Genomic DNA, 57,671 nt, shown 5'->3' on the forward strand with positions numbered 1-57,671 from the left:
AAATCGGAAAAGCTAGATGATGATTTCTGTTTGTATGATAAGGACAAGGGAAGATTGAATTTTCAGACTAGCTACTTGCTTGCTGATTATCCTCAAGTGGTGGATGCTAAGGATGTTTACCCTACACAGGTAAGGGAGCAAGAACTGGAGCTGATTTATTATGGTGAAGATTTTGCGGATGTTCTCTAATCAGTCATGGAGCAGAAAGCAGAAGCGACTGATGAAGAGTGCTTGCAGGCTCTGCTTTACTATTATGAGCATGATGACTTTTTAGATTTTGAATGAGAAGCTTTATTGACTTTGATAAAGATACAGATTTGTAGGAAGATTTTTTATAAATAATAATTTTCACTTTAGAAAGGCAGGAGTAAATATGACTCCAAAAGAAATGTGGCAGGCATATAGGAAAATCAATCCAGCTATTGGCGATAAAATCGATGCTTGGGCCTTCGGAGTCTTTGCAGATCAACTGGCTGATTTGGTGCTGCGTGGAGAGAAGACAGCGACAGCTTCGGCTTATGAACTTTATAAGATTGAAAATGAACCCTTGCCGCAAGCAGGAACCTTTGATGTCATCTTAGACAGTCAGGGCAGGGCCGTCTGTATCATTAAAATTACTAAAGTCTCTGTAGTGCCTTTTTGTCAAGTCTCAGCAGACCATGCTTTCAAGGAAGGAGAGGGAGACAAATCATTGACTTATTGGCAGCAAGTCCATCAGGAACTTTTTACAGAGTGGTTGGCAGAAGTCGGTTTGGAATTTTCGCAAGAAAGCGGTGTTGTCTTAGAAGAATTTCACAAGGTTTATCCGCTATAAAAGATGCAGATTAAAGCATTACAGAGAGAATCTTAACAAATGATACAAAAAGTGATATAATAAAGTAAATTTACTTTGATAAAAGGAACTATTATGACAAATTATGCAATTATTTTGGCAGCTGGAAAGGGCACTCGTATGAAATCAGATCTACCAAAAGTGCTCCACAAAGTTGCTGGAATTTCCATGTTAGAACATGTGTTTAGAAGTGTTACTGCCATTGCACCAAGAAAGACTGTGACGGTGATTGGGCACAAAGCAGAAATGGTTGAGCAAGTATTGGCAGGTCAGACAGAATTTGTCCGTCAGACCGAGCAGTTGGGAACTGGTCATGCAGTTATGATGGCAGAGCCTGCACTGAAAGGACTGGCAGGACAAACATTGGTGATTGCAGGAGACACTCCTTTAATTACAGGAGAAAGCCTGAAAAATCTGATTGACTTTCATATCAATCACAAGAATGTTGCAACGATTTTGACAGCAGAAGCGGAAAATCCATTTGGTTATGGTCGGATTGTCCGTAATCAGCATGAAGAAGTACTCAAAATTGTGGAGCAAAAAGATGCTTCGGATTTTGAAAAACAAATCAAGGAAATCAATACAGGAACTTACGTTTTTGATAATGCTCGTCTCTTTGAAGCATTGAAAAATATCAACACCAATAATGCGCAAGGAGAATACTACATCACAGATGTAATCAGTATTTTCCGTGAAAATGGTGAAAAAGTCGGCGCTTATACTCTGAAGGATTTTGATGAAAGTCTGGGAGTTAATGACCGCATAGCGTTGGCAACAGCAGAAGACATTATGCATCGGCGCATCAATCAAGCTCACATGCTAAATGGTGTTAGTTTTGTTAATCCAGAAGGGACTTATATTGATGTAGATGTAGAAATTGAACCAGAAGTCCAAATTGAGGCCAATGTTACCTTGAAAGGAACAACGAAAATTGGTGCAGGCAGCATTTTGACAAACGGTACGTATATTGTTGACTCTATTATCGGAGAACAAACTGTGATTACAAATTCGATGATTGAGGAGTCTATAGTTGCAGATGGTGTAACGGTAGGACCTTACGCTCATGTCCGTCCAGATTCACGTCTTGCTAAAAATGTACATGTAGGAAATTTCGTTGAAGTGAAAGGGTCTTCTATCGGTGAAAATACCAAAGCTGGACACTTGACCTATATTGGAAATTCTGAAGTGGGAGCGAATGTTAATTTTGGTGCTGGAACGATTACAGTGAATTATGATGGACAGCAGAAATTTAAGACAGTCATTGGAAATAATGTTTTTGTAGGTTCTAATTCGACCATTATTGCGCCAGTGGAGCTTGGAGACAATTCTCTTGTCGGTGCAGGCTCAACCATTACTAAGGATGTACCAGCAGACGCTATTGCCATCGGACGTGGTCGTCAGATTAACAAAGATGAATACGCAAAACGCTTGCCACATCATCCAGATAATAAGTAGGAACGGCTATGGATTTTGAAGAAAAAACGCTAAAACGAACAGAAATTTATCAAGGCCCTATTTTTAACCTTGTCAAAGATAAAGTTCAGCTACCAGCTGGGAAAGGTACAGCTTATCGTGATTTGATTTTCCATAATGGTGCTGTAGCAGTTATTGCATTAACATCAGAAAATAAAATGATTTTAGTCAAGCAATATCGCAAGGCTATTGAAGCAACCTCTTATGAAATTCCGGCAGGCAAGTTAGAAGTCGGTGAAAATGCGGATCCTAAAGCTGCTGCTTTGCGTGAATTGGAAGAAGAGACCGGCTATACAGGTGAATTGGAACTGCTCTATGATTTCTATTCGGCGATTGGCTTTTGCAATGAGCGAATTAGACTTTATAGCGCTAGCCATTTGACAAAAGTTGAAAATCCTCGTCCACAAGATGAGGACGAGACGTTAGAACTCTATGAAGTGACCTTGGAAGAAGCGAAAGCTCTCCTTACTAGTGGTGGTATTTGTGATGCAAAAACTATTATTGCACTCCAATATTGGGAAATGAAAATGAATCGAAGATAGGGGAACGCTTATGGGAAGACCTTTATTAACAGATGAAATGATTGAAAGGGCAAATCGTGGTGAAGATATTTCAGGTCCACCTTTGCATGATGAGGAAGAAACCAAAATTTTAAAAACGACCAGAAGTCAATTTGGTTATTCCTCTCAAAATAGTGGCTTCAATCAAGATACGCTGCAAATTGATGTGGAACCAACGGTAACCAAAAGCCGACGCATTGAAAATGCAAAACGTGGAGTATTTCAAGCGAAATTAAACAAAATTCTATTTTGGATTGTCCTGCTTTTGATGGCTTTGATTGCTGCTATTATTTGGCTATAAAAAAGCGAGAAGCTTAGACTTTCGCTTTTTTTATGATAGAATGAGAGGAAATAATGAAAATCGGAATTATTGCAGCTATGCCTGAGGAATTAAAAATCTTAGTGGAAAACTTAGAAAATGCTGAAAAACACTTACGTTTGGGGCATGTTTACCATACAGGAAGTATCGGTCGACATGAAGTCGTGCTGGTAGAAAGCGGCATCGGCAAGGTCATGTCTGCTATGAGTGTAGCTGTTTTGGTCAATGACTTTAAGGTGACAGCTGTCATCAATACAGGTTCTGCTGGAGCGGTAGCCGAAGGGTTGGAAATCGGCGATATTGTAGTTGCTGACCGTCTAGTATACCACGATGTAGATGTAACAGCTTTTGGTTATGAATACGGACAAATGGCGCGCCAGCCACTTTATTTTGAAGCTAGCCGTTATTTGGTTTCTGAAATGAAAAAGATTTTAGAAAAGACACATCAGACGAGTCGTGTTGGTTTAATTGCGACAGGTGACAGCTTTGTTGCCGGTCAAGATAAGATTAATCGCATCAAACAGCATTTTCCAGATGTTTTAGCTGTCGAGATGGAAGGCGCTGCTATTGCCCAAGCTACTCACTCGATTGGCCTACCTTTTATGGTTCTCCGAGCTATGAGCGACACAGCTAGCCATGATGCTAATGTCACTTTTGATGAATTCATTCTTGAAGCCGGGAAACGCTCAGCAGAAACCCTGATTCAATTTCTGAAAGAATTGGTTTAGATAGAGGAGAAGATATTATGTATAAAGAGTCTTATTTTGATGGTGGTCTATTTTCTTACATTGGTCATGCTATTTTAGCTATCTTGATTACAGTTTTGACGCTGGGTATCTGTGCACCTTGAGGCATGTGTATCCTATATAATTGGAAGGTAAAGCATACGGTCATTGACGGGCACCGTCTCTATTTTGACGGTACTGCAATACAGCTTTTTGGAAATTGGATTAAGTGGTGGGTCTTGACGCTTGTTACTTTTGGTATTTATGGTTTTTGGCTTAATATCAAACTGACCCAGTGGATTACTAAGCATACTTATCATGCGAATTGAGAACAAGCAAGCGAGACTTAAGTGGCTCGCTTTTCCTTTTCTTCTGTCTTGCCAAAAAATCTCTTTTGATGGTATAATCAAGGAACTGCAATCAATGATAGAGGAGAAAAGATGAGTATTTTAGAAGTAAAAAATCTCAGCCACGGTTTTGGTGACAGGGCTATTTTTGAGGATGTATCCTTCCGTCTACTCAAGGGTGAGCATATCGGCTTGGTTGGTGCTAATGGTGAGGGGAAGTCAACCTTTATGAGCATTGTGACAGGGAAAATGCTACCGGACGAGGGTAAGGTTGAGTGGTCTAAATATGTGACTGCTGGCTATCTGGATCAGCATGCTGTATTGGAGCGAGGTCAGTCTGTCCGTGATGTCTTGCGCACGGCCTTCGACGAGCTGTTTAAGACCGAGGCTCGTATCAATGAAATCTATATGAGCATGGCTGAGGAGGGAGCGGATGTTGATGCTCTGATGGAAGAAGTGGGCGAGCTGCAGGACCGCTTGGAGAGCCGAGATTTCTATACTCTAGATGCCAAGATTGACGAGGTCGCACGGGCACTGGGTGTTATGGACTACGGTATAGAGAGCGATGTGACGGAGCTATCTGGTGGACAGCGAACCAAGGTTCTCTTGGCTAAGCTGCTTCTTGAAAAACCAGATATCCTGCTTTTGGACGAGCCAACCAACTATCTGGATGCTGAGCACATTGACTGGCTCAAGCGTTACCTACAGAACTATGAAAATGCCTTTGTTCTAATCTCGCATGATATTCCTTTCTTGAATGACGTGATTAATATCGTCTACCATGTGGAAAATCAGCACTTGACTCGTTATTCTGGCGACTACTATCAGTTCCAGGAAGTCTATGAGATGAAAAAGTCTCAGCTAGAAGCAGCCTATGAGCGCCAACAGAAAGAGATTGCCGACCTCAAGGACTTTGTAGCTCGTAATAAAGCCCGCGTAGCGACCCGTAATATGGCCATGTCCCGCCAGAAAAAGCTGGATAAGATGGACATTATTGAGCTACAAAGTGAGAAGCCAAAGCCTACCTTTGACTTCAAGCCTGCCCGCACACCTGGCCGTTTTATCTTCCAAGCCAAGGATTTGCAGATTGGTTACGACCGACCGCTGACCCAGCCCCTTAACCTGACCTTTGAGCGCAACCAGAAGGTGGCTATCATCGGGGCAAATGGGATTGGGAAAACAACTCTTTTGAAGAGTCTCTTGGGGATTATACCACCAATCGCTGGGGAAGTTGAGCGTGGGGACTATCTGGAGCTGGGTTATTTCGAGCAGGAAGTCGAAGGCGGCAATCGTCAGACACCGCTTGAAGCAGTTTGGAATGCATTTCCGGCCCTTAACCAAGCAGAAGTTCGAGCAGCTCTGGCTAGATGTGGTCTAACTTCTAAGCATATCGAAAGTCAGATTCAAGTCCTATCCGGAGGGGAGCAGGCCAAGGTTCGCCTTTGCCTCCTCATGAACCGAGAAAATAATGTTCTGGTGCTGGACGAGCCGACCAACCACCTGGATGTAGATGCCAAGGAAGAGCTGAAGCGAGCTCTGAAAGAATACAAGGGCAGCATTCTCATGGTCTGCCACGAGCCTGATTTCTATGAAGGCTGGATGGATCAAATTTGGGATTTTAATCAATTAACGTAAGAATAAAGAAAATGGGGAGTGGGACAAAAATTGGTATTTCGTAAGAAATCGATTTTACCATCTTACCTCTGCAAGGTCTAGTAGGTCTGCAAAAGCTGAAGCATTAGCGCATTAGAGCCCACTCAACTACTGTGTATAGAAAGCAAAAGAGTCTGGAACATTTTTGTTCCAGACTCTGTTTTGTCTTTATTTCTTAAATGTATAATCTTTGATGATTTCAATTTTCTCAATTTTAATCTCTTTTTTGGGTTTATCGTTTTCACCGGTTTCTGTTGTAGCAATTTTATCTACAACTTCCATACCAGAAGTAACTTGTCCAAAAACTGTATAATCGCCGTCTAAGCTAGGATTCCCCCCTTTTTTATAGGCTTCAATGATTTTTTCAGGATAAGCATCGCTTGATAGTCTGCTAGAATTATCTTTATTGTTTTGATTGATAAAGAATTGGCTACCGTTAGAATTTGGATCTGAAGAACGAGCCATTGATAACGCACCACGGATATTGTAGAGATAAGGAGAAATCTCTGTTTTAAATCCGCTTCCAGAATCAATCTTTTCATTCTTTCCTTTCCAAATTGATTCTCCGCCAGTACCATTTCCTAGGGGATCTCCTGTTTGAATCATAAAATCTTTGATGACACGATGGAAAATCAAGCCATTATAATAACCTTCTTTAGCATGAGTCAAGAAATTTTCTACAGCCAGCGGAGCATATTTAGGAAAAAGTTTTAGAGTGATAGCACCTTCCGTCGTTGTTATTTTCACTTGTGCTTCATTATCTGCGACTTTATCAGACAATTGTGGGAAAGAGATATTCTTATCTGTCAATACTTTTTTTCGTTCTTCAGCTAATTTATCTGTGGTATCTGAGCTGGATGTTGTTGTACTTGATCCCGAAGTCTCATTTCCCCGAATAGCTTTTTTTATGCTGCCACAGCCTGTTAAAAATAAGACTCCAGCCAATGCTAAAATGAGTAATTTTTTCATACATGTCCTTTCTGAATTTAAAACTATTCACATTTTACTATAAACAAGCTAATTTTTCAAACCTTTTGAGGGTTATCTATGCTAACTAAAAGGCACTATCGGGCTCTTTTTTTGTACTAAAACAGTGTTTAGCGATAAAGAAATGAGGCATTTGCTGCAGAAAAATTTTAGGAAATCATTATTTTTTACAGTCCTCATGTGTAGCATGAGGGTTTTGGAAATGAGCATTTTGTAGTTGTCTGTTGTAGGGCATTTTTGGGGGATTCATTTAGCAATGGGATATGTGCCAGGATTGTTTATCGCTTTTTTCTTGGACCTACTTGTAGCAGAATCAGTTGTAAAAGAACTTGCTTTTAAATTTTTAACGGAATGACATAAAACTTGGTAGAAAATTATTCTTGTTTCAGGTGGTATGGTTCTGATCATGGTTTCACCGATGCCTTTTTATGGTATATTTTTTAATAGCGTACCGCTTTCACTAGCCAATTATCTAGGAACTTGGCTAACCAATTTTATTGTAGCTTTTCTTTTGAATTTTCTGATTGTTGGACCAATTTCTCACTTTATTCTAGGTCGATTGCAAAAGTAATGTTTTTAATCCTGCTGACGATGAATTTTTGACAATTAGTATACGGAAATTCTTTATTAGATTAATTTAATGATAAACATTTTATGTTATAATAAATCTATAAAGGAGGGACAGAGAATGGCTAAAAGATTGACAAGAGACGTGCGAAATGAAAAAATTGCGGGTGTTTGTGCAGGTGTTGCAAATTATTTTGACATTGATCCTACTATTGTACGACTAATCTGGGGAGTAGCATTTTTTGTATATGGAATCGGTCTGATCCCTTACTTGATTTTGTGGTTTGTCTTGCCAGAAGATGATGGGAATGATGATGTGATTTGGAAGTAAGCAATGTTGTTTAAAAAGTGGAAACATGGAACTTCTGCTTTTTTCTTTCATTGGATTAGCAGCTAACTTATGATATAATAAAAGTTATGGCAAATAAGAAAAATAGTAGACAAGGCCGAACAACACGACGGCCGACAAAAGCAGAATTAGAACGTCAAAAAGCTATTCGAAGGATGTTAGTAACTTTCGGAGTTGCTTTTTTGCTTCTTTTTGCAGCCTTAAAATGGGGTGCCGTTGGAATCACTCTTTACAACCTTATTCGATTATTAGTAGGAAGTTTGGCCTATATGGCTATTATAGGTAGTCTCATTTATCTTTTCTTTTTTAAGTGGGTCAATAAGCATGAAGGTTATAAATCAGGCTTTTTCAGTATTTTTATTGGCTTTCTACTCATATTTCAAGCTTATTTTGTAAATATTTTAAATTTAAAAGAGCAGGTTCTGAGTATAACCTTGTCGCGGATTTTAACAGATTTAAGCTCATTTAAAGTCAGTGCTTTTGCTGGTGGCGGTTTATTAGGAGCTGCTCTTTATGCTCCTGTGGCCTTTTTATTTTCAAATATTGGTTCTTACTTTATTGGTGTTCTCTTGATATTGTTAGGTTTCCTTCTTATCAGTCCATATTCAATTTATGATATTTTTGAAAAATTAAGTGAAGTTTATCATACATGGAATGAAAAGCGGGAAGCGAAGCGCCAACAACGATTTGTGGAGAAAGAAGAAAAAGCTGCACAGGAAACAATGAATGCTATTCAGATGGAGCAAGATGAATCTCAAATTGATCCTGAAATGGGAGAAATTTTAAATGATGATGTTTTGGCGCATACTCCGATTCAATTTGAAGAGGGAGAACCGGAAATCTACGATTATGATGAGGATATAACTGAGAAATCACACGAAGAAGATCAGCAAGATGATATAGATGAAGATGTGGAAGTGAATTTCACTCCTAAAGAAAGTTTCGATTACAAACTGCCAACGATCAATTTGTTTGCGCCTGATAAGCCTAAAAATCAATCAAAAGAAAAGAAAATTGTCCGCGGAAATATCAAGATTTTAGAAGAAACCTTTGCTAGCTTTGGTATTCGTGCTACTGTTGAACGAGCTGAAATCGGACCATCTGTGACTAAGTATGAAGTTAAACCAGCTGTCGGCGTGCGGGTTAATCGTATTTCCAATCTTTCTGACGATTTAGCTTTGGCTTTGGCCGCTAAAGATGTGCGGATTGAGGCACCCATTCCAGGTAAATCTCTGGTCGGAATTGAAGTACCAAACTCAGAGATTGCGATGGTCACTTTCCGTGAACTCTGGGAACAGTCTAAGACAGATGATAAGAAATTACTCGAAATTCCTCTAGGAAAAGCCGTCAATGGATCTGTTCGGACGTTTGATTTGGCAAAAATGCCTCACTTGCTAGTAGCAGGATCGACTGGTTCAGGGAAATCTGTTGCAGTCAATGGCATTATTGCTAGTATTCTCATGAAAGCACGACCAGATGAAGTCAAGTTCATGATGGTCGATCCCAAAATGGTTGAATTGTCTGTTTATAATGATATTCCTCACTTGCTTATCCCTGTTGTGACCAACCCTCGCAAGGCGAGTCGAGCTTTGCAAAAAGTGGTAGATGAAATGGAAAATCGTTATGAGCTCTTTTCTAAGGTCGGTGCTCGCAATATTGCAGGATACAATGCTAAGGTAGCTGAATACAATGCAAGTCAACCGGAATATAAACAAATTCCTCTTCCTTTGATTGTGGTCATTGTGGACGAGTTGGCAGACCTCATGATGGTAGCTAGCAAAGAAGTGGAAGATGCCATTATTCGCTTAGGGCAAAAGGCACGAGCAGCTGGGATTCATATGATTTTAGCTACCCAACGTCCGTCAGTTGATGTTATTTCTGGACTCATCAAGGCAAATGTTCCGTCACGAATTGCTTTTGCTGTCTCTAGCGGAACCGATAGTCGAACGATTCTAGATGAAAATGGCGCTGAGAAACTCTTGGGACGTGGGGATATGCTCTTTAAGCCGATTGATGAAAATCATCCTGTTCGTCTGCAAGGATCGTTCATTTCTGATGAAGATGTAGAGCACATTGTAACCTTTGTCAAGAATCAGGCAGAAGCTGATTATGATGATAATTTTGACCCGGGAGAAGTATCTGAAAATGATATGGATTCAGGTAGCGAGAGTGAACAAGGAGATCCACTCTTTGAAGAAGCCAAGGCTTTAGTTATAGAAACTCAAAAGGCCAGTGCTTCAATGCTCCAACGTCGATTGTCTGTCGGATTTAATCGTGCAACTCGGCTTATGGAAGAGCTAGAAGCTGCTGGTGTTATCGGACCAGCAGAAGGAACCAAGCCAAGGAAAGTGTTATTGAACAACTAAAAATGGACTGTGCTATTGAAAAGTTTATACTCCTTGAGGTTGAGATAAGAAGATTTTCTAATTTGTTTGATTGAAACAAATGTTCTTATGAAAAAAGCCATTTTTGTTGTAGAATCGCTTCTTTTCATCAACTTTCAAAAGTTCTGTAGAAAAAGTATGGAAAATCTCATGTTTTTCAATTCTGTAACTTTTCTACGGTTTAAACTCGACTTTTTTGATAAAATTAGACCATGACTTGTAAATGGAGGCTATATGTCAAAAGAGATACTTACAGGGCTTAGTCAAAAAGAAGTTAAAGCACGCGTCCAAAAAGGCTTGGTCAACGAAGTAACGGTTAGCACGGAAAAAACAACTTGGCAAATCATTCAGTCAAATGTGTTTACTTATTTTAATTTTATATTTTTTGTCCTTGCTGTGTTGCTAGTTATTGTACAATCATGGAATAATTTACTTTTTTTACCTATTGTTATTATCAATTCTTTGATTGGAATTGTTCAGGAATTAAGAGCTAGAAAAATATTGAGTAAAATGCAGTTGCTTCATCACAATACGGCAATTGCCATGCGAGACGGAAGAGAAGTTCAGCTAGACACGAAAGATCTAGTACAAGATGATATCGTTCTTTTTTCCTCAGGTGACCAAATTTATGCAGACGCTTGCCTTGTATCAGGTGGTTTGAGGGTCAATGAAGCACAATTAACTGGTGAGGCTGACGAAATTGTAAAGAAAGAAAATGACACCATCATGTCAGGTAGTTTTGTCGTATCTGGCAAGGCTTATGCTCGTTTAGAAAAAGTAGGCAATGATTCTTACATCAATCAACTAACGTTGAAAGCCAAGGAAGTATCTGGAAAAGAAGAATCTGAAATGGTTCATTCTGTCAATAATCTGGTCAAGGCGATTGGATTTTTGATTATTCCTTTGGGACTCATCTTATTTTTCCAAAGCTATGTGACCAATCATGAAAGTTTTCAGGTTAGTATTGTCTCGACAGTAGGGGCGATTATTGGTATGATTCCAGAAGGTCTCTACCTGTTGATGACTTTAGCCTTAGCTTTAGGAGCGGTTAGTCTGGCGAGACAGAAAGTTTTGTTAAATAGCATGAAAGGGATAGAGTCTCTTTCTCGTGTGGATGTTTTATGTGTAGATAAGACTGGGACCATTACGGAAAATACGATGAAGGTTACACAAATTTTTTCTGTCCATCAAAACGAAAATACTTCACGCGAAGCTCTTAAACAGTATCTAGCAGCAAGTCCAGATGAGAATGAAACGATTGCAGCAATTCGAAACTTTTTTGTGTCAGAAATAGCAAAAGAGTCTTGGGCTGTATTGTCAACCTTTCCGTTTAGCTCAAAAAACAAATTTGGTGCCATTTGCTTTAACGAGGGAACCTTTATTTTAGGAGCTCCAGAATTTGTATTAAAAGAAAAACTGGAAGAATATCGTAGCTATATCCAAAAGTATGCAGAAAGTGGAACGCGGGTTCTTGTTTTTGCTGAGTCAAAAGAACAACCATTTACAGGTGATTTAACTCAAACGATAGAACCACTATTATTTATCCTTTTGGAAAATCCAATTCGAGAAAATGCGGCTGAAACATTTTCATATTTTAATGTTCAAGGTGTGGAAGTTAAAGTTATCTCAGGAGATAATCCTGTCACAGTTGCGGCAGTTGCTGCCAAAGCAGAGATTCCTCATGCAGATAATTATATAGATGCACAAACGTTAGATACTGATGAAAAAATCACTCAAGCAGTTGAAAAATATACTATCTTTGGTCGAGTAACTCCTCAACAGAAACAAAAATTTGTTCAAGCGCTTCAAGCCAATCAGCACAAAGTCGCCATGACAGGAGATGGTGTAAATGATATCTTAGCGATGAAGACAGCAGATTGCAGCATTGCTATGGAATCTGGCAATAATGCTACTAAGCAAATTGCACAAGTTGTTCTGCTGGATTCTGATTTTTCACATATGCCCCACATTGTGACAGAGGGACGCAGAGTTGTCAATAACATTCAACGCTCTGCTAGCTTATTTCTTGTAAAAAATATTTTTTCCATTTCGCTAGCTATTTTATCTAGCTTGTTTGCTTTTACTTATCCATTACAAGCTTCCCAAATTTCTTTGATTAGTGCATTTACGATTGGAATTCCGGGATTTATGTTAGCTCTGGAACCGAATAAACAACGCATTCGAGGGCGTTTTATTAGAACAGTTTTGCAGAATGCTATACCGGCAGCGCTTGTTGATTTGCTAGCCGTTTTGATTGTCATGGTGTGCGGTCGAATTTTTCGATTATCTACGCAAGAAGTTGCAACTTCTTCAGTTATCTTGTTAGCCGTAGTTGGTTTTATTATTATCATAAAACTAATCCAGCCACTTAATCGAATGAAAACGACGATAGTACTTTTTAATATTATTGGGTTAATAGTTTCAGGATTATTATTTCATTCTATCTTTTCTTTATCTAAAATCTCACCTATCACCATTATCCTCACAATCATTCTCTCTTTAATGTTAGAATCGCTAATGAGATTCTTTCAATATATTAGTAATCGATTATTTGCTACATGTGATCAATGGTTGAACAGATATCAAGCAGCAAAAAAAATATCGGAAATCTAAAATTTCCGATATTTTTTCATTTTGATAAAAACAAACCAATCACCATAGCGAGATATAGAAAGCAGGTCAAAATAAAACCAGCTCGCCAGAAGAATTTAAAAAATCTGGGATAGTAAAAACTGCGTTTAACTCTAAGAAAATAAACGGTAATAGCAATTGCTAAGGTAGAGAGCGCTAAAGTCAGCTCTGGCAATAAGCTGTGATAGAAAGCTTTATCTGAGATGACATAGAATTCTAGCACGAGAAGTGGAAAGGCCAAATCTGCAAAATTTAAGCCAAATTGTTTCAGACGAAATAATTTGGTGATAATAATAGTTAAAATAATAGTTAAAAAGATAAATAAAACAGAAGCTATTTTTAATAATGTCATAAGTTTATTTTACCATAAAAACTGGAGAAAGATAGAAAAATTTTTCGTGTTTTTTCTTGCAATTTAGCAGCTTTAGTGTATAATAGAAAAGTATGCATAAGCATACTTGTGGGAGGTAAAAATATTACGTTACCGCCAAAACCACAAAGGAGGATTTAAAAATGGCTAAAAAAGTCGAAAAACTTGTAAAATTGCAAATCCCTGCTGGTAAAGCTACTCCAGCTCCACCAGTTGGTCCTGCGCTTGGTCAAGCCGGTATCAATATCATGGGATTCACAAAAGAGTTCAACGCTCGCACAGCTGATCAAGCTGGCATGATTATTCCAGTTGTTATCTCTGTATACGAAGACAAATCATTTACTTTCGTTACAAAGACTCCACCAGCTGCTGTTCTTTTGAAAAAAGCTGCTGGTGTCGAAAAAGGATCAGGTACACCTAATAAAACGAAAGTTGCAACAGTTACTCGTGCACAAGTACAAGAAATTGCTGAAACGAAGATGCCAGATTTGAACGCTGCAAACCTTGAGTCTGCAATGCGTATGATCGAAGGTACTGCTCGTTCTATGGGATTCACTGTTGTTGACTAATCAATAACACCCAAACCCGCAAGACTTCATCAGACGAGAAGGACGTGGGAGATGAAAATCGATTGAACCACTTACAAGGAGAATAGAAAATGGCTAAAAAAAGCAAACAACTTCGTGCTGCTCTTGAAAAAATCGACAGCACAAAAGCATACAGTGTAGAAGAAGCTGTAGCACTTGCAAAAGAAACAAACTTTGCAAAATTTGACGCAACTGTAGAAGTTGCTTATAACTTGAACATTGATGTAAAAAAAGCGGATCAACAAATCCGTGGTGCAATGGTTCTTCCAAACGGAACTGGTAAAACTCAGCGTGTGCTTGTTTTCGCACGTGGTGCAAAAGCAGAAGAAGCAAGAGCTGCTGGTGCAGACTTCGTTGGTGAAGATGATCTTGTTGCAAAAATCAATGACGGCTGGTTGGACTTTGACGTAGTAATCGCTACACCTGACATGATGGCACTTGTAGGTCGCCTTGGACGTGTCCTTGGTCCTCGTAACCTGATGCCAAACCCTAAAACTGGTACTGTAACAATGGACGTTGCAAAAGCAGTTGAAGAGTCTAAGGGGGGTAAGATTACTTACCGCGCAGACCGTGCAGGTAACGTACAAGCTATTATTGGTAAAGTTTCATTTGAAGCTGACAAGTTGGTTGAAAACTTTAAAGCATTCCACGATGTGATTGCCAAAGCAAAACCAGCTACTGTAAAAGGAACATACATGACAAATCTTACTATCACTACTACTCAAGGTGTAGGTATTAAGGTTGATGTCAACTCGCTTTAATTTAAGAATAAAAACTCTATCGATGGATAGGGTTTTTTTATGAATAACTCATATTTAAATGGAGTTTATCAGACTGATAAAAATAGCAGATAAAAGCAACAACGTTTTTGGAATAAATCAATTAATCTATTAGGAGAAAAAAGGATATGTTACATACATTATTGAAGTAGGAGTCAGTCAAAAAAACTAAATTTCTTTTGTTAATTTTGATATTTTAAAAAATAGGACTATATAAAAATTATAAATTATGGTAAAATAGTACAGATAAAATAAGGAGAGTAAAAATGGTAGTCCCGAAATATAAACGTATTTTAATCAAGTTATCAGGTGAAGCTCTTGCTGGTGAGAAAGGGATAGGAATTAACATTTCAACCGTTCAAAAAATGGCAGAGGAAATCAAGGAAGTGCATGATTTGGGTATTGAAATCGCCCTTGTTATCGGTGGTGGGAATCTCTGGCGTGGAGAGCCTGCGGCAGAAGCAGGAATGGATCGTGTGCAGGCTGACTATACTGGAATGCTTGGGACCGTTATGAATGCTTTGGTGATGGCTGATTCATTGCAACAAGTAGGTGTGGATACTCGTGTCCAAACTGCGATTGCAATGCAGCAAGTGGCAGAACCTTACATTCGTGGACGAGCACTTCGCCATCTGGAAAAAGGTCGTATCGTCATTTTTGGTGCCGGTGTTGGCTCACCTTATTTCTCAACGGATACAACAGCTGCCCTTCGTGCGGCCGAGATTGAAGCTGATGCGATTCTTATGGCGAAAAACGGTGTTGATGGGGTCTATAATGCAGATCCAAAGAAAGATAAGACAGCTGTGAAGTTTGATGAATTGACTCACCGCGATGTGATTAACAAAGGATTGCGGATTATGGATTCAACAGCTTCTACCCTTTCAATGGATAATGATATTGACCTTGTTGTGTTCAATATGAACGAATCTGGTAATATTAAACGGGTTGTTTTCGGAGAACAAATCGGAACAACTGTTTCAAATAATGTAGAAAAAGAAGAGGATTAAGTTATGGCAAATGCAATTGTAGAAAAAGCGAAAGAAAGAATGACCCAATCACACCAAAGTTTAGCACGTGAATTTGGTAGTATTCGTGCTGGGCGTGCGAATGCTAGTCTTTTAGATCGCATTACAGTAGAATACTATGGAGTGGAAACTCCACTCAATCAAATTGCTTCTATCACAATTCCAGAAGCGCGCGTGTTATTGGTAACACCTTTTGATAAATCATCTATTAAAGATATTGAACGTGCTTTGAATGCTTCTGATCTGGGTATTACACCTGCTAGTGATGGTTCTGTTATCCGTCTCGTCATTCCTGCTTTGACGGAAGAGACTCGTCGTGATTTGGCTAAAGAAGTTAAAAAAGTTGGAGAGAATGCTAAGATTGCTATCCGGAATATCCGCCGTGATGCTATGGATGAAGCGAAAAAGCAAGAAAAAGCAAAAGAAATTACTGAAGATGAACTGAAAGGTCTTGAAAAAGACATTCAAAAAGTGACAGATGACGCTGTTAAACACATCGATGAAATGACTTCTACTAAGGAAAAAGAATTGCTTGAAGTGTGATGTTTCTTTCCATGATTGAAAATGAAAAACTAAAACTCAGTTAGTTTGGCTAGCTGAGTTTCTTTTGAAAGGGAGCTGAAGCAATGCTCCTTTAAATGATAGAAAGAGAAAAATGAATACAAATCTTGCAACATTTATAACAGGTCTAGTAACCGATGAAAACGATCGCTTTTACTTTGTTCAAAAGGATGGTCAGACTTATGCTTTAGCTAAAGAAGAAGGTAAGTATCAGCTAGGAGAAACGGTCAAAGGTTTTGCTTATAGTGATATGAAACAGAGACTTCGCCTGACGACTCTCGAAGTCACAGCAACTCAGACGACTTTTGGTTGGGGGATGGTAACAGAAGTTCGCAAAGATCTGGGGGTCTTTGTTGACACAGGACTTCCGGATAAGCAAATCGTAGTGTCGCTGGACATCTTGCCGGAGATAAAAGAACTCTGGCCCAAAAAAGGGGATCAGCTTTATATTCGCCTAGATATCGATAAAAAAGACCGAATCTGGGGACTTTTGGCCTATCAGGAGGATTTTCAGCGCTTAGCGCGTCCTGCCTACAATAATATGCAAAATCAAAATTGGCCAGCCCTTGTTTATCGACTCAAACTCTCTGGCACCTTTGTTTATCTGCCAGAGAATAATATGCTGGGCTTTATCCACCCCAGCGAACGTTATACCGAGCCACGTCTCGGTCAAGTGCTAGATGTGCGGGTGATTGGCTTTCGGGAAGTTGATCGTACCCTCAATCTTTCACTAAAACCTCGCTCTTTTGAGATGCTGGAAAATGATGCTCAAATGATTCTGACATATCTAGAAAGTCAAGGAGGTTTTATGACTTTGAATGATAAGTCGTCCCCAGAGGATATAAAGACTACCTTTGGCATTTCCAAAGGACAGTTTAAAAAAGCTTTAGGCGGTCTGATGAAAGCTGGCAAAATCAAGCAAGATGCAAGTGGGACGGAGTTGGTTTGAGATGCCAATCAGTCTTTTCCCAAGAGTTGTGATAGAGTAAAGAGTGTGTTAAAAAATAAATCTCGTAAAAGGAGGTTATCATGCTAGCAATTGAAGAAGTTAATCAGCTATGCTTAGAAAATTTGCCGGCCGTAACCATTTTGACTGGTGATGACGTGGGTCAGTTTGAATTATTAAAATCTCAGTTCTTACAGCAGATTTGTTATGAAGCTGCAGATTTGCGTTATACCCATTTCGATATGAAAGAAGCTGCTTATCCAGATGTGGAGATCGATTTAGTGAGTTTGCCCTTCTTTTCCGAAGAGAAAATCGTTATTTTGGATCATTTTTTAGATATAACAACGGCTAAAAAGCGCTATTTGACAGATGAGGAATTAAAATCTTTTGAGCAATATTTGGAAAATCCTGCAGATACGACAAAATTAGTCATTTTTGCAGAAGGGAAGTTAGACAGTAAACGGCGAATTGTAAAATTGCTCAAGCGAGATGGTAAAATTTTTGAAGCAAGTGAGCCCAAAGAACAAGAATTACGCACCTACTTTAGTAAGCAAGTTCAAGAACAGGAGTTAGAACTTCGTTCGCAAGTTTTAGAAGAATTACTTATTAAATCTGGTTTCGATTTTAGTGAAATTAGTAAAAACTTAGCTTTTTTAAAGGATTATAAAAAAGATGGCATCATTACAAGCGAGGACATTGCTGAAGCAATTCCAAAAACTTTACAGGATAATATTTTTGATCTTACCCAGATGATTTTGCATCAAAAGGTGGACGCAGCGAGAAGTTTGGTACGAGATTTGACCTTGCAAGGTGAAGATGAAATCAAGCTGATTGCAATTATGTTGGGCCAGTTTCGTATATTTGCACAAGTGAAAATCCTCTTTGAAAATGGACGTAATGAAAGTCAGATTGTAGCAGATTTGTCTGGTTATTTGGGACGAAAGGTGAATCCTTATCAAATTAAATATGCCTTGCGCGATGTCCGCTCATTATCCTTGGAAATTTTACAAAAGTCTCTCTCCTGCTTGATTGAAACAGATTATCAAATTAAATCAGGGGTTTACGAAAAAGATTACTTATTTGACTTAGCTTTATTAAAGATTGTAACCCACAACTTATAAGCAAATAAGTTGAAAATTTTGTGGGTCTACGTTATCATTTTCATATAAAATGATAAAGGGGAAAAACCAATGGCAATTATTTTACCTGATCTACCTTATGCTTACGATGCTTTGGAACCGTATATTGATGAAGAAACCATGCACTTGCATCATGACAAACACCACAATACTTATGTAAATAATGTAAATGCGGCGCTAGCAAAACATCCTGAAATCGGTGAGGATTTAGAGCGACTTTTAGCTGATGTTGAGTCTATTCCAACCGATATCCGTCAAGCAGTAATCAATAATGGTGGTGGTCATCTCAACCATGCTCTTTTCTGGGAATTGATGACACCAGAAGAAACAGCACCATCAGCAGAATTAGCAGCAGATCTTGAAGCAACTTTTGGCTCATTTGACGATTTCAAAATAGCCTTTACGACAACTGCAACGACTCGCTTTGGTTCAGGATGGGCTTGGCTAGTGGTAAACAAAGAAGGTAAGCTAGAAGTGATGTCAACTGCTAACCAAGATACGCCAATCTCTGAAGGAAAAACACCTATTTTGGGAATTGATGTTTGGGAGCATGCTTACTATGTGAAATATCGCAATGTTCGCCCAGACTACATTAAAGCTTTCTTTTCAGTTATCAACTGGAATAAGGTCGATGAATTGTACAAAGCAGCGAAATAGAAAAAGACGAATCTGAAAAGGGTTCGTCTTTTTCTGTTGTCATATATCATAAGAATTACTTATAAATTCCAGCCAAATAAAACCAGATTTGTTCCTTGAGAAATTTTAGAGAATGATCATTGGTTCGATCAATGACACCGAAAACAAGATAGTGATTTCTAAACAGCAGTTCATAATCAATATGTTCTCCAATAAGGACAATTTTCCCTCTTTTATTGTATTTTCGGATTGTTTCAATTCTTTTGGTGGCATCTTTAAATGAGAAAAATTTGGATTGTACCACAAAATAAGTAGTTGGACGAAAAGTTCTTTGTGCAGAATGCGTCAATTGCAGCTTTATTTTAAATAATTGATGGATCGTGCGAAGATAGAGAGCGATAAAATATAGCGACATAGAGCTAATAAACGAAAAAGGTTGAATTTGAATCATTATGTTTCCTCCTGACTTATATCCTACCATATCAAATGAAAGATAACTGAGCAAATCCTGAACGGTCTATTATAGGTCCTGAACGGTATTTTTTGAACCATTCAGGACCTTATAGCTACCATTTGGGATTTTTACAATGCTTTTCAGAAATATTTTGAGATAATCAGAGTATAAAAAGGAAAGGAATTCTTCTGTATACATGTTCATTTTAGAAAAAATATTTCATATTTCAAATACTGCATTATTACGACTAGAAAAATTTCAAAATTGGGGAAATAGCAATGCCACAGCACTGTTTATTCTTTTTTTATCACTCAGCTATTTATTTATCCATTCTATTCCCATATTAAGTATACTACTAACCGGCTCTGCTTTTAGTATGATGATAAATTATGTTTTAATAGACGCTTATCTCAAATTACGTGTCTACTATTAGCTACGTAAAAAATAATCCGAGTTTATTTTAGAAAGGAAATCATTGTTGTGAATGTTAAGAAAACATTTGTTCCTCAAATAGATGCAAGAGATTGCGGTGTCGCTGCGCTGGCTTCCATTGCAAAATACTATGGTTCAGACTACTCTCTTGCACATCTGAGAGAACTTGCTAAGACAAGTAAAGAAGGGACAACGGCTCTTGGAATTGTTCAAGCAGCACAAGAAATAGGCTTTGAGACACGACCGATTCAAGGGGATATGTCCTTGTTTGATATGGAAGCTATTCCCTATCCTTTTATCGTTCATGTTCAGAAAAAAGCTAAACTCCCACATTATTATGTTATCTATAAAAATACGAAAAAAGGTCTGCTAGTTGGAGATCCTGACCCAAGTGTAAAAATAACCAAGATCTCAAAAGAAACATTTGCAACAGAATGGACTGGTGTTGCTATTTTTTTAGCACCAGAACCTAGCTATAAACCACATAAGGATAAGAAAAATGGTTTGATAAGCTTAATTCCTCTTATTTTTAAACAGAAAATGCTGGTCACCTATATTGTTTTAGCTAGTTTGCTTGTGACACTCATCAATATTGTTGGATCTTACTACCTACAAGGAATTTTAGACGAATACATTCCAAATCAAATGAGATCAACTCTTGGAATAGTGTCTATTGGTCTGATTATTACTTATATTTTGCAGCAAATGATGAGTTTTTCCAGAGATTACTTATTGATTGTACTTAGTCAGCGGCTGACCATCGATGTGATTTTATCATATATTCGACATATTTTTGAATTACCGATGTCTTTTTTTGCTACGAGACGCACTGGAGAGATTATTTCTCGTTTTACAGATGCTAATTCCATTATTGATGCTCTCGCTTCTACAATACTTTCACTCTTTCTTGACCTTTCTATTTTGATAATAGTAGGAGGGGTATTATTATTACAGAATACCAACCTTTTCTTCCTCACTCTGCTTGCTATTCCTATCTATATGGTGATTATTTTTGCTTTTATAAAGCCTTTTGAAAAAATGAATCATGACGTCATGCAAAGCAATTCTATGGTAAATTCTGCTATTATCGAAGATATTAATGGCATTGAAACCATTAAATCTTTAACAAGCGAAGAAGCTCGTTACCAAAAGATAGACAGCGAATTTGTAAATTATTTAGATAAATCTTTTACGCTTAGTAAATATTCTATTTTTCAAACAACTCTTAAACAAGGCTTTCAATTAATTTTAAATGTGCTTATTTTATGGCTCGGTGCGCATTTAGTTATATCTGAGAAAATCTCAATTGGGCAGCTCATCACATTTACGGCTCTACTTTCTTATTTTACAAATTCTCTTGAAAGTATTATTAATCTGCAAACTAAGCTGCAATCGGCTAAGGTTGCTAACAAGCGGTTGAATGAAGTTTATTTAGTAGAGTCTGAATTTAAAACTAAGCAAACACTTATAGAGAAAGGTTTCTTGACTGGTGATATTACGTTCCATAATGTCTCCTATAAATACGGCTTCGGACGAGATACGTTATCGGATATTAACTTAACAATAAAAATAGGAGATAAGGTGAGCTTAGTCGGTATCAGTGGTTCGGGAAAGACAACGCTTGCCAAAATGATGGTTCATTTTTATGAGCCTTATAAAGGGCAAATCCGTCTCAATGGAAATGATCTTAAAATGATTGATAAGAAAACGCTTCGTCAATATATCAATTATTTACCACAACAAGCCTATATTTTTAGTGGTTCTATCTTAGAAAACCTTACATTAGGGACGAATCAAATATTTTCTCAAGAAGAGATTATTCGCGCTTGTGAAATTGCAGAAATTCGTTCGGATATTGAACAAATGCCTATGGGATATCAAACAGAATTGTCCGATGGAGCTGGTCTATCAGGTGGACAAAAGCAAAGAATTGCTCTAGCACGCGCCCTCTTAACAAAGTCACCAATTCTTATTCTTGATGAGGCAACGAGCGGATTGGATGTTCTAACTGAGAAAAAGGTCATTGACAATCTGATGGGCTTAAAAGACAAAACGATTATTTTTGTTGCTCATCGTCTCAGCATTTCAAAGCGGACAAATCAAGTGATTGTTCTTGATAAAGGGCAGATTATTGAAACTGGATCCCACGCTGAATTGATGGAAAGACAAGGCTTTTATCATCATTTATTTAATAAATAAGGAGTGAATTATGAATCCCAATTTGTTTAAAAGTGTAGAATTTTATCATCGAAGATACCATAACTTTGCGACCGTTCTTATTCTTCCTTTGGTATTGTTCGTTCTATTTCTGGTTCTTTTTTCCATTATTGGTCAAAAGGAAGTGACTGTCAAATCTATCGGTGAAATTACGCCAACGAAAGTCATTGCTATGATCCAATCAAGCAGCAATAATACGATTTTGATTAACCATTTAGCTGAAAATAAGGCAGTCGTAAAAGGAGAGTTGTTGATTCAATATGTAAAAAATATGGAAGTCTCTCAACAAACAGCTATTAAAACTCAACTTGCGACTTATCAACGACAAAAAGTTGGCTTAGAAACACTCAAATCGAGTTTGCATCAAGGGATAAATCTTTTTTCGGGTGAAGATGAATTTGGCTATGCTAATACTTTTAACAATTTTATCAAACAATCACAGGATCTATCATTAGGAATTTCAAAAAGCAATATCGAAGTCAGTAAACAAGCTTCTTTGGCTCATAACACAATTGCTGCGATTGATCAGCAAATCAATGATTTAACAAAACAGATAAATGATTATCGTGAACTGCATCAGGTCATCTCAGAGAATGCTTCACATTTACCCAAGAGTAATCCACATCAAACAACATTCAACATGTATAAGAAACAGTATCAAGCTAATCCAGATACTTCCCTCACAAATCAGTATTTGTCTCAAATTGATACCAATATATCCAATTTAAACTCTTCCATTGCGAATCTAAAGATTCAAAAAGCTGGTACTGGAACTGCGGCGACTTATGACAATAGTCTTTCTACGAAAATCGAAGTACTCCGCACACAATTTATCCAAACGGCTGACCAACAGTTAGCAACCCTTATAACGCAAATCACTGATTTACAGAATCAATTGAATCAAGCAAATGTACAGCTTCAAAACAATAGATTAGTCGCTCCCGAAACAGGTGTTCTGCATATTAGTGAAAAGTTAAAAGGGAACAACTTATTACCTAAAGGAACTGAAATTGCCCAAATCTATCCAGATATCACCAAAACAAACGAAGTCCTTATCACTTATTATGTACCTTCAGCCTATATGACAAATTTAAAAAAAGGACAAACCACTCGTTTAACTTTAGAAAAAATTGGAAAGCAGTCCATCACCATTATCGGAAATATCAATAAAATTGATACTTCCGCTACTGAAACAAAACAAGGAAACCTTTTTAAAGTAACTGCCAAAGCTAAAATTTCTAAGTCCAATGGACAAGTTATCAAGTATGGTCTACAAGGAAGAGTAACTATTGTCATTGCGAAAAAATCATTCTTTGATTACTACAAAGACAAACTGTTAAACAATGTCGAATGACCGTTTAGGACGAAATCACTACCGTTTAAGATTTAACGATTCATTATTCAACAGTTGGATTATAATAAATATATCAAAAAGGAGGTTCCTATTATGGACAAAAAACAAACATTGGATCATTTTCATACACTTACAAGTCAAGAACTCGAACAAGTCGTCGGTGGCGGCTGGTTGGAAGACTTATTTAGTCCTTATTTAAAAAAGTATAAATTAGGCAAACTTGGACAACCTGATTTAGGATAACATAAAAACCATTACTGTACTTGATATTACAGCAATGGTTTTCTTTAATTCAGATGAATCTCAAGGACATGCTGGAAACGATAATTTTGACTAGCGCTAGTAAGAGAAACATTTGGGTACCTATCCAGAATTGCTAAGACATTTGATAATCCAATTCCTCGCCCAGCTCCTTTAGAACTAACTCCTGCATCAAAAATACGAGACATGTCTATATGTTCCTCTTTTATAGTATTTTCAATGGAGAATACCTGCTTGTTTTCTGACAAAATATAAGCAATCGTCATAGTTGGAGCAGCAGCTTCAATAGCATTATCACACAAAATGGAGACAATGGTGATAAAGTCAACTAATTCCATTCCTTGCGGGTAAATATCTTCTGGAACCTCCAATGAAACGGCTACATTATGCTCTTGAGCTTGTGCAAATTTAGCAGCTAGCAGGCTCTTTAAAGCTTCATTTTTGATATGGACTAACCGTCCGATATCATACTTGGGATTGCGAAAGCGCTTATTGGAATCTTTCAAAACAGAATGATAGACATTCTTTACAATACTTAGATTATTTTGTTCAATTCCTAATTTTAAGGTCATTAAAATATTTTCGTAATCATGCCGAAAATTCCGAACTTCTGTGTACAGTTCTTCAATGTGATGACTGTAGTTTTCCATATTTTTTAACTGTAAATCTTTTTGAAGCATTAAATCATTTTGGATTCTCTCTCGTAAATGACGGTCTAAATAATTGGCAACACTCACAAAAAGGATAAGATAAAGAACTACTAAACTTTCTCTAAAATTTAGTGTCTGTATGTTACTCTCGTTTTCTAAATAAGATAGAACTTGAACAATAAGATGATAAACAATCATGCTGATATTTACAAAGATGATAATTTTCTTATCGTTGTGATTAATTTTTTGAGATTTTAATGTCTTAAAATTATATTGAATTAAACGCAAAAAAAGTAATACTATCAGCGTTGCCATAATTGATGTGACAATCGGACCAAAAAAACTTTTATTGAGGCTTTCTACACTAAAACTAAATAAAGGAGATATGAAAAAAATAATCAAGCGTTGAATTAAATTCCATAGTGTGATTGGAAAAAGTCCGTAAAAAATTTTTAATGTTTTGTTGTAAGATTTTCCAACAATCCAAGAAAAAATTAAAAAATAAGTTGGACCTATCAGATAAGAAAATAAACTATTTGGAATAAAAGAAAAAATTATACTATAAAGTAAATTGGTTAGAATTGCTATCAGATATGTTTTAGTTGTTAATTTTTGTCCACTAATGTAGGAAAACAGAAACAACAATAAAAACATGTCTATGATAATCAATGATAATTGCACCATAATATCATTCCCTCCGGTGCAGGGCTGCAATGGCTTCTGTTAACCCTTTTATTTTTGATCTAGAAACAAGACAAGTAGCACCATTCTGGAAGTGAAGGATATGATTTACTTTATCCACTTGATGGACATTAGCTGGATTAACAACAAAGGAGCGATGACATTGGTAGAACCGTTTTTCTTTTTTTAAAATATCTAAAAGATTAGCAGTAAATTCCGTACGTCCTCTATGTGTGTAAAGAACTAAGCGGTGAGGACGAGAGGAAGTTTCAATATAAAGAATATCTTTAAATGGCACTTGTATTTGTGTATGAGGTGTTTCAAAGAGAAGAGCATCGTCTGCCAGCCCTTTACCTGTTAGGCTTTCAGTATGTAGCAGTGCAGTTTCGATCCGTTTTTTAAAGATTTCTTTTGATAACGATTTGTCAAGATAATCAAGGGCACCCACTTGCAGCTTAAACGCTGTAGGCATCAATTCAGAATGACTGGTTACAAAGACAATGATGGCATAAGGATCTATCTCGCGTATCTTTTTAGCAACGTCTAAGCCCTTTTCTTCCTCGGTTTTGATTTCAATGTCTAAAAAGAAAATCTGATGGCTTCCTTTCTCAGATATGGCTTCTAGTAATTGTTTAGGTTTTCCAACAACTTCAAAATGATGATATTGAAGATGATGTTTTTCGATAATTTCTTCAACAATAGTCTCCATATAATATTGTTGAGTAAGATCATCTTCTAAAATAAAAATATTCATTTTTATAATGTTCCCGATTGATAAAATATGTAAGAATTATGTGTAATTCTAGTATTTATTATATAAAAAGGATTGGAAGTTCACAAGAACAAAATATAAAAATATTCGATAGATTCAAAAAATAAACAAACTGATAACACTTTATAGCTATCAGTTTGTTTTTGCTTACTAAAAAAAGAAATGAAAATAAATCCAATTATAAAGGATATACCAGATAGAGGCTATGAAAGTATATAAATTCCACGATACATGAAAGAGAATCTGAAGTCGGATGTTTTGACTATAACGGTAAAATAGAGATAATGCCAATCCACTTAAAAAGTAAAAACTGAGATTGACCCAGTCTCTCTGAAGTAAGATCATGTGTCCTAACGTAAATAGACTAGCAGAAAGCAAGACGTCTAAATAATAGTTTGAATTGGTAAAGAACCGAGACATGACATATCCTCGATAAAAAAGTTCTTCTATAATTGGACTAATCAATACCGTTATGAGAATACTACAAATATCAAAAATTTTTCCTCCACTCCAGATACCAACCTTACTATAAAGTTTGGTATTCATAGTCGTTCGCGCCATATATTGCACCAAGTCTTTCCTTATGTCTGCCAATAAGAAAAAGATGAACAGTAAAGTAAGAAAAGCTGCGATATCACGTTTACGGATTTTCTTCCTTTTAAAAATAGAGGATAAATCTGCTCGTTTCAAGAGATAAAGGATGAAGAACAGCATCAATATCTCTTGAATTAATACCATAACACCAACTGCTGTCAAATTCCACTGAAACAAAATAGCAATATGAAGGGCTAAAGTTTCTGGAAGACCTGCCAGTAAAATAGTAAAAAGTATTATAAAAATGAGTGAAAATGCTAATTTCTTCATCGTATCTCCTATTTTGAAGTAACCTTATATTTTTATTCTACAAAATTTTTATAAAACATTTCATTGAGATCCCAAATGATGGCTTTGACGTCCTAAATGGTTAAAAATACCATTCAGGACGTCAGAAGTACCATTCAGGATTTGCAGATTTATAAAATATGTTATATGCTATACTAGATTCATCAGGTTGCAACAGGATAAAAATATGAAAATAAAAAGGAGGTATTCATCATGAATACAAAATCACTCGAAAAATTTGAAGTACTGAACTCTGAAATGCTAGCAAGTGTTGAAGGGGGAAAGAGACCAGGAGGAGCACCTGTTACAGGTATGACACAAGCACATTATACTTGTTTAGCCGCAACATGGGGAGCGACATTTGGAGGAATGTTAGCTCCGATTAGTTTAATAGGTAGCGTTCCGGGAGTATTAGCTGCATGTAGTGGTTTATAGTACAAACTAATAAAGAGGATAAACATAATGACCTATTTAAAGAAGCTACAATTATGTATTTTGTGTGGCTTGATAGGAGCCATGTTATTAGATTATTGGGCACATGATTTAAAGCAGCTTTATGCGATTATTGTAACTTATGCAGTGAGTTCAGTCTATATTTTTATCTGTATAAAAATATTGAAACTGAATAATAAAGTTACTTTGATATCTGCTATTACTTTGTCAGCTATAGTGATGTTTATTTTTCTACATGTTTTACCCCAGTTTACTATGTGACAAATTGAGTTTTATGTAATATTTTATCAAAAAATAGGCACGGTTTTTCAGAAAAAAGGTTCTAAGTGATTCGTTATTTAGAACCTTTGGTTTTTTGGTAGACTATTTTAAGATTTATACCATTCAAGATTTGGACAGCTACAAAGATAAAAATGTTATATCAAGTTTATTAGATTGAAATAGAACAAAGTGAGCTAAAAAATAGGTATTATGATGAATATAAAAATATTAGAAAAATTTGAAGTGTTGAATTCTGAAATTCTTGCAAATTTGGTAGAGCTAGTTATTAGGGAAACAATTTATTTGTTAAGGAGGTTAAAAGGGGATAAATATGAAGAATACACAGAGAGCAATAATAACAATGCTGATATCTATTATATTAATTACTATAGTAGGAATGTATTTTAAAATTAAAGTGATTAACATACTAAACCTTGGTCTCTCTAGTTTGGTATTAGAAATATTAATTCATTATTTTGCATACAAACAGAATAGACCTGAAATTACTTTATCAAAAACTTTTGATTTATACAAAAAGTTTGTTAAAAAAACATTGCTGATCTTTATTGTTATAATTACATTTGTTGGTTATAAAATTTTCTTCTCAGATATTCCTAATATTTTGTCCTTTTTCTATTGTCATATTATTGTTGTGTTTTATACTGTTGGTTATATTTTGTATTTAAATAATAATATATTAAAAAATGAAAGAGAGTGAGAATTTTATGTTAAATCTAAAAGGTGAAGTTGTAAATGAGCTATCAGATGTTCAGCTTTCCGAAATTAGTGGTGGAGGTTCAGGATATTGAAAGCCTGTTATGGTAGGAGCAAATGGTTATGCATGTCGCTATAGTAATGGTCGATGAGATTATAAAGTTACTAAAGGAATATTTCAAGCAACTACAGATGTTATTGTTAAAGGCTGGGCAGAATATGGTCCGTAGATTCCAAGACATTAACAAGTCTTTTAAAAGCGAATATAAAAATTAGATTGTTTTAGGAGTAATATTATGGGAACTTTAAGATGGTTTGCTGGTGGGCAGGAAAGAAGAGGACGAGCAATTTTTCTTATCAACCAAATGTTTTCTGAATTTGATAGTAAAAACGCGAATCCACTATATCAAGTGCTGGATTCTTATCGAACAGAATTGAAGTTTGATGGGACATCTACACCTTATATATTGAATCGTATGAATATTGATATTTCTAAAGTACTTTTAAACAATAATATACGACTGTCAAGTACTGAATCAAGTCAGTTAAAGGAGCTGAGGGCTTTGTATCATATTAGAATAATCTAGGTATTTGTGTGGATTGATAATTAGCTTCTATATAAGACCACTGAAAAGATTGGTACTGGACATGGTATAATAAGTGGACACAAAATTGTGTGGAAAATAGGAGAGTAGCATATCAAGAAAGATTTTCGATAACATCTGGGAGGGTGTAAATGAAAGCGATTTATAAAAATAAAATAGCTGATGTTTGGAAAATTAGCAGAGAAGCTGAACAACCTGATTGGGTGAAAGAAGCGTTTGCTAAAAATTACTTGTATTGGTTGGATGATCATCTTCGGATTTTAATGGCTGGTCTGAATCCTTCTACTGTGGAGAATTTAAAAATTGGTACAGTTGGAACAATAGGCGGTGGATTTGCAGGTTATGGTATGTATGTGTTGGGCTATATTGGTGATTATTTGGATATAAGCAATCATCGGGTAGTTTCTCAAAAAACATTTGAAAAAGAATACCGTATTCAAGAGAGTTTGTAGATAAATAAATTGATTTTTCTGACCACTTTTATAGCATTTCTAAAAAGGCTCTAAGTTATAATTCACTTAGAGTCTTTGATTTTTAGCAGACCAATTTTGAACAATCACTATTCAGGACGTCAGAAGTACCATTCAGGATTTGCAGATTTATAAAATACGTCGTGTGCTATACTAAGTTTATTAAGTTGCAACAGGTTGAAATTATTAAAATAAAAAACAGGTATTCATCATGAATACAAAAACATTGGAAAAATTTGAAGCACTGAACTCTGAAATGCTGGCACGTGTTGAAGGAGGAGGTTGTAATTGGGGTGATTTTGCAAAATCGGGTATTGCTGGTGGTGCAGGTAATGGATTGAGATTAGGAATCAAGACCAGAACATGGCAAGGAGTAGTTGCAGGAGCTGTTGGGGGAGCTATTATTGGTGGAGTTGGTTATGGAGCTACTTGTTGGTGGTAAGTGAAATGGGGGAATAAATGTTTGATATAAAAAGTTTCGCACTAGGTTTTATCACTATGATGATATTAACTTGGTTAGATAAACCAATTATTTACTTTCTGGATAAATGTAAGAAAATCTCAAAAAAATAAGATGATGATAAAATTTTTACTAATTAGTTTATTATATTTACTGGTTCTCTTGATAATATATTTTGTAACTTCACATAAGAAATTTATTATCATTCTTTCATTTCTATCAGTATCCTATTTGTGGTATATTTTCGTTTATATTTTAAATATTTAAGAAAATTTATCATTTGATATTGAAAATTATCGACAGGAAGACAGCTCGTTTGTTTTCCTGTTTCTTACTTTTTACCATTCAGGCTGTCAGAAGTACCTTTTAGGATTTTTGAAAATGAAACCGAGATAGTTGTATTATACTGTAAATAGAACATAAAGGAGTTTAAAATGATGAAAAAACAATTGCTAAAATCACTTTTATTTAGTTCGATGCTATTGCTTGCTTTTAGAAACGACATGGTTTTTGCTGATGGAGTTCATAAGGAGGAGCAACGCCCAGATACAACTGAAATAGTGTCTGAAGCTTCGACAGCAGCTGTTGTTAAAAATGACGCAAATCAAGATTCAATTGTAACAGATACGAAATCCGTAAGTATGCCAGAGTCAAAGGAAGATACAGTTGTAGAAAAGGAAAACTTGACAAACAATAAATCTGCTTCGACTTCAAACAAAACTTCTGCAGCAAATGGCGTTCCAAATTCTCAAGAATCAAAAGAGGTTGATGTTGCTACTTATCGTGAGAATATAGCTAAACTTCCTAAGGCTACGATAAAAGATGTTTATTCGGCTTTTACTTCGGATAATAAAGAACATACGATTTATGTAGGACGGGAAACTTGTTATTTTTGTCGACAATTCTCTCCTGAACTAAAAAAGTTTAATCAATTAACAGGTGGAAAATTAGAATACTATAATACGGACGGTGAAGATTTTGATGAACATGCCAAAGAATTTTTATTTAAAACAGTTGGTATTCCTGGGACCCCAACGATACTCTATCTTAAAAATGGCACATTAACTTCCGGTTGGGTCGGTGGAGGTATCACTGCTCAAGAACTCTATGATTATCTGTATTTTCATAAAGCGCCGGCAGGCAAAAAGCAAGAAGACAATCCTCGACATCAAGAGAATAAAAATGATAAAAAAGTTAAACAAAACCAAGAACCAGCTTCTATTGACTTAAAAAACAATGAGGAATCCTTACCAAAAGACTTTAGTGAAATTTCAAAATCAAATTCAGCAGACCATACTCATAAAACTTCAGTATTGCCGACAAATAGTGAAATGGAATTTAATGGGATAAAAGAGCAAAAGAATCTGCAATTACCCAAAACTGGCATCAAAAAGAGTAAAGGATTATTCCGATTTGGGTTGGCAATGCTTCTTCTTACATTATCATTTTATCTAGGGATGAGAAAAGGATTGAATGATAGAAAACGCTATTGAATCATCGTTAGTAAGAATTAAAAACGGATGATGATTCTGTGCATTCCATCTTGTCAAATGTCCATTCTTCCTATATAATGAGGTATATAAGTTAGGAGGAGTGCGTGAGTAGAAAGACAATGATTCTTTGTTTGATTGGTTGCTTTATGATGTGTGGTGTATTAGTATCAAGTGCTGTATACTTTGGCCAAGCTAGAAAGGCACATCCTACGAAAGTAGCTGCAAATTATCCTACCAGTCAAGAAAAGCTAAAAAATTCGTCAAAAGAGTCGAAATTAGTCACTCGTGTTTCGTCAAAGAGTATGGAAGAAAAGCAGAAAGTCATGGAATCTGATTTCCCTGTAATGGAAGCCTATGGTTTGTATTATGATTATGCTAATCTAAATTTGGTTCAAGTTGTAAAGGCTTATCTAGATGAGATGGGAATAGAGCATTCGAAGGTTGCATTTTCTTATAAGGACTTAACGAGTGGACAAATCTACGCTATGAATGAAACGCAACCGATGACAGCGGGCTCGACTTACAAATTGCCATTAAATATGTTGGTCGTTGATGAGGTAGAAAAAGGAAATTTATCAATGACTGAGCGGTTTGATATTACCCATACTCGCTATGAGTATATCGGTGAACATAATAACTATGTAGCAGCATTTAATGGAACCATGAACATCCCTGAAATGCAGGAGTATTCCCTTCTTTATTCTGAAAATACGCCAGCTTATGCCTTAGCTGAGCGCTTAGGTGGCTTGGATAAAGCCTATACAATGTATCAGCGCTATGGAAAAGGCAAAGGAGAAGTGAAGACCATCAACCAACAGAATCAAACAACGACGGACTATTATATTCAAGTGTTGGATTACCTTTGGAAACATCAGGAAAAGTATAAAGATCTTTTGTATTATATCGGTGAATCTTTTTCAAATGAATACTATAAACGATATGTAAGAGACATTCCAATCTATCAAAAGCCAGGTTATGTTGCAGAAGCTTTAAATGTAGATGCAATTGTATGTGAAGAAAAGCCTTATTTGATTGCTCTTTATACAGCGGGGCTGGGTGGGACAACTCCTGAGAGTAATGAAATTAGCGGTGTTGGTATTACACAAGTTGGTCAATTAGCTTATGTTATCAATGAATGGCATCGTGTGAATATGAATTAAAGCGAATGGACGCAAATTCCAAAAATTGTGCTGCAAAAGATAAGGTTCTATTAAAAATGTAAAGGCTCTCTTTTAGAGGAGGGCCTTTTATGTTATAATAAAAACAGAATGTAAAGAGGACTACAAGAATATCATGATTAACAAAGAGCATTATCGTTACATTAGAGAACATCCTGCTTTTAAAAATTTACCAGTTGAATTTTTTGATAAAATAGCTGTTGAGATTCAATTTCGCAAAGTGCCAAAAGGGCAAATTATTTTCTTTTCTGGAGACAAACGAGAGCGACTTTTTTTGATTTATAAGGGCTATGTTCGGATTGAACAGTATGACCAGACAGATTCGTTTAATTACATTGACTATGTGAAAGAAAATACCATGTTTCCTTATGGTGGCATGTTTGAGGATAAAGATTATCATTATTCTGGGATTTCTGTGACAGATTTGGAATATTTTTCTATTCCTGTTGACTTGTATGAATATTATTCCAAACAAATAATAGAGCAGATGTTATTTATCACACATAAGTTGTCAAATATTTTACGTTTTCATGAGTTACGTTTGCGAAATTCCGTTTTAGCGAGTGCGACAGAGCGAGTTATCCAAGCGATTTCAATTTTATGTATTGATTTTTGTCGAGATAGAGATGATATTCCTTTTGCCCTTAGTATGAAAGAGTTAGCCAAGTTGGGGGCGACCACTCGTGAAACAGTTAATCAAGTGTTGAAAAAATTAACAGAAGAAAACATTATTCAATATAATCGAAAGAAACTCGTCTTTTTGAATAAAGAATACTTTTTAAAGTATTTTGAAGATATGTAGAAAAGAAGGACAGAATTGCAGTCCAAAAAGCAATTTTTGGTTCTTTTTTAATTTAGAAACCTAAACATTTAAAAATATCCTCAAAAACTTCATTTGTTTCTAAAAAATAATTATTCATAAAACCAATAAAATGCATAAAATATTTATAGAAAGCGTTTTATTTTGAAATAATATTAGAATTTATTTTAAAAAAAGCAAAGGATTTGGCATTTTAAATGTATAATTGATTGTGAAAGAGCAAACAAAAGATATTACAATATAACATGTAAATAGAACTTAAGGAAACTTAAGTCACAAAGAAAAAAGAGGAGGACATAAGATGTCTACACATCCTATTCATGTTTTCTCAGAAATAGGAAAACTGAAAAAAGTTATGCTACATCGTCCTGGTAAAGAGTTGGAAAACTTGATGCCAGACCATTTGGAACGTCTACTTTTTGACGATATTCCATTCTTGGAAGATGCTCAAAAAGAACACGATGCATTCGCAGACGCTCTACGTAAAGAAGGTATTGAAGTTCTTTACCTCGAAAAATTGACTGCTGAATCATTGATTTCTCCAGAAATTCGTAACGAATTTATTGAAGAATATCTTGATGAAGCAAATATTCGCGGAGCACAAACAAAAGTTGCTATCCGTGATATTCTTCATGGTATAGAAGATAACCTTGAATTGGTTGAAAAGACAATGGCTGGTTTCCAAAAAGCTGAACTGCCAGAAATTCCAGTAGACGCCAAAGGTTTGACGGATTTGGTAGAATCTGACTATCCATTTGCTATTGATCCAATGCCAAACCTTTACTTCACTCGTGACCCATTTGCAACAATTGGGAATGCTGTCTCACTGAATCACATGTATTCAGATACACGTAATCGTGAAACACTTTATGGTAAATACATTTTTAAACACCATCCAGTATATGGTGGTAATGTTGAATTGGTTTATAACCGTGAAGAAACAACTCGTATCGAAGGTGGAGATGAACTAGTTCTTTCTAAAGATGTTCTTGCAGTAGGTATTTCACAACGTACAGACGCAGCATCTATTGAAAAACTCTTGGTCAATATCTTTAAGAAGAATGTTGGCTTTAAGAAAGTGATTGCATTTGAATTTGCTAATAATCGTAAATTCATGCACTTAGATACGGTCTTCACAATGGTTGATTATGATAAATTCACTATTCACCCAGAAATTGAAGGCGATCTTCGCGTTTATTCTGTTACTTATGAAAATGAAAAACTTCATATTGCAGAAGAAAAAGGCGATTTAGCAGAATTGCTTGCTAAGAATCTTGGTATTGATAAAGTTCATTTGATTCGTTGCGGTGGCGGAAATACAGTAGCAGCAGCACGTGAACAATGGAACGACGGTTCAAACACCCTTACAATCGCTCCAGGTGTGGTAGTGGTATATGACCGTAACGTTGTCACAAATAAGATTCTTGAAGAATACGGACTTCGTTTGATTAAGATTCGCGGAAGTGAATTGGTTCGCGGTCGTGGTGGACCTCGTTGTATGTCAATGCCATTTGAACGTGAAGAACTTTAAGATTAGAAAGAGGAAATAATAGAATGACAAACTCAGTGTTCCAAGGACGCAGCTTCTTGGCAGAAAAAGATTTTACACGTGCAGAATTAGAATATCTTATTGGTTTAGCAGCTCACTTGAAAGATTTGAAGAAACGCAATATTGAACATCATTATCTAGCAGGTAAAAATATTGCTCTCTTGTTTGAAAAAACGTCAACTCGTACTCGTGCAGCTTTCACAACGGCAGCAATTGATCTTGGTGCTCATCCAGAATACTTAGGAGCTAACGACATTCAGCTTGGCAAGAAAGAATCTACTGAAGATACAGCTAAAGTATTGGGACGTATGTTTGACGGGATTGAATTCCGTGGATTTAGCCAACGTATGGTAGAAGAACTAGCAGAATTCTCAGGTGTTCCTGTATGGAATGGCTTGACAGACGAATGGCATCCAACTCAAATGTTAGCTGACTATTTGACAGTTCAAGAAAACTTTGGTCGTTTGGAAGGCTTGACTCTTGTCTACTGTGGTGACGGACGCAATAACGTTGCAAACAGTCTCCTTGTAACAGGTGCTATCCTCGGTGTAAATGTTCATATCTTTTCTCCAAAAGAACTCTTCCCAGCTGAAGATATTGTGAAATTGGCAGAAGGATATGCGAAAGAAAGTGGCGCACATGTCTTAATTACTGACAATGCAGATGAAGCTGTTAAAGGTGCGGATGTCCTTTACACAGACGTTTGGGTATCTATGGGTGAAGAAGACAAATTTGCAGAACGTGTCGCACTTTTGAAACCTTATCAAGTAAATATGGATTTGATTAAGAAAGCTGACAATGAAGATTTGATCTTCTTGCACTGCTTACCAGCTTTCCATGATACAAATACTGTTTATGGTAAAGATGTTGCTGAAAAATTCGGCGTTGAAGAAATGGAAGTAACTGACGAAGTATTCCGCAGCAAATACGCTCGCCAATTTGACCAAGCTGAAAACCGTATGCATACTATTAAAGCAGTTATGGCAGCAACTCTTGGAAACCTTTATATTCCAAAAGTATAATTTAAAACTAAAACCGTTTACCAACAGCTATGAGGGCTGCGACTAATAGCTTTAGTCCAGTCCTCATTTTTGATAGTGCTCGTTTCAATTTTAGTATGATTTAAATAGGGGAAAAAGGCGATAAGACAAACAACTATGATTGCCGATGCAATCACCCTCAAAGAAATGTAGTTTGAGACATTATTGTTCTAACCTCGTTCTAAAGTTTGTTATAGCTCATTAAAATGAATTGAAGCACTATAAGAAGAAAACTCTAAGGAGGCTAATTATTTATGGCAAATCGTAAAATCGTTGTGGCTTTGGGAGGGAATGCCATCCTTTCATCTGATCCATCAGCAAAAGCACAACAAGAAGCATTAGCAGAAACAGCAAGTCATCTTGTAAAACTGATTAAAAATGGTGATGACTTGATTATCACTCACGGAAATGGACCGCAAGTTGGAAATCTTTTGTTGCAACATTTAGCAGCAGATTCTGAAAAAAATCCAGCATTTCCGTTAGATTCGCTTGTTGCAATGACAGAAGGAAGTATTGGCTATTGGTTGCAAAACGCTCTACAAAATGCACTTCATGAAGAAGGAATTGAAAAAGAAGTTGCTTCTGTTGTGACACAAGTAGTGGTTGATAAAAATGACCCTGCTTTCATAAATTTAAGCAAACCAATCGGACCATTCTACACAGAAGAAGAAGCAAAAGCAGAAGCTGAAAAGAGCGGAGCTACTTTCAAAGAGGATGCTGGACGTGGCTGGAGAAAAGTAGTTGCGTCACCAAAACCAGTTGGAATTAAAGAAATTGAAACCATTCGTACACTCATCAATGCAGGACACGTCGTTGTGGCTGCTGGTGGTGGCGGTATTCCCGTCATCAAGGAAGACAATGGTCATCTTGCAGGCGTAGAAGCAGTAATTGACAAAGACTTTGCTTCACAATGTCTGGCGGAATTGGTCGAAGCAGATCTCTTCATCGTTTTGACCGGTGTAGATTATGTCTATGTCAACTACAATAAACCAGATCAAGCCAAGTTAGAGCGTGTCAATGTAGCTCAGTTGGAAGAATACATCAAGCAAAATCAATTTGCCCCAGGAAGTATGTTACCTAAAGTGCAAGCAGCTATTGCCTTTGTAAATGATCGACCAGAAGGTGAAGCGGTCATTACTTCTCTTGAAAACTTAGGCGCTTTAATTGAGTCTGAAAGCGGAACGATTATTGAAAAAGGATAACAGAGTGTTATTATTGCTTCGTTTAAAATTGTAATAAAACTTTTTAAAACAACGTTAATGTTTCCTATTTTTAGATTTGCTTTCTTTTGATCTATTTTACTGTTGTGAAATGATAATTTTTTTGGAAATTACTAGTTTTTTCCAGATGAATATGTTAAAATATAGTCAAAGGAAGCGCTTTCTGAAAATGGGATTCGGTTAAATTTTTACAATTTGTTACATTTAGGAGGAAAACAAATGAGTGAAAAAGCAAAAAAAGGGTTTAAGATGCCGTCATCTTATACCGTTTTGATGATTATCATTGCAATTATGGCTGTGTTGACCTGGATTATCCCAGCAGGTCAATACGATGCTGATAAAGCTGGTAATCTGATTACAGGAACTTACAAGACTGTTGCTCAAAATCCACAAGGGATTTGGGATGTCTTGATGGCTCCTATTCGTGCTATGCTTGGAAAAGAACCAACTTCAGCAGCGATTGATGTCGCTTTCTTTATCTTGATGGTTGGTGGTTTCCTTGGAGTAGTGAATGAAACAGGTGCCCTTGATGTAGGGATTGCTTCTATCGTCAAGAAGTACAAGGGTCGCGAAAAGATGTTGATTTTAGTCTTGATGCCTTTGTTTGCCCTTGGTGGATCAACTTATGGTATGGGTGAAGAAACCATGGCTTTCTATCCACTTCTTGTGCCAGTTATGATGGCAGTAGGATTTGATAGTTTGACTGCGGTGGCTATTATCCTTCTTGGTTCTCAAATTGGATGTTTGGCTTCTACTCTGAATCCATTTGCTACAGGTATAGCTTCTGCGACAGCAGGTGTAGGTACTGGTGACGGTATCGTTCTTCGGTTAATCTTCTTTGTTGTGATGACAGCTTTGGGTACTTATTTCGTATATCGTTATGCAGATAAGATTCAAAAAGATCCTACAAAATCTTTGGTTTACAGTCATCGTGAAGAAGATTTGAAGCACTTTAATGTAGATGCAGTTGCTAATGTAGAATCCACTCTTAGCAAGAAACAAAAACAAGTGTTGGTACTCTTTGTCTTGACCTTTGTTCTCATGATTATGAGTTTCATTCCATGGACAGACTTGAAGGTAACTATTTTTGAAAGTTTCAATAAATGGTTGGTTGGACTTCCGTTCATTGGTAAGATTGTTGGTAGTTCAACATCTGCTTTGGGTACCTGGTCCTTCCCAGAAGGGGCAATGCTCTTTATGGTAATGGGGATCATCATTGGTTTTGTTTACCGCATGAAAGAAAGCCGCTTTATCACTGTCTTTATCAATGGTGCGGCTGATCTTCTAAGTGTTGCGCTTATCGTAGCTGTTGCGCGTGGTATTCAAGTTATCATGAACGATGGTATGATTACTGCTACAATCCTTCACTGGGGTGAAGTAGGACTCAAGGGTCTATCATCTCAAGTATTCATTGTATTGACTTACCTATTCTATCTGCCAATGTCATTCCTTATCCCATCAACCTCTGGTCTTGCCAGTGCAACAATGGGTATCATGGCACCACTTGGAAAATTTGTCAATGTGCAAGCAAGCTTGATTATCACTGCTTACCAATCAGCTTCCGGTCTTTTGAACCTTCTTACTCCAACATCTGGTATCGTAATGGGAGCTCTTGCTCTTGGACGGATCGAATTGAGTACTTGGTGGAAATTCGTTGCAAAATTGGCTGCTGGAATCTTTGTAGTAAGTATCCTACTTCTTATTTTAGGAACGTTCTTATAATAGGAAAATAACGAGGTGTTCTTTATGAAACAATTTTTAACCGAAGAAATTAAATCTGATTATTTAGAATCGCTGAAAACAATCGTTTCCTACCCGTCAGTTCTTAATGAAGGGGAAAATGGAACACCTTTCGGACAATCTATTCAAAACGTCTTAGAAAAAATGCTAGAGATCACTAGGAGTTTAGGTTTTAAAACTTACATTGATCCTAAAGGCTATTATGGATATGCAGAAATCGGTCAGGGAGAAGAACTCCTGGCCGTTCTCTGCCATTTAGACGTTGTTCCAGCGGGAGATTTGTCCGATTGGGAAACTCCTCCATTTGAAGCAACTATAAAAGATGGCTGGATACATGGACGCGGTGTTCAAGATGATAAAGGTCCGTCCCTAGCTGCACTTTATGCTGTTAAAGCATTGATGGATGCAGGTGTGACATTTAACAAGCGGATTCGTTTCATCTATGGTACAGACGAAGAAACTCTGTGGCGCTGTATGGCTCGTTACAATGAGCTGGAGGAAACAGCGACGCTTGGTTTTGCACCGGATTCTTCTTTCCCGCTGACCTATGCTGAAAAAGGTTTACTGCAGGTTAAGTTACATGGTTCAGGTTCGCAAGAACTTGCTATTGAAGCAGGAGAAGCTTTTAATGTTGTACCTGCAAAAGCAAGTTATACGGGAAATTTAGCAGATTCATTAGAAGCTGAATTGAAAAAACAGGCTTTTGAATACGAACGAACTGCAGATACAGTAACAGTCATTGGTGTCCCTAAGCATTCAAAAGATGCAGCTGAGGGAGTGAATGCTATTGTACGTTTGGCAATGGGGCTAAATCCACTTGTTCAACACTCTACTATTCAATTTATGGCTGAAGCAGTTGGTGAAGATGCTACAGGCAGCAGCTTGTTTGGTGAAATTTCAGATGAGCCTTCAGGAACGTTGTCGTTCAATGTTTCTGGGCTAACTATAAATCAAGACGAGTCCGAGATTCGGATTGATTTGCGGATTCCAGTTCTTGCTGACAAAGATAAATTAGTACGAGAACTAAGTCAAATTGCTGAAAAATATCAATTACGTTATGAAGAATTTGACTATCTTGCACCGTTATATGTGCCACTTGATAGTGAATTGGTCAGCACCTTAATGGCTGTCTATAAAGAAAAAACCAATGATAATAGCCCTGCTGTGTCTTCTGGCGGTGCTACATTTGCTCGTACTATGTCAAATTGTGTAGCTTTTGGTGCACTTTTCCCTGGTGCTTTGCAAACAGAACATCAAGCGAATGAACGAACTGTGATTGACGATCTATATAAGGCAATGGATATTTATGCTGAAACGATTTATCGGTTGACTGGAAAATAGTTAGAAGAAAGCAAGAGTGAAGAAGAACTTGCACATTGTACAAGAGTTCACTTTCCATTTACCTAGCAATCAATCATTGCGTCAATGTGGTTTTGATAGCTAAAAGCTAAGACTGGACGAAAGTCCAGCCTTAGCTTTTTAATCTTTACTGAAAAAGAATGGGGGTGCAAATTGTTTTAATTTGTTAAAACAATCTTGCGCTTTTTGATTGTCCTCGCAGATAATCAAGCAGACATCATCACCGCAGACCGTTGCGACAATTTCGGAAAATTCTAGAGCATCTAAGATAGAACCGAATGATTGTGCCAATCCAGGAAGAGTTTTCATGACAACTTGATGTTGAACAGGACGCAACATAATCAAGGCATCTTCCATATAGAGACGCAGGCGTTTTTCCCAGCGTGAAGGTGCCATGCTATTGATAATGTAATAAGAAATATCTGCTTCGTGTACTTTTACTAAGTTCAAAGCTTTAATGTCTCGAGAAAGTGTGGATTGCGTCACTGTAACGCCATTCGCTTTCAATAAATCTTGTAATTCTTGTTGTGTGTGAATTTTTTTCTCTAGGACAAGTGAGCGAATGAGTCGATGACGGCTTTCAATTTTATTCATATTTCACCTATTATTTTATAAACATAGCATCTCCAAAGCTGAAAAAGCGGTATTTTTCATCAATGGCATGCTGATAAGCAGAGAGCACTAATTCTCGACCTGCAAAGGCTGAAACGAGCATGACGAGAGTGGACTTTGGAAGGTGGAAATTGGTAGAAAAAGCATCTACGATTTTCCAATCGTAGCCAGGTTTAATAAAGATGTTGGTCCAACCAGAGTCAGCTTTGATTTCCCCGTTAAACTTTGAACCAATTGTTTCCAGTGTACGGATAGAAGTTGTTCCAACTGCAACGACATGATGTCCACTAGCTTTGACTTGTCGAAGCGTGTTAGCTGCTTCTTCAGACAATGTATAGAATTCTGAATGCATCTCGTGTTCGTCTACATTGTCTACAGAGACAGGACGGAAGGTTCCTAGACCAACATGAAGCGTCAGATAGACTAATTTTACACCTTTAGCTTCAATCTGAGCCAGCAGCTCTTTGGTAAAATGAAGCCCGGCAGTAGGAGCAGCCGCTGAGCCATTTTCTTTAGCATAAACAGTCTGATAGCGTTCACGGTCTTTTAATTTTTCATGAATATAAGGCGGCAAGGGCATTTCGCCCAGACTTTCAAGCACTTCCAAGAAAATCCCTTGGTAATGGAAACGTACAATTCGTCCGCCGTGTTCTAATTCTTCTAAGACAGTTGCTGTTAAGCGCCCGTCACCAAAAGATATAGCTGCTCCGACTTTTAAGCGCTTGGCTGGCTTCGCTAGCACTTCCCAATCATCTCCTGCGATGTTTTTCAACAGTAGTAATTCAACATGTCCGCCTGTTTCAGGCTTTTCACCATGAAGGCGTGCTGGCAAGACGCGCGTATCATTCATAACCAAAGCGTCTCCAGGATGTAATTGATCAATAATGGCATCAAAGTGAGTATCTTCCATTTGACCAGTTTCGTGATTGACGACTAAAAGGCGGGAAGCATCTCGCTTTTCTAAAGGTGTTTGCGCAATCAATTCTTCTGGTAAATGAAAGTCAAAATCAGCAGTATTCATACATTCTCCTTAGGCTGTAATTAAAATCCATAACGAATAACAACAAGCAACAAGTGGCAGGCACATGAGTAAAATTCCTAAAATCAGTAAGAGATAACGCCACATTCGCTTGGTGTTGAGAAAGATTGCAGTAATAAGAAAAGCAACTCCCAGTAAAAATAAACAGAGTAAATAAACTAACATTCTTCTATTATAGCACGATTTTTCGTGCAAACAAGCTCGGATTTTTTAAAAAGAAACAAATTCTCTTGACAAAAATTGGTCTATACCATATAATGTAATTAAATAAGGAAAAGGAGTTTAGCGATGAGAATTATTCAAGTGGAAAATCAAGTAGACGGCGGTAGAGTAGCCTTTGAATTATTAAAAGAAAAATTAGCTGAAGGAGCTAAAACGTTAGGCTTAGCGACAGGGAGTAGTCCTTTGAGTTTTTACGAGCAAATTGTTGAAAGTGACCTTGATTTGTCAGGCTTAACCAGTGTGAATCTAGACGAGTACATAGGATTAAGTGGGGAAAATCCTCAGTCTTATCGTTATTTTATGCAAGAACATTTATTTAATCAAAAGCCTTTTAAAGAAAGCTTTTTACCAAATGGTGTTGCTGAAGATGCGGAAGCAGAAGTGAAACGCTACAACCAAATTTTGGTAGAACATCCTGTTGATTTGCAAATTTTGGGAATTGGTACAAATGGTCATATTGGGTTTAATGAACCAGGGACGAGCTTTGATAGCACGGTTCATGTAGTGGATTTGGAGCAATCAACTATTGAAGCGAATGCTCGTTTCTTTGATAAAATAGAAGATGTACCGACGCAAGCTTACTCAATGGGGATTCGGAATATTCTCGATGCAAAATCTATTATTTTATTTGCTTATGGTGCTTCAAAAGCTAAAGCGATTGCAGGAACAGTAGAAGGACCGTTTACAGAAGAACTACCAGGAAGCGTCCTTCAAAAACATGAAGATGTTGTCATTATCGCAGATAAAGAAGCTTTAAGCATTTTGAAAAAATAAGAATCTATTTCCTATCTAATTTTTAGGTAGGTTTTTTATTATTTAAAAAAAATTCCTTATCTTACAGGGAAAATATGCTATACTAGAAGATAAGTGAGAACTCAGGAGGATTCTAGTGAAAAAGTTGTTAACTATTGTTTGTTTTTTTGTGTTGTGTGTGGGAACAATCACTATTCATGCGGACGAGTTAGTTGATATGGCGCAAAAAATGTATCCAGACGAAAAGGTCAATCCAATCAATCGTCCGAAATCATCCTTGATAGTAGATGCTAATACGGGAAATATTCTTTGGCAAGATAATATCGATGAAGTTCGTGACCCAGCTAGCATGAGCAAATTGATGACTTTGTATTTAGTTTTTGAAGCGATTCAGCAAGGAAAGTTGAGTGAAAATACAGTTATCAAAGCGACACCACGTGATCAGGCTATTGCAAATATTTACGAGATTTCCAACAATAAAATAGTAGCCGGTGTAGATTATACTGTTTCTGAATTGATTACCATGACAGCAGTTCCTTCATCAAATGCAACGACAGTTATGTTGGCGAATTATCTATCAAACAGTGATCCAGATACATTTTTGGACATGATGAATGCCAAAGCAAAAGAGTTGGGCATGACCAATACAAAATGGTTTAATGCCAGTGGAGCTGCAGCGGTTTCTTTTAAAGGCTTATACACGCCACAACGTTATGATAATAATGCTGCCAATCAGACAACAGCACGTGATTTAGCTATTTTAAGCTACAATTTTGTCAAAAATTATCCAAATATTTTAAACTACACAAATAAATCAGTTGTAACGGTGAAAAAGGGAACGCCGTATGAAGAAACTTTTGAAACTTATAATTACTCACTTCCTGGTGCAAGATATGCTATAAAGGGGGTTGATGGCTTAAAGACAGGATCAAGTCCACGAGGAGCTTTTAACTACATTGCAACGATTAAGCGTGGAAAACAACGCTTGATTAGTGTTATCATGGGAGTTGGGAATTGGTCTGACCAAGATGGAGAATATTACCGCCATCCATTTGGCAATGCCTTGATTGAGAAAGCTTATGCTGATTATGAGTACAAAAAAATTTTCAAGGCTGGAGAACAAACAATCAATGGAAAAAGATATAACCTGTCAAAAGATTTCTATGCAACTGTGAAAAAAGGGGCGTCAGCAAAACCAGTTGTGGAAAATGGAGTATTGAAAAATGATAATGGTCTGAAGCAACTTTCTTCGCTCATTGCAGATGGAGAAAGTGTCACAGACGTAAAGAAAAGAGCAACATCAACAGTACAAAGTACTATAGCAAAGTCTAACGGAAAAAGTTTGAAGCAACTCTTTTTAGATTATTATATTTTTATTGCAGTTCCCATAGTGATTTTTTTGTTGATTATTGTTTTTGAAATCATGAGACGAAAGCAAAAAAGAATGAATCGCTCTTCTCATAGCAATACTCAGTTTTCTCGTCGTAACAAACGTTAATCATTTATTTGTAGAATAGAAAGCTCGATTGGTGATTCCAGTCGAGTTTTATCACATTTTTTAGGGAGAAGAAAAAGTCATGTTTAGGAAATTTCAAAATAGCTATTTTGCCTATTTTTTAATGTATAACTTTTATTTTTTAGCATATGCACTTTTTTCGACTTTAATTTCAGTATATATGCTTGATAAGGGTTATTCAGCTAGTCAGGTGTCACTTGTTGTCTCTGCCTCATTCTTTTCTTCTATGATTGTTCAGCCACTCATGGGGATTTTAAACGATAAGATTGGCATTAAAAAAGTGACCATTTATAGTTTTCTTCTGATTAATATCGCTGCAATCTTTTTTATGCAAGCCAATAATCTTTTATTGTTGACAGTCTGGTATAGTGCTGTTTTAATGTTGGTCAATGGAGTCAATCCTGTTATGGATGTGTTGGCTGCTAGAAGCCCTTATACTTATGGGAAAATTCGTATCTGGGGTACTTTTGGTTATGCAATGGGCTCACAATTAGCAGGATTGATTTATAAATTCATCTCACCGCAAGCAATTTTTATCGTGTTTATCAGTATGATGTGTGTGAGTATTCTTGGGGTATTTGGGATTGAGCCAAAACATAACCAAGGTTCAAAAAAAGCCACACAAACGAAAAATGGCTCTTCTATTGGGCAAATTTTCAAAAATAAAACGTATTTGTTTTATCTTCTTATCGTGGCACTCTATTCTGGAGTTGGAAATACAGGGCATACATATATCCCTTCTATGCTAGAGCATAGCGGTTTAAGTGTTAATATGGCGACAACTGTGGTAGCTATTTCTGTAATTTGCGAGTCGCCATTGATTTTCTTTTCTTATCTTTTTATGGATAAGGTTCCAATTAAAAAATTGCTCTATATTCCTTTGGGAATTTTGCTTTTACAGTATGTGATTTATGGATTGGATTTGGGGCTTACTTCCAAAATTCTCTTAACTTTAATGTCAAAGCATGCTACAGGTATGTTGTTAATTATGGTGACTTTGAAGATTGTTGCTAACATAGTAGATGAGAATTATTTGGTCACAGCTATTGCTTTGGTGCAGACAGCGCGCAATTTGGGAACCATTCTTATTCAAAATATTGCAGGAGATATTATTGATAAATCTGGCTATGAAATGATGAGTTTTTTCTTAGCTGGTGTAATGGTTCTAGTGCTTGTTTTAGCTTTCTTTTTGAAAGTACCAAACAAGTCAAATCAGAAATTGTTTGGTTAAGAGAAGTATAAAGGGACTGGATTTTTTCCAGCCCCTTTATTAAGTACTTTGTTACTTTTGATGTTTGAATGAAAAGAGGCATGTACAGATAATGGAATCAATAGCTCGATAGATAGCTAAAAATGATAGTCTAATAGTAAAAGGTGATATTAAATCAAGGGAAGTTCCGTTTATTAAAGTCTACCTATAAATACGAATCTATCATTTTTCCGCATTATTGTGGCAAAAATATAGATTTTAAAAGCGCTTTCTTAGATGTATAATGAAAATATCAAAATCAGGAGGACTTTAGATATGTCAACTTTTAAAGATGGATTTCTCTGGGGTGGAGCTGTTGCGGCACATCAACTGGAAGGTGGCTGGTAGGAAGGTGGAAAAGGTATCAGTGTGGCGGATGTTATGACCGCAACTCGTCACGGAGTGCCTCGGGAAATTACCCCAGGGGTCCTAGAAGGCAAGTACTATCCTAACCATGAGGCCATTGATTTTTATCATCGTTACAAGGGAGATATTGCTCTTTTTGCAGAGATGGGCTTCAAGTGTTTCCGGACTTCTATTGCCTGGACGCGGATTTTCCCTAAAGGAGATGAAATAGAGCCTAATGAAGCTGGTCTGCAATTTTATGATGACCTTTTTGACGAATGCCTCAAGTATGGTATTGAGCCTGTTATCACTTTGTCTCACTTTGAAATGCCTTATCATTTGGTAACTGAGTATGGTGGCTGGAAAAACCGTAAAGTGATTGACTTCTTTGTACGCTTTGCAGAAGTTGTTTTTGAGCGTTATAAGGATAAAGTCAAATACTGGATGACTTTCAATGAAATCAACAACCAAGCTAATTATCAGGAAGATTTTGCTCCCTTCACCAACTCCGGGATTGTTTATAAAGAAGGCGATGATCGCGAAGCAATCATGTATCAGGCTGCTCACTATGAGTTAGTAGTTTCTGCGCGTGCAGTTAAGGTTGGTCACGAAATCAATCCTGACTTCCAAATCGGTTGCATGATTGCCATGTGCCCTATTTATCCGGCTACTTGTAATCCAAAGGATATTCTTATGGCTATGAAAGCTATGCAGAAGCGTTATTACTTTACAGACGTGCATGTCTTTGGTCGATATCCTGAGCATATTCTCAAATACTGGGAAAGAAAGGGAATCAAGGTGGACTTTAGCAAGCAGGATCAGGAAGATTTGCTGGCGGGCACTGTTGACTATATTGGCTTTAGCTACTATATGTCCTTTGCTATTGACTCCCATCGGGAAAATAATCCTTACTTCGACTTGTATATAATCCAATATTGACCGTTCCATTTATTTTGGCTCCCATCGTCTCTGCTTCGATTGGTTACTGGTCTGTTCAACTTGGACTAGCTGGTAAAGCGATTGCCCAAACACCATGGCCAACACCTATTGGTATTGGAGTATACGTTGGTTCAGGTGGTAATATTGGTGCCTTTGTGGTTGCACTTATCTGTGCTCTGGCTGCCTTTGTAATTTGGTATCCATTTATTAAGATGTATGATACTAAGTTGTACAAAGAAGAAATGAACGGTGCTGAAGCGATTCAATAAATTTGTTTCCCCTTATAAAAGATTTGAGAAACTTTTTCGGAAGTTTCTCTTTTTTGCGAATAATTTCAGTAAAAGGGGAAAATAATTTATGCTAATAGCTTGTCAGGAAAATGGGAACCTACTAAATGCTGTGGAAGATACGGTAAATCCGCTGGATAAATTTCTCTGTCCAGCTTGTTTGGAGGCGGTCCGTTTTAAAAAAGGAAGAGTCATGCGACCGCATTTTGCTCATATTTCTTTAAAAGACTGTCATTTTTATACGGAAAATGAAAGCGCAGAACACCTGAATTTGAAAGCTGCCTTGTTTACTTGGGCCAGAAAGTCTAATCATGCAGTTCAAGTGGAAGCGTATTTACCTAAATTGCAACAAATTGCAGATCTGTTAGTAGAGAAACAGATTGCGCTTGAAGTTCAATGCAGTTCGCTGAGTCAAAAGCGCTTAAAAGAGCGTACGGACAGTTATCATCAGCACGGTTATCATGTTCTTTGGCTATTAGGAAAGAAACTTTGGCTGAAAGATTCTTTAACTAATTTGCAAAAAGATTTTCTTTATTTCAGTCAAAATATGGGCTTTTATCTGTGGGAATTGGATGATAAAAAGCAGAAGATTCGACTCAAGTATCTGATTCACGAAGATTTGCATGGTCGAGCTCAATATAAGGTCCAGTCTTTTCCTTTTGGTCAGGGCAGCCTTTTGACTGTTCTGCGAACGCCCTTTCAACGGCAGGAGATGACCAGTTTTTTAGCAAAAGAGGATAAAAATATTTGCCGTTATGTTCGTCAACAGCTCTATTATCAACAACCTAAATGGATGAAATTACAGGCAGAATTGTATCAAGCGGGTGATAATTTATTGACTAAAACGGCTAGTGACTTTTATCCGCAGGTTCAGCCTGTTCGTGCCAGCTCTTTTTGTCAGATTTTTCAAGACCTCACACCTTATTACCAACAATTTTCAGCTTATTATGAAAAGGAAAAGAATAAAAATTTTCAAATTCTCTATCCTCCAGCTTTTTATACAAGGATTTTATCAGTATTTATGATAGAATAGGAAAGACGGAGGAAATTTTATGGCAAAACAAAGAAATGAAATTGAAGAAAAATACACTTGGGATTTAACGACGATTTTCCCAACGGATGAAGCGTTTGAAATGGAATTAGCGCAAGTTTCAAAGGAATTAAAAGAAGCTAGTCATTTAGCAGGTCATCTTTTGGATTCAGCCGATAGCCTTTTAAAAACGACAGACATCCAAATGGATTTAATGCGTCGTATTGAAAAGCTCTATTCCTATGCTCACATGAAAAATGATCAAGATACGCGTGTGGCAAAATATCAAGAGTATCAAGCCAAGGGCATGGCTATTTATAGCGAGTTCGGGCAGGTGTTTGCTTTCTATGAGCCAGAATTTATGGCAATTACAGATGAACAGTATCAGGTTTTCTTAGTTGAAAAACCTGAATTGCAAATCTATCAGCACTTCTTTGACAAGTTATTGCAAAAGAAACCTCACATCCTTTCTCAACGCGAGGAAGAATTGTTGGCAGGTGCTGGTGAAATTTTTAGTGCTGCTGGTGATACTTTTGGAATTTTGGACAATGCCGATATCGTCTTTCCAATTGTACATGATGAAGAAGGCAATGAAGTACAATTGACGCATGGAAATTACATTAGCTTAGTGGAGTCAAAAAATCGTACAGTCCGTAAGGAAGCTTATGAAGCACTTTATAGCGTTTATGAACAATATCAACATACTTATGCTAAGACACTCCAAACAAATGTTAAGGTGCATAATTACAATGCAAAAGTACGTAAGTTTTCTTCGGCACGCGAAGCAGCCTTGTCTGCTAACTTTATTCCAGAAAGTGTTTATGAGAGCTTGGTGTCTGCAGTCAACAAACATTTACCGCTCTTACATCGCTATGTTCAGTTACGAGCTAAGATTTTAGGCATTTCAGATCTCAAGATGTATGACGTTTATACACCGCTATCAGAGATAGATTATAAATTTACCTATGAAGCAGCTTTGACGAAAGCGGAAGAAGTTTTAGCAATTCTTGGAGATGATTATCTTAACCGAGTGAAAAAAGCCTTTTCAGAGCGTTGGATTGATGTTTGTGAGAATCAAGGTAAACGGTCAGGAGCTTATTCTGGCGGCTCTTACGATACTAATGCTTTTATGTTGCTGAATTGGCAAGATACCTTAGATAATCTCTTCACCTTGGTTCATGAAACGGGTCATAGTATGCATTCTAGCTATACTCGTGAAACACAGCCTTATGTTTATGGTGATTATTCTATTTTCTTAGCTGAGATTGCTTCTACTACCAATGAAAATATACTGACGGAGAAATTATTGGAAGAAGTAGATGACGATCAAACTCGTTTTGCGATTCTGAATCATTTCTTGGATGGCTTCCGCGGAACTGTTTTCCGCCAAACTCAATTTGCTGAGTTTGAGCATGCTATCCATAAGGCTGATCAAGAAGGTCAAGTCTTAACTAGTGAATTTTTGAATAATTTATACGCAGATTTGAACGAAAAATATTATGGTTTGACGAAAGAAGATAATCCACAAATTCAATACGAATGGGCACGGATTCCTCATTTTTACTATGACTATTATGTATTTCAATATGCGACTGGTTTTTCAGCAGCATCTGCCTTAGCCGATAAAATTGTCAATGGAACGCAAGAAGATAAAGAGAAATATCTCCATTATCTCAAAGCAGGAAATTCTGATTATCCGCTGAATGTCATTAAAAAAGCTGGTGTTGATATGGAAAAAGAAGACTATCTCAATGCTGCCTTTGCAGTCTTTGAACGTCGTCTTGATGAATTTGAAGCACTTGTAGAAAAGTTGGGCTTAGCATAAATGGTTAAATCCTATAGTAAAAATGCCAATCACAATATGCGTCGCCCCGTTGTCAAGGAAGAAATAGTTGATTTTATGCGGACACGGCAAAAACGAGTTTCGGGCTCCTTAGAAGAGCTCGAAAATTTTGCTCATGAAGAAAATATTCCCATTATTCCTCACGAAACAGTTGCATATTTTCGTTTTTTGTTAGAAACGTTACAGCCTGAAAAAATTTTGGAAATTGGGACAGCCATTGGTTTTTCAGCACTTTTAATGGCAGAACATGCACCACATGCGCAAATTACAACGATTGATCGCAATCCAGAAATGATTGCTCTTGCTAAAGCAAATTTTGCCAAGTTTGATAAGCGCAGGCAAATTACATTGCTTGAAGGAGACGCAATGGCTATTCTTCCCAGCTTGAAAGATTTCTATGACTTTGTCTTTATGGATTCTGCCAAGTCCAAATACGTTGTTTTTCTGCCGGAAGTTCTGAAACACCTTGATTCGGGAGGAATTATCATCATAGACGATGTTTTCCAGGGTGGAGATGTTGCTAAGGATATAATAGAAGTACGTCGAAGTCAGAGAACCATTTATCGTGGCTTGCAAAACTTATTTGATGCAACGCTTGATAATCCAGATTTAACAGCTACCTTATTACCGCTTGGTGATGGTTTGTTGATGATTCGAAAAAAATGAGATATTTGTGATTTTCTTATTATTAACAAGTTTTTAGGAAAATTTAAGATATGAAATCTATTTTATGGTACAATAAGAAGGTGAATTAAAAAAAGGAGTATTCATAATGAAGAAAAAATTTCTAGCAGGAGCTATTACGCTTTTGTCGGTTGTAACGTTAGCAGCATGTTCACAAGCAGGTGGAAAAGATATTATCACGATGAAGGGGAGTACGATTACTGTTAGTGATTTTTACAACAAAGTGAAAAATAATGCAGCGGCTCAACAAGTGCTTCTAAATATGACAATCAAAAATGTTTTTGAAAAAAAATATGGTAAGAATGTCACAGAGAAAGAAGTTACTGAAACATTTAATAAAACTAAGAGTAGTTATGGGAATGCTTTTGCACAAGCATTGGCAAGAGCAGGATTGACAGAAGAGACTTACCGTGAACAAATTAAAACAAACAAATTAGTAGAATATGCGGTTAAAAAAGAAGCTGAAAAAAGCTTAACTGATGCTAACTATAAGAAAGCTTATGAGAGCTATACACCAGAAGTAACTGCTCAAATCATTAAAGTCAACAATCAAAATAAAGCAAAAGAACTTTTAGCAAAAGCAAAAGCTGAGGGTGCAGACTTTGGTAAATTAGCTAAAGAAAACTCCACTGATACAAAAACAAAAAATAAAGGTGGCGAAGTCAAGTTTGATTCAACTTCAACAGAAGTACCAGCTGCGGTCCAAAAAGCAGCTTTTGCGCTTGAAGCAAATGGAATTTCTGAGGTTGTGACAGTTAAGACATCTGCGACTTCTACAAGTTATTATATTGTGAAAGTTAATAGCAAAAAGAAAAAATCTGATAATTGGAAAGATTATAAGACCCAATTGAAGAAGATGGTATTAGGTCAAAAGCAAAATGATCGTACGTTTATCCAAAAAGTTGTTGCCAAAGAATTGCAAGCAGCTAATATTAAAGTAAAAGATCAAGCTTTCCAAAATCTATTCTCACAATATGTTAAGTCAGATAACAAATCAACATCTAGCTCGTCATCTTCATCAAAATAAGTTGACGAAATGCTCATAAGTGAGTATAATAAATCTATTGAGAATTGATTTTTGACCTCTTAGCACAGAGAATTGGCGGTGCTGCAAGCCATGTAAGAACGGAAATCATGCTACTCAAATAAAAAATTGCATACATAAATGAGAATGGCAAGTTCATTGAATGAAGGTGGTACCGCGGTTTTTCGCCCTTCGTCTAGTGGACTTGTCTTTTTGTGAGGAATGTCATGAAGACCTATCTTGTAAAACAGAAATTTCGCTTTGGTGGTGAAAAGTTTGATATCAAGGATGATCGAGGAAACGTTGATTATCAAGTGGAAGGAAGCTTTTTAAAAATTCCAAAAACCTTCACCATTTATGACTATAAAGGTGAATTAGTGAGTCAGATTATTAAAAAAACACTTACTTTTTTGCCCCAATTTGAAGTTCAATTGTGCAATGGTTCGAATTTTTATATTCGTAAAAAATTTACCTTTTTACGAGATAAATATGAATTTGACAACTTAGGTTTGCGCGTGGAAGGAAATATCTGGGATTTGGAATTTCGTTTGCTAGATGATCAGGGACAAGTAATTGCAGAGATTTCAAAAGAGTTATTTCATCTGACTTCCACTTATCAGGTTACGATTTATGAAGATTCCTATGCTGATTTGATCATTTCATTATGTATCGCCATTGACTATGTGGAGGCTCTCGAAAATAGCTCTTCGTAGGTAATAGGAAAATCATCTAAAGAAAAGTTTTAAGGAGAAGAAAAAATGAAACAATTATCGAGCGCTCAAGTACGCCAAATGTGGTTAGATTTTTGGGCTTCAAAAGGGCATGCTATAGAACCGTCTGTTAGTTTAGTGCCAGTCAATGATCCAACCTTGCTGTGGATTAATTCTGGGGTTGCAACGTTAAAGAAGTATTTTGATGGCACTATTATTCCAGAAAATCCACGGATTACCAATGCGCAGAAAGCGATTCGGACGAACGATATTGAAAATGTCGGAAAAACAGCGCGGCACCATACCATGTTTGAAATGTTAGGAAATTTTTCTATTGGTGATTATTTCCGTGATGAAGCAATTGAGTGGGCCTTTGAACTCTTAACCAGCCCTAAATGGTTTGATTTCCCGAAAGATAAGCTCTATATGACTTATTATCCGGACGATCATGATTCTTACAATCGTTGGATTTCAGTTGGCGTCGATCCAAGCCATTTGATTCCAATTGAGGATAATTTTTGGGAAATTGGTGCAGGACCTTCTGGGCCCGATACAGAAATTTTCTTTGACCGTGGAGAAGCTTTTGATCCTGAACATCAAGGACTTCGTTTACTTGCAGAAGATATTGAAAATGATCGTTACATTGAAATTTGGAATATTGTTCTGTCTCAATTCAATGCAGATCCATCTATCCCACGGAGTGAATATAAGGAGCTACCTCACAAAAATATTGATACAGGTGCAGGTTTAGAGCGTTTGGTGGCGGTTATCCAAGGGGCAAAAACAAATTTTGAAACAGACCTCTTTATGCCAATTATCAGCGAAGTAGAAAAATTATCCGGTAAGAATTATAATCCAGACGGAGATAATATGAGCTTCAAGGTCATTGCAGACCATATCCGTTCTTTGTCATTTGCTATTGGGGATGGTGCTCTTCCGGGAAATGAAGGACGTGGCTATGTTTTACGCCGCTTGCTCCGCCGAGCTTCTATGCATGGTCAAAAATTAGGAATCAATGAGCCTTTCCTTTACAAACTCGTTCCAACAGTTGGGAAAATTATGGAAAGTTATTATCCAGAAGTGCTTGAAAAGCAAGATTTCATCGAAAAAATTGTCAAAAGTGAAGAAGAATCATTTGCTCGTACACTTCATTCAGGTCAACACTTTGCACAAAGTATTGTAAAGGAACTAAAAACAAAAGGACAGTCTGTTATTTCAGGAACTGATGTCTTTAAACTTTATGATACCTATGGTTTCCCAGTAGAATTGACCCAAGAAATCGCTGAAGAAGCAGGTATGACAGTAGACCGTGAAGGTTTTGAATCTGCTATGAAAGAGCAGCAAGAACGAGCGCGGGCTAGCGTTGTTAAAGGTGGCTCTATGGGCATGCAAAATGAAACTTTGCAAAACATCACAGCTGAAAGCCACTTTAATTATGAAAAAGAAATCTTATCTGCAAACTTGGTTGCGATTGTGGCAGCTGACGAAGAAGTTGAAGAAGTTTCAACTGGGAAAGCTTACCTTGTTTTTTCAGAGACGCCTTTTTATGCTGAAATGGGGGGACAAGTGGCAGACCATGGACACATTTTTGACTCTGAAGGTCAACTCGTTGCCCAAGTTGTAGATGTTCAAAAAGCCCCAAATGGACAACCGCTCCATACGGTAGAAGTGCTAGCACCACTCACGTTAGGCCATGAGTATAAACTTGAAATTGACCACGATCGTCGTCACCGTGTGATGAAGAATCACACTGCAACACACCTACTTCATGCGGCTCTTCATCATGTCTTAGGTAAACATGCAACGCAAGCAGGCTCTCTCAATGAAGTAGAATTTCTTCGATTTGACTTCACTCATTTCCAAGCAGTTACAGCAGAAGAGCTACGTTGCATTGAGCAAGAAGTTAATGAAAAAATTTGGGAAGCCATTGACATTAAAACTATTGAAACAGACATTGATACTGCTAAAGAAATGGGTGCGATGGCTCTCTTTGGAGAAAAATACGGAAAAGAAGTTCGTGTGGTGACAATTGGAGATTACTCTATTGAGTTGTGTGGTGGTACTCACATGAAGAATACTTCTGAAATTGGTCTTTTCAAGATTGTCAAAGAAGAAGGAATCGGCTCAGGAACTCGTCGTATCCTCGCTGTGACGAGCAAAGAAGCCTTTGAAGCGTACCGTGAGGAAGAAGATGCTTTGAAAGCTATTGCAACGACATTGAAAGTCCCACAAATGAAAGAAGTTTCTCGTAAAGTTGAAGCCTTGCAAGAACAACTTCGTCAATTGCAAAAAGAAAATGCTGAACTGAAAGAAAAAGCAGCAGCAGCAGCTTCAGGTGAAGTCTTCAAGAATGTTCAGGAAGCTAATGGACACAGCTTTATTGCCAGCCAAGTTTCTGTATCTGAAGCGGGTGCTCTACGCACTTTTGCAGACACTTGGAAACAAAAAGACTATTCAGACGTTCTTGTCCTTGTGGCAGCCATTGGTGAGAAAGTGAATGTTCTTGTGGCTAGCAAAACAAAAGATATTCACGCTGGTAATTTAATCAAGGAACTTGCTCCAATCGTAGCTGGTCGTGGTGGTGGTAAACCAGATATGGCAATGGCTGGAGGAAGCAACCAAGCAGCTATTCAAGAATTACTTACAGCTGTTCCTGAAAAATTGTAATGTCATATTACTTTAAGCGAGATAGATCTGTGCTTGTCTCTACAAGGATTTCAAAAAATGAAATCTAAGAGAGTTGCATAAAAATCATACAAAAAACGAACAGTTTCGATATTCTGTTAGTCAGAACGTCGGAATTATTCGTTTTTTTATTTGTACGATTAAGTCATGGTGTTTTATAAAGACTTTTTGACTGAAAAAGATAGTTATTCCAATTTCCTTACGATTCACTTATATTTTTGATAGTTACAATTTTATAAAAATATGGTACAATAGTTTTGAAGATAAAACGCTTTCATACAGCTAATTATGTTGCGATAAAAAGACAAATATTGCCAGTTAGCGTATGATTTTTTTGTAAAAACTCACAAATTTATGACAAAGGAGATGATGTTGTTCAGTAGTACAGTTTAAGGTAACGGAAACATGCTTTTTAAAGAGAGAAAGGAGATTCTTATGGGACTCATTAAAGCAGGAATTGGTGCCGTAGGCGGCGTATTGGCTGACCAATGGAAAGAATTCTTTTACTGTGATGCCATGGACAAGTCCGTCATGGTGGTCAAAGGACAAAAGCAAGTATCTGGACGTTCATCTAATACGAAGGGTAACGACAACATTATTTCGAATGGTTCTGGAATTGCTGTTGCAGATGGTCAGTGTATGATGATTGTTGAGCAAGGAAAAATTGTTGAAGTCTGTGCAGAACCTGGTCAGTTCACTTATGACACCTCTAGCGAGCCGAGCATTTTTACAGGTAATTTAGGCGATTCCATTAAGGAAACTTTTAAACAAATTGGAAAACGTTTCACTTATGGTGGTGATACAGGCAAAGATCAACGTGTTTATTATTTCAATACAAAAGAGCTGATTGATAATAAGTTTGGCACACCAAATCCGATTCCGTTTCGTGTGGTGGATTCAAAAATCGGCTTAGATGTGGATGTTTCTGTCCGTTGTTCTGGTGTTTATTCTTATAAGATTGCAGACCCACTTCTTTTCTATACCAATGTCTGTGGCAATGTCGAAAAAGAATATTTGCGTGAAGAGTTAGAATCACAACTGAAAACAGAATTTATCAGTGCTCTTCAACCAGCATTCGCTACATTGTCTGATTTAGAATTGCGACCAAATCAAATCGTTAGCCATAATACAGAACTCGAAAATGCTATGAATGAAGCACTCTCTAGCAAATGGGGCGAGCTTCGTGGTTTGAAAGTCATCAGTGTAGCTCTTGGTTCAGTAACTCTTCCAGACGAAGATGCTGAAATGATTAAGCAGGCTCAACGTGTGGCTATTATGAAGGACCCAACCATGGCAGCGGCTACCTTAGTCGGTGCACAGGCAGATGCTATGAAAGCAGCGGCTGAAAATCCAGGCGGTGCGATGACTGGCTTTATGGGAGTAGGAATGGCAGCGGGCGCAGGCGGCATGAATGCTCAAAATCTTTTTGCGATGGGACAAGAGCAGGCAGCTAGTCAGCAAACGCAAACAGCGAGTGCAACCTCTCAAACCCAAACTACTGCAGATAAATGGACTTGTCCAAATGGACATGAAGCTTCAGGTAAATTCTGTCCAGAATGCGGTTCACCAAAACCTGTGAGTGACAGCTGGACTTGTACTTGCGGCGCTGTAAATAAAGGTAAATTCTGCTCAAATTGTGGAAAACCAAAGCCAGAACCCCAACGTCAATACCGTTGCAGCAATTGTGGCTGGCAGCCAGAAGATGCTTATAATCCACCTAAATTCTGCCCAGAATGTGGCAATGTATTTGATGAAAATGACCTTGTTTAAAACTTTTCTAACTATCTCATAGATCGATGACAGTAGAAAGGAGGTCATCATGGCTGATTTACAAGAATATAAATGTCCAAATTGTGGTGGTGCTCTTGAATTTAATAGTTCAATCCAGAAAATGAAGTGTCCTTATTGTGATTCCGAATTGGATATGTCAAGTTTGAAGGAATTGGATGAACAATTAAAAACCCAGACTGATGAAAATATGACCTGGAGTACGCAAGCTGGTGGTGAATGGGATACGGGCGAGATTGATCAGCTGTCAGTTTATGTCTGTAAATCTTGTGGTGGTGAAATTGTTGCTGACGAGTCAACAGCAGCCACTTCGTGTCCATTCTGCGATAATCCTGTTGTTATGATGGGACGCTTTGCTGGTGATTTAAAGCCAGATTATGTGATTCCATTCAAATTAGATAAAAAGGCAGCAAAGGCGAATCTGAACAAGCATCTCATGGGGAAACGTCTCTTGCCAAAAGTTTTTAAAGACCAAAATCATATTGATGAAGTAAAGGGGGTTTATGTTCCGTTCTGGCTTTTTGACACAGAAGCAGATGCGGATGTTCATTATAAAGCAAGCAGGATTAGAACATGGAGTGATAGTGAGTATGACTATACCGAAACAAGCTATTTTTCAGTTATTCGTTCCGGTCAGTTAGCGTTTGAACATATCCCAGTAGACGGTTCAAGTAAATTGGATGATCAATTAATGGAATCCATTGAACCCTTTGATTTTTCAGAAGCTGTTGATTTTCAGACAGCTTACCTAGCAGGATACCTAGCAGATAAATATGATGTCGGAGCCGAGGAGAGCATTACTCATGCTAACAGCCGTGTCAAGCAAAGCACGGAGGAAGCCTTTGAAGATACAGTTACGGGGTTTTCTGCCGTTACCCCAGAATCTTCGAATATTCGCTTGATAAATGGTTCAACTAAGTATGTTCTCTATCCAGTTTGGCTCTTAAATACGACTTGGAGGGGCAAAAAGTTTGTCTTTGCGATGAATGGTCAGACTGGTAAATTCGTCG

At 37.1% G+C, this 57,671-nt stretch carries 53 protein-coding genes and 5 pseudogenes (2 of these 58 cut by a window edge); 49 read left to right on the plus strand and 9 right to left on the minus strand.

The window, feature by feature from the left end; all coding sequences use genetic code 11:
- The 8 genes and pseudogenes from SCSC_RS02620 to SCSC_RS02655 all read left to right on the plus strand — a co-directional run.
- A pseudogene (locus SCSC_RS02620) lies at positions 1–285 on the plus strand (DUF7716 domain-containing protein); it begins 48 nt to the left of the window's first position.
- A gap of 88 nt (positions 286–373) precedes the next feature.
- On the plus strand, positions 374–814 hold the full coding sequence (locus SCSC_RS02625; protein WP_006270161.1) for an ASCH domain-containing protein: 441 nt from the start codon (positions 374–376) through the stop codon (positions 812–814).
- Positions 815–907: 93 nt separating this feature from the next.
- Positions 908–2,287 (plus strand): bifunctional UDP-N-acetylglucosamine diphosphorylase/glucosamine-1-phosphate N-acetyltransferase GlmU, encoded by a 1,380-nt coding sequence (gene glmU, locus SCSC_RS02630; protein WP_006270164.1) that lies wholly within the window; start codon positions 908–910, stop codon positions 2,285–2,287.
- A gap of 8 nt (positions 2,288–2,295) precedes the next feature.
- Positions 2,296–2,847 (plus strand): NUDIX hydrolase, encoded by a 552-nt coding sequence (locus tag SCSC_RS02635; protein ID WP_006270125.1) that lies wholly within the window; start codon positions 2,296–2,298, stop codon positions 2,845–2,847.
- 10 nt (positions 2,848–2,857) lie between these two features.
- A complete protein-coding gene (macP, locus tag SCSC_RS02640; RefSeq protein WP_003034247.1) occupies positions 2,858–3,166 on the plus strand; it encodes a cell wall synthase accessory phosphoprotein MacP in 309 nt (102 codons plus the stop codon).
- 53 nt (positions 3,167–3,219) lie between these two features.
- Positions 3,220–3,912, plus strand: a complete 693-nt coding sequence (locus SCSC_RS02645) for a 5'-methylthioadenosine/adenosylhomocysteine nucleosidase (protein WP_006270172.1) — start codon at positions 3,220–3,222, stop codon at positions 3,910–3,912.
- Positions 3,913–3,929: 17 nt separating this feature from the next.
- A pseudogene (locus SCSC_RS02650) lies at positions 3,930–4,238 on the plus strand (hypothetical protein).
- Positions 4,239–4,349: 111 nt separating this feature from the next.
- Positions 4,350–5,891 carry an ABC-F family ATP-binding cassette domain-containing protein gene (locus SCSC_RS02655; protein WP_006270134.1) on the plus strand — a complete coding sequence of 514 codons (1,542 nt, stop codon included), beginning with the start codon at positions 4,350–4,352 and terminating at the stop codon, positions 5,889–5,891.
- A 186-nt stretch (positions 5,892–6,077) separates the two neighbouring features.
- On the opposite strand, the gene SCSC_RS02660 is transcribed toward SCSC_RS02655, so the two are convergent.
- Positions 6,078–6,878 (minus strand): peptidylprolyl isomerase, encoded by an 801-nt coding sequence (locus SCSC_RS02660; protein ID WP_006270123.1) that lies wholly within the window; start codon positions 6,876–6,878, stop codon positions 6,078–6,080.
- 394 nt (positions 6,879–7,272) lie between these two features.
- Between SCSC_RS02660 and SCSC_RS09575 the strand changes: the two genes are divergently transcribed.
- The 4 genes from SCSC_RS09575 (at position 7,273) to SCSC_RS02675 (ending at position 12,809) form a co-directional block, all read left to right on the plus strand.
- Positions 7,273–7,467: a DUF2798 domain-containing protein gene (locus SCSC_RS09575; RefSeq protein WP_472725594.1), complete on the plus strand. Its 195-nt coding sequence runs from the start codon at positions 7,273–7,275 to the stop codon at positions 7,465–7,467.
- Between the two features lie 117 nt (positions 7,468–7,584).
- On the plus strand, positions 7,585–7,794 hold the full coding sequence (locus tag SCSC_RS02665; RefSeq protein ID WP_006270116.1) for a PspC domain-containing protein: 210 nt from the start codon (positions 7,585–7,587) through the stop codon (positions 7,792–7,794).
- An 86-nt stretch (positions 7,795–7,880) separates the two neighbouring features.
- Positions 7,881–10,178 carry a DNA translocase FtsK gene (locus SCSC_RS02670; protein ID WP_006270158.1) on the plus strand — a complete coding sequence of 766 codons (2,298 nt, stop codon included), beginning with the start codon at positions 7,881–7,883 and terminating at the stop codon, positions 10,176–10,178.
- A 252-nt stretch (positions 10,179–10,430) separates the two neighbouring features.
- Complete coding sequence (locus SCSC_RS02675) at positions 10,431–12,809, plus strand: cation-translocating P-type ATPase (protein ID WP_006270156.1); 2,379 nt, start codon at positions 10,431–10,433, stop codon at positions 12,807–12,809.
- Between the two features lie 16 nt (positions 12,810–12,825).
- Here the strand turns inward: SCSC_RS02675 and SCSC_RS02680 are convergent, their stop codons facing one another.
- On the minus strand, positions 12,826–13,179 hold the full coding sequence (locus tag SCSC_RS02680; protein WP_003069942.1) for a DUF3397 domain-containing protein: 354 nt from the start codon (positions 13,177–13,179) through the stop codon (positions 12,826–12,828).
- 161 nt (positions 13,180–13,340) lie between these two features.
- On the opposite strand from SCSC_RS02680, the gene rplK reads away from it, so the two are divergent.
- The 7 genes from rplK (at position 13,341) to SCSC_RS02715 (ending at position 18,891) form a co-directional block, all read left to right on the plus strand.
- Complete coding sequence (gene rplK / locus SCSC_RS02685) at positions 13,341–13,766, plus strand: 50S ribosomal protein L11 (RefSeq protein ID WP_003025466.1); 426 nt, start codon at positions 13,341–13,343, stop codon at positions 13,764–13,766.
- An 89-nt stretch (positions 13,767–13,855) separates the two neighbouring features.
- Complete coding sequence (gene rplA / locus SCSC_RS02690) at positions 13,856–14,545, plus strand: 50S ribosomal protein L1 (RefSeq protein WP_003069939.1); 690 nt, start codon at positions 13,856–13,858, stop codon at positions 14,543–14,545.
- Positions 14,546–14,829: 284 nt separating this feature from the next.
- Positions 14,830–15,570, plus strand: coding sequence for a UMP kinase (gene pyrH / locus SCSC_RS02695; protein ID WP_003069937.1), 741 nt, complete (start codon positions 14,830–14,832; stop codon positions 15,568–15,570).
- 3 nt (positions 15,571–15,573) lie between these two features.
- On the plus strand, positions 15,574–16,131 hold the full coding sequence (gene frr, locus SCSC_RS02700; RefSeq protein WP_003069936.1) for a ribosome recycling factor: 558 nt from the start codon (positions 15,574–15,576) through the stop codon (positions 16,129–16,131).
- 112 nt (positions 16,132–16,243) lie between these two features.
- On the plus strand, positions 16,244–17,098 hold the full coding sequence (gene cvfB, locus SCSC_RS02705) for an RNA-binding virulence regulatory protein CvfB (RefSeq protein ID WP_006270135.1): 855 nt from the start codon (positions 16,244–16,246) through the stop codon (positions 17,096–17,098).
- A gap of 80 nt (positions 17,099–17,178) precedes the next feature.
- Positions 17,179–18,216, plus strand: a complete 1,038-nt coding sequence (gene holA, locus SCSC_RS02710; RefSeq protein ID WP_006270145.1) for a DNA polymerase III subunit delta — start codon at positions 17,179–17,181, stop codon at positions 18,214–18,216.
- Positions 18,217–18,285: 69 nt separating this feature from the next.
- Positions 18,286–18,891: a superoxide dismutase gene (locus tag SCSC_RS02715; protein ID WP_006270121.1), complete on the plus strand. Its 606-nt coding sequence runs from the start codon at positions 18,286–18,288 to the stop codon at positions 18,889–18,891.
- A 55-nt stretch (positions 18,892–18,946) separates the two neighbouring features.
- On the opposite strand, the gene SCSC_RS02720 is transcribed toward SCSC_RS02715, so the two are convergent.
- A complete protein-coding gene (locus SCSC_RS02720) occupies positions 18,947–19,321 on the minus strand; it encodes a hypothetical protein (RefSeq protein WP_006270124.1) in 375 nt (124 codons plus the stop codon).
- A 483-nt stretch (positions 19,322–19,804) separates the two neighbouring features.
- Here SCSC_RS02720 and SCSC_RS02725 point away from each other — a divergent pair, with 483 nt between their 5' ends.
- From SCSC_RS02725 to SCSC_RS02735, 3 genes are all read left to right on the plus strand, one after another.
- Entirely contained in the window at positions 19,805–21,955 is a 2,151-nt protein-coding gene (locus SCSC_RS02725; RefSeq protein ID WP_006270130.1) for a peptide cleavage/export ABC transporter, read from the plus strand.
- Positions 21,956–21,965: 10 nt separating this feature from the next.
- Positions 21,966–23,327 (plus strand): bacteriocin secretion accessory protein, encoded by a 1,362-nt coding sequence (locus SCSC_RS02730; protein ID WP_006270117.1) that lies wholly within the window; start codon positions 21,966–21,968, stop codon positions 23,325–23,327.
- 93 nt (positions 23,328–23,420) lie between these two features.
- Positions 23,421–23,570: a ComC/BlpC family leader-containing pheromone/bacteriocin gene (locus SCSC_RS02735; RefSeq protein WP_003025431.1), complete on the plus strand. Its 150-nt coding sequence runs from the start codon at positions 23,421–23,423 to the stop codon at positions 23,568–23,570.
- 44 nt (positions 23,571–23,614) lie between these two features.
- Here SCSC_RS02735 and SCSC_RS02740 read toward each other — a convergent pair whose 3' ends face one another.
- From SCSC_RS02740 to SCSC_RS02750, 3 genes are all read right to left on the minus strand, one after another.
- Entirely contained in the window at positions 23,615–24,436 is an 822-nt protein-coding gene (locus tag SCSC_RS02740; RefSeq protein WP_232565280.1) for a sensor histidine kinase, read from the minus strand.
- Between the two features lie 490 nt (positions 24,437–24,926).
- The gene (locus tag SCSC_RS02745) at positions 24,927–25,673 is read right to left on the minus strand and encodes a response regulator transcription factor (RefSeq protein WP_006270174.1); all 747 of its coding nucleotides are present in this window, start codon (positions 25,671–25,673) and stop codon (positions 24,927–24,929) included.
- Positions 25,674–25,841: 168 nt separating this feature from the next.
- A complete protein-coding gene (locus tag SCSC_RS02750) occupies positions 25,842–26,555 on the minus strand; it encodes a CPBP family intramembrane glutamic endopeptidase (protein WP_006270152.1) in 714 nt (237 codons plus the stop codon).
- Between the two features lie 231 nt (positions 26,556–26,786).
- On the opposite strand from SCSC_RS02750, the gene SCSC_RS02755 reads away from it, so the two are divergent.
- The 14 genes and pseudogenes from SCSC_RS02755 to SCSC_RS02815 all read left to right on the plus strand — a co-directional run bounded on the left by SCSC_RS02755 (position 26,787) and on the right by SCSC_RS02815 (position 39,917).
- The gene (locus tag SCSC_RS02755) at positions 26,787–27,008 is read left to right on the plus strand and encodes a Blp family class II bacteriocin (protein ID WP_006267535.1); all 222 of its coding nucleotides are present in this window, start codon (positions 26,787–26,789) and stop codon (positions 27,006–27,008) included.
- A 676-nt stretch (positions 27,009–27,684) separates the two neighbouring features.
- Positions 27,685–28,005: a hypothetical protein gene (locus SCSC_RS02760; protein ID WP_006270150.1), complete on the plus strand. Its 321-nt coding sequence runs from the start codon at positions 27,685–27,687 to the stop codon at positions 28,003–28,005.
- Between the two features lie 7 nt (positions 28,006–28,012).
- Positions 28,013–28,231: pseudogene (locus tag SCSC_RS09460) on the plus strand (garvicin Q family class II bacteriocin).
- A 66-nt stretch (positions 28,232–28,297) separates the two neighbouring features.
- Positions 28,298–28,588, plus strand: a complete 291-nt coding sequence (locus SCSC_RS02765) for a bacteriocin immunity protein (RefSeq protein ID WP_006270118.1) — start codon at positions 28,298–28,300, stop codon at positions 28,586–28,588.
- A gap of 149 nt (positions 28,589–28,737) precedes the next feature.
- A complete protein-coding gene (locus tag SCSC_RS02770; protein WP_006270149.1) occupies positions 28,738–29,058 on the plus strand; it encodes a hypothetical protein in 321 nt (106 codons plus the stop codon).
- 229 nt (positions 29,059–29,287) lie between these two features.
- The gene (locus tag SCSC_RS02775; protein ID WP_006270136.1) at positions 29,288–29,518 is read left to right on the plus strand and encodes a Blp family class II bacteriocin; all 231 of its coding nucleotides are present in this window, start codon (positions 29,288–29,290) and stop codon (positions 29,516–29,518) included.
- 452 nt (positions 29,519–29,970) lie between these two features.
- Positions 29,971–31,029 carry a DUF6568 family protein gene (locus tag SCSC_RS02780; RefSeq protein ID WP_006270120.1) on the plus strand — a complete coding sequence of 353 codons (1,059 nt, stop codon included), beginning with the start codon at positions 29,971–29,973 and terminating at the stop codon, positions 31,027–31,029.
- Between the two features lie 104 nt (positions 31,030–31,133).
- A complete protein-coding gene (locus SCSC_RS02785) occupies positions 31,134–32,189 on the plus strand; it encodes a serine hydrolase (protein ID WP_006270146.1) in 1,056 nt (351 codons plus the stop codon).
- 133 nt (positions 32,190–32,322) lie between these two features.
- Complete coding sequence (locus tag SCSC_RS02790) at positions 32,323–33,009, plus strand: Crp/Fnr family transcriptional regulator (RefSeq protein ID WP_006270173.1); 687 nt, start codon at positions 32,323–32,325, stop codon at positions 33,007–33,009.
- 319 nt (positions 33,010–33,328) lie between these two features.
- Positions 33,329–34,558 carry an arginine deiminase gene (gene arcA / locus SCSC_RS02795; RefSeq protein ID WP_006270147.1) on the plus strand — a complete coding sequence of 410 codons (1,230 nt, stop codon included), beginning with the start codon at positions 33,329–33,331 and terminating at the stop codon, positions 34,556–34,558.
- Between the two features lie 23 nt (positions 34,559–34,581).
- Positions 34,582–35,598 (plus strand): ornithine carbamoyltransferase, encoded by a 1,017-nt coding sequence (gene argF, locus SCSC_RS02800; protein ID WP_003028184.1) that lies wholly within the window; start codon positions 34,582–34,584, stop codon positions 35,596–35,598.
- Between the two features lie 272 nt (positions 35,599–35,870).
- Complete coding sequence (arcC, locus tag SCSC_RS02805; RefSeq protein ID WP_003028182.1) at positions 35,871–36,818, plus strand: carbamate kinase; 948 nt, start codon at positions 35,871–35,873, stop codon at positions 36,816–36,818.
- A 237-nt stretch (positions 36,819–37,055) separates the two neighbouring features.
- The gene (locus tag SCSC_RS02810; RefSeq protein ID WP_006270160.1) at positions 37,056–38,558 is read left to right on the plus strand and encodes a YfcC family protein; all 1,503 of its coding nucleotides are present in this window, start codon (positions 37,056–37,058) and stop codon (positions 38,556–38,558) included.
- 24 nt (positions 38,559–38,582) lie between these two features.
- Positions 38,583–39,917 (plus strand): dipeptidase, encoded by a 1,335-nt coding sequence (locus SCSC_RS02815; protein WP_006270157.1) that lies wholly within the window; start codon positions 38,583–38,585, stop codon positions 39,915–39,917.
- 138 nt (positions 39,918–40,055) lie between these two features.
- Here SCSC_RS02815 and SCSC_RS02820 read toward each other — a convergent pair whose 3' ends face one another.
- The 3 genes from SCSC_RS02820 to SCSC_RS02830 are packed head-to-tail and all read right to left on the minus strand — an operon-like array spanning position 40,056 to position 41,751.
- Positions 40,056–40,529: an arginine repressor gene (locus tag SCSC_RS02820; RefSeq protein ID WP_006270140.1), complete on the minus strand. Its 474-nt coding sequence runs from the start codon at positions 40,527–40,529 to the stop codon at positions 40,056–40,058.
- A 10-nt stretch (positions 40,530–40,539) separates the two neighbouring features.
- Positions 40,540–41,568 carry a tRNA preQ1(34) S-adenosylmethionine ribosyltransferase-isomerase QueA gene (queA, locus tag SCSC_RS02825; protein WP_006270142.1) on the minus strand — a complete coding sequence of 343 codons (1,029 nt, stop codon included), beginning with the start codon at positions 41,566–41,568 and terminating at the stop codon, positions 40,540–40,542.
- A gap of 9 nt (positions 41,569–41,577) precedes the next feature.
- Positions 41,578–41,751 carry a hypothetical protein gene (locus tag SCSC_RS02830; protein WP_006270170.1) on the minus strand — a complete coding sequence of 58 codons (174 nt, stop codon included), beginning with the start codon at positions 41,749–41,751 and terminating at the stop codon, positions 41,578–41,580.
- Positions 41,752–41,874: 123 nt separating this feature from the next.
- Between SCSC_RS02830 and SCSC_RS02835 the strand changes: the two genes are divergently transcribed.
- The 13 genes and pseudogenes from SCSC_RS02835 to SCSC_RS02895 form a co-directional block, all read left to right on the plus strand.
- Positions 41,875–42,582: a glucosamine-6-phosphate deaminase gene (locus SCSC_RS02835; RefSeq protein ID WP_003025400.1), complete on the plus strand. Its 708-nt coding sequence runs from the start codon at positions 41,875–41,877 to the stop codon at positions 42,580–42,582.
- Positions 42,583–42,697: 115 nt separating this feature from the next.
- Positions 42,698–44,059 (plus strand): DUF1958 domain-containing protein, encoded by a 1,362-nt coding sequence (locus SCSC_RS02840; RefSeq protein ID WP_006270176.1) that lies wholly within the window; start codon positions 42,698–42,700, stop codon positions 44,057–44,059.
- Between the two features lie 79 nt (positions 44,060–44,138).
- Entirely contained in the window at positions 44,139–45,308 is a 1,170-nt protein-coding gene (locus SCSC_RS02845; protein ID WP_006270163.1) for an MFS transporter, read from the plus strand.
- Positions 45,309–45,602: 294 nt separating this feature from the next.
- A pseudogene (locus tag SCSC_RS02850) lies at positions 45,603–46,589 on the plus strand (6-phospho-beta-glucosidase); the annotation flags it as partial.
- Positions 46,583–46,879: pseudogene (celB, locus tag SCSC_RS02855) on the plus strand (PTS cellobiose transporter subunit IIC); the annotation flags it as partial. The pseudogenes SCSC_RS02850 and celB, both read left to right, overlap by 7 nt.
- Positions 46,880–46,967: 88 nt before the next feature.
- Entirely contained in the window at positions 46,968–47,930 is a 963-nt protein-coding gene (locus SCSC_RS02860; RefSeq protein WP_006270162.1) for a competence protein CoiA, read from the plus strand.
- A 19-nt stretch (positions 47,931–47,949) separates the two neighbouring features.
- Entirely contained in the window at positions 47,950–49,752 is a 1,803-nt protein-coding gene (gene pepF, locus SCSC_RS02865; RefSeq protein ID WP_003069865.1) for an oligoendopeptidase F, read from the plus strand.
- Positions 49,753–50,436 carry an O-methyltransferase gene (locus SCSC_RS02870; RefSeq protein WP_006270129.1) on the plus strand — a complete coding sequence of 228 codons (684 nt, stop codon included), beginning with the start codon at positions 49,753–49,755 and terminating at the stop codon, positions 50,434–50,436.
- 106 nt (positions 50,437–50,542) lie between these two features.
- The gene (prsA, locus tag SCSC_RS02875; RefSeq protein ID WP_006270138.1) at positions 50,543–51,481 is read left to right on the plus strand and encodes a peptidylprolyl isomerase PrsA; all 939 of its coding nucleotides are present in this window, start codon (positions 50,543–50,545) and stop codon (positions 51,479–51,481) included.
- 224 nt (positions 51,482–51,705) lie between these two features.
- Positions 51,706–52,191 carry an LURP-one-related/scramblase family protein gene (locus SCSC_RS02880; RefSeq protein WP_006270122.1) on the plus strand — a complete coding sequence of 162 codons (486 nt, stop codon included), beginning with the start codon at positions 51,706–51,708 and terminating at the stop codon, positions 52,189–52,191.
- A gap of 45 nt (positions 52,192–52,236) precedes the next feature.
- Positions 52,237–54,855, plus strand: a complete 2,619-nt coding sequence (alaS, locus tag SCSC_RS02885) for an alanine--tRNA ligase (RefSeq protein ID WP_006270119.1) — start codon at positions 52,237–52,239, stop codon at positions 54,853–54,855.
- Positions 54,856–55,308: 453 nt separating this feature from the next.
- Positions 55,309–56,643, plus strand: coding sequence for an SPFH domain-containing protein (locus SCSC_RS02890; RefSeq protein WP_006270132.1), 1,335 nt, complete (start codon positions 55,309–55,311; stop codon positions 56,641–56,643).
- Positions 56,644–56,692: 49 nt separating this feature from the next.
- A protein-coding gene (locus SCSC_RS02895; protein WP_006270133.1) for a TFIIB-type zinc ribbon-containing protein crosses the window boundary here: on the plus strand, positions 56,693–57,671 show its 5' portion. 107 nt of this gene lie beyond the right edge of the window; the window shows 979 of its 1,086 coding nt (coding positions 1–979); it begins with the start codon at positions 56,693–56,695; the stop codon falls past the right edge of the window.

It is taken from the genome of Streptococcus constellatus subsp. constellatus (genome assembly GCF_023167545.1).
In the GTDB taxonomy this organism is placed as follows: Bacteria; Bacillota; Bacilli; order Lactobacillales; family Streptococcaceae; genus Streptococcus; species Streptococcus constellatus.

Excerpts from the sequence above, each read along its gene's own strand:
- SCSC_RS02635 (WP_006270125.1), top strand. The coding sequence starts at position 2,296 with ATGGATTTTGAAGAAAAAACGCTAAAACGAACAGAAATTTATCAAGGC.
- argF (WP_003028184.1), top strand. The coding sequence starts at position 34,582 with ATGACAAACTCAGTGTTCCAAGGACGCAGCTTCTTGGCAGAAAAAGAT.
- SCSC_RS02655 (WP_006270134.1), top strand. The coding sequence starts at position 4,350 with ATGAGTATTTTAGAAGTAAAAAATCTCAGCCACGGTTTTGGTGACAGG.
- SCSC_RS02755 (WP_006267535.1), top strand. The coding sequence starts at position 26,787 with ATGAATACAAAATCACTCGAAAAATTTGAAGTACTGAACTCTGAAATG.
- SCSC_RS02730 (WP_006270117.1), top strand. The coding sequence starts at position 21,966 with ATGAATCCCAATTTGTTTAAAAGTGTAGAATTTTATCATCGAAGATAC.
- SCSC_RS02835 (WP_003025400.1), top strand. The coding sequence starts at position 41,875 with ATGAGAATTATTCAAGTGGAAAATCAAGTAGACGGCGGTAGAGTAGCC.
- prsA (WP_006270138.1), top strand. The coding sequence starts at position 50,543 with ATGAAGAAAAAATTTCTAGCAGGAGCTATTACGCTTTTGTCGGTTGTA.
- rplK (WP_003025466.1), top strand. The coding sequence starts at position 13,341 with ATGGCTAAAAAAGTCGAAAAACTTGTAAAATTGCAAATCCCTGCTGGT.
- arcA (WP_006270147.1), top strand. The coding sequence starts at position 33,329 with ATGTCTACACATCCTATTCATGTTTTCTCAGAAATAGGAAAACTGAAA.
- queA (WP_006270142.1), bottom strand. The coding sequence starts at position 41,568 with ATGAATACTGCTGATTTTGACTTTCATTTACCAGAAGAATTGATTGCG.
- SCSC_RS02715 (WP_006270121.1), top strand. The coding sequence starts at position 18,286 with ATGGCAATTATTTTACCTGATCTACCTTATGCTTACGATGCTTTGGAA.
- SCSC_RS02765 (WP_006270118.1), top strand. The coding sequence starts at position 28,298 with ATGGGAACTTTAAGATGGTTTGCTGGTGGGCAGGAAAGAAGAGGACGA.
- SCSC_RS02660 (WP_006270123.1), bottom strand. The coding sequence starts at position 6,878 with ATGAAAAAATTACTCATTTTAGCATTGGCTGGAGTCTTATTTTTAACA.
- SCSC_RS02790 (WP_006270173.1), top strand. The coding sequence starts at position 32,323 with ATGATTAACAAAGAGCATTATCGTTACATTAGAGAACATCCTGCTTTT.
- SCSC_RS02735 (WP_003025431.1), top strand. The coding sequence starts at position 23,421 with ATGGACAAAAAACAAACATTGGATCATTTTCATACACTTACAAGTCAA.
- SCSC_RS02780 (WP_006270120.1), top strand. The coding sequence starts at position 29,971 with ATGATGAAAAAACAATTGCTAAAATCACTTTTATTTAGTTCGATGCTA.
- alaS (WP_006270119.1), top strand. The coding sequence starts at position 52,237 with ATGAAACAATTATCGAGCGCTCAAGTACGCCAAATGTGGTTAGATTTT.
- SCSC_RS02750 (WP_006270152.1), bottom strand. The coding sequence starts at position 26,555 with ATGAAGAAATTAGCATTTTCACTCATTTTTATAATACTTTTTACTATT.
- SCSC_RS02745 (WP_006270174.1), bottom strand. The coding sequence starts at position 25,673 with ATGAATATTTTTATTTTAGAAGATGATCTTACTCAACAATATTATATG.
- cvfB (WP_006270135.1), top strand. The coding sequence starts at position 16,244 with ATGAATACAAATCTTGCAACATTTATAACAGGTCTAGTAACCGATGAA.
- holA (WP_006270145.1), top strand. The coding sequence starts at position 17,179 with ATGCTAGCAATTGAAGAAGTTAATCAGCTATGCTTAGAAAATTTGCCG.
- SCSC_RS02670 (WP_006270158.1), top strand. The coding sequence starts at position 7,881 with ATGGCAAATAAGAAAAATAGTAGACAAGGCCGAACAACACGACGGCCG.
- pyrH (WP_003069937.1), top strand. The coding sequence starts at position 14,830 with ATGGTAGTCCCGAAATATAAACGTATTTTAATCAAGTTATCAGGTGAA.
- SCSC_RS02820 (WP_006270140.1), bottom strand. The coding sequence starts at position 40,529 with ATGAATAAAATTGAAAGCCGTCATCGACTCATTCGCTCACTTGTCCTA.
- macP (WP_003034247.1), top strand. The coding sequence starts at position 2,858 with ATGGGAAGACCTTTATTAACAGATGAAATGATTGAAAGGGCAAATCGT.
- glmU (WP_006270164.1), top strand. The coding sequence starts at position 908 with ATGACAAATTATGCAATTATTTTGGCAGCTGGAAAGGGCACTCGTATG.
- SCSC_RS02740 (WP_232565280.1), bottom strand. The coding sequence starts at position 24,436 with ATGATTGTTTATCATCTTATTGTTCAAGTTCTATCTTATTTAGAAAAC.
- SCSC_RS02845 (WP_006270163.1), top strand. The coding sequence starts at position 44,139 with ATGTTTAGGAAATTTCAAAATAGCTATTTTGCCTATTTTTTAATGTAT.
- SCSC_RS02680 (WP_003069942.1), bottom strand. The coding sequence starts at position 13,179 with ATGACATTATTAAAAATAGCTTCTGTTTTATTTATCTTTTTAACTATT.
- frr (WP_003069936.1), top strand. The coding sequence starts at position 15,574 with ATGGCAAATGCAATTGTAGAAAAAGCGAAAGAAAGAATGACCCAATCA.
- SCSC_RS02810 (WP_006270160.1), top strand. The coding sequence starts at position 37,056 with ATGAGTGAAAAAGCAAAAAAAGGGTTTAAGATGCCGTCATCTTATACC.
- SCSC_RS02880 (WP_006270122.1), top strand. The coding sequence starts at position 51,706 with ATGAAGACCTATCTTGTAAAACAGAAATTTCGCTTTGGTGGTGAAAAG.
- SCSC_RS02675 (WP_006270156.1), top strand. The coding sequence starts at position 10,431 with ATGTCAAAAGAGATACTTACAGGGCTTAGTCAAAAAGAAGTTAAAGCA.
- arcC (WP_003028182.1), top strand. The coding sequence starts at position 35,871 with ATGGCAAATCGTAAAATCGTTGTGGCTTTGGGAGGGAATGCCATCCTT.
- SCSC_RS02860 (WP_006270162.1), top strand. The coding sequence starts at position 46,968 with ATGCTAATAGCTTGTCAGGAAAATGGGAACCTACTAAATGCTGTGGAA.
- SCSC_RS02870 (WP_006270129.1), top strand. The coding sequence starts at position 49,753 with ATGGTTAAATCCTATAGTAAAAATGCCAATCACAATATGCGTCGCCCC.
- SCSC_RS02775 (WP_006270136.1), top strand. The coding sequence starts at position 29,288 with ATGAATACAAAAACATTGGAAAAATTTGAAGCACTGAACTCTGAAATG.
- SCSC_RS02665 (WP_006270116.1), top strand. The coding sequence starts at position 7,585 with ATGGCTAAAAGATTGACAAGAGACGTGCGAAATGAAAAAATTGCGGGT.
- SCSC_RS02815 (WP_006270157.1), top strand. The coding sequence starts at position 38,583 with ATGAAACAATTTTTAACCGAAGAAATTAAATCTGATTATTTAGAATCG.
- SCSC_RS02720 (WP_006270124.1), bottom strand. The coding sequence starts at position 19,321 with ATGATTCAAATTCAACCTTTTTCGTTTATTAGCTCTATGTCGCTATAT.
- SCSC_RS02625 (WP_006270161.1), top strand. The coding sequence starts at position 374 with ATGACTCCAAAAGAAATGTGGCAGGCATATAGGAAAATCAATCCAGCT.
- SCSC_RS02760 (WP_006270150.1), top strand. The coding sequence starts at position 27,685 with ATGTATTTTAAAATTAAAGTGATTAACATACTAAACCTTGGTCTCTCT.
- SCSC_RS02890 (WP_006270132.1), top strand. The coding sequence starts at position 55,309 with ATGGGACTCATTAAAGCAGGAATTGGTGCCGTAGGCGGCGTATTGGCT.
- pepF (WP_003069865.1), top strand. The coding sequence starts at position 47,950 with ATGGCAAAACAAAGAAATGAAATTGAAGAAAAATACACTTGGGATTTA.
- SCSC_RS02770 (WP_006270149.1), top strand. The coding sequence starts at position 28,738 with ATGAAAGCGATTTATAAAAATAAAATAGCTGATGTTTGGAAAATTAGC.
- SCSC_RS02645 (WP_006270172.1), top strand. The coding sequence starts at position 3,220 with ATGAAAATCGGAATTATTGCAGCTATGCCTGAGGAATTAAAAATCTTA.
- SCSC_RS02830 (WP_006270170.1), bottom strand. The coding sequence starts at position 41,751 with ATGTTAGTTTATTTACTCTGTTTATTTTTACTGGGAGTTGCTTTTCTT.
- rplA (WP_003069939.1), top strand. The coding sequence starts at position 13,856 with ATGGCTAAAAAAAGCAAACAACTTCGTGCTGCTCTTGAAAAAATCGAC.